At 64.1% G+C, this 56,542-nt stretch carries 54 protein-coding genes and 1 pseudogene (2 of these 55 cut by a window edge); 25 read left to right on the plus strand and 30 right to left on the minus strand.

Going from position 1 to position 56,542, the window contains the following annotated elements:
- The 4 genes and pseudogenes from EA472_RS06010 to EA472_RS06025 form a co-directional block, all read right to left on the minus strand.
- Positions 1-548, minus strand: partial view of an APC family permease gene (locus tag EA472_RS06010; protein WP_124190604.1) — the 5' end (the start) only. The gene continues 889 nt to the left of window position 1, outside the view; 548 of the gene's 1,437 nt are visible here — the first part of the coding sequence; the start codon lies at positions 546-548; its stop codon lies beyond the left edge, outside the window.
- A gap of 174 nt (positions 549-722) precedes the next feature.
- On the minus strand, positions 723-1,052 hold the full coding sequence (locus EA472_RS06015; RefSeq protein ID WP_124190605.1) for a tRNA-binding protein: 330 nt from the start codon (positions 1,050-1,052) through the stop codon (positions 723-725).
- Between the two features lie 59 nt (positions 1,053-1,111).
- Positions 1,112-1,933: pseudogene (thiD, locus tag EA472_RS06020) on the minus strand (bifunctional hydroxymethylpyrimidine kinase/phosphomethylpyrimidine kinase); the annotation flags it as partial.
- A 96-nt stretch (positions 1,934-2,029) separates the two neighbouring features.
- Positions 2,030-3,043: an AIR synthase family protein gene (locus EA472_RS06025; RefSeq protein WP_124190607.1), complete on the minus strand. Its 1,014-nt coding sequence runs from the start codon at positions 3,041-3,043 to the stop codon at positions 2,030-2,032.
- A 227-nt stretch (positions 3,044-3,270) separates the two neighbouring features.
- On the opposite strand from EA472_RS06025, the gene EA472_RS06030 reads away from it, so the two are divergent.
- The 4 genes from EA472_RS06030 to EA472_RS06045 all read left to right on the plus strand — a co-directional run bounded on the left by EA472_RS06030 (position 3,271) and on the right by EA472_RS06045 (position 7,566).
- The gene (locus EA472_RS06030; protein ID WP_124190608.1) at positions 3,271-3,936 is read left to right on the plus strand and encodes a heme NO-binding domain-containing protein; all 666 of its coding nucleotides are present in this window, start codon (positions 3,271-3,273) and stop codon (positions 3,934-3,936) included.
- Positions 3,933-5,558, plus strand: coding sequence for a methyl-accepting chemotaxis protein (locus tag EA472_RS06035; RefSeq protein WP_124190609.1), 1,626 nt, complete (start codon positions 3,933-3,935; stop codon positions 5,556-5,558). The genes EA472_RS06030 and EA472_RS06035 overlap by 4 nt, the downstream gene beginning before the upstream one ends.
- 252 nt (positions 5,559-5,810) lie before the next feature.
- Positions 5,811-6,914, plus strand: coding sequence for a putative sulfate/molybdate transporter (locus EA472_RS06040; protein WP_124190610.1), 1,104 nt, complete (start codon positions 5,811-5,813; stop codon positions 6,912-6,914).
- Between the two features lie 169 nt (positions 6,915-7,083).
- Complete coding sequence (locus EA472_RS06045; RefSeq protein ID WP_124190611.1) at positions 7,084-7,566, plus strand: DUF7384 family protein; 483 nt, start codon at positions 7,084-7,086, stop codon at positions 7,564-7,566.
- A 35-nt stretch (positions 7,567-7,601) separates the two neighbouring features.
- On the opposite strand, the gene EA472_RS06050 is transcribed toward EA472_RS06045, so the two are convergent.
- Positions 7,602-7,889 carry a hypothetical protein gene (locus EA472_RS06050; RefSeq protein ID WP_124190612.1) on the minus strand — a complete coding sequence of 96 codons (288 nt, stop codon included), beginning with the start codon at positions 7,887-7,889 and terminating at the stop codon, positions 7,602-7,604.
- A 114-nt stretch (positions 7,890-8,003) separates the two neighbouring features.
- Between EA472_RS06050 and EA472_RS06055 the strand changes: the two genes are divergently transcribed.
- Both EA472_RS06055 and EA472_RS06060 read left to right on the plus strand, forming a co-directional pair.
- Complete coding sequence (locus EA472_RS06055; RefSeq protein ID WP_124190613.1) at positions 8,004-8,477, plus strand: winged helix-turn-helix domain-containing protein; 474 nt, start codon at positions 8,004-8,006, stop codon at positions 8,475-8,477.
- Positions 8,478-8,481: 4 nt separating this feature from the next.
- Positions 8,482-8,805 carry a hypothetical protein gene (locus EA472_RS06060; RefSeq protein WP_124190614.1) on the plus strand — a complete coding sequence of 108 codons (324 nt, stop codon included), beginning with the start codon at positions 8,482-8,484 and terminating at the stop codon, positions 8,803-8,805.
- 157 nt (positions 8,806-8,962) lie between these two features.
- Here the strand turns inward: EA472_RS06060 and arsM are convergent, their stop codons facing one another.
- The 5 genes from arsM to EA472_RS06085 form a co-directional block, all read right to left on the minus strand.
- Entirely contained in the window at positions 8,963-9,802 is an 840-nt protein-coding gene (gene arsM, locus EA472_RS06065) for an arsenite methyltransferase (RefSeq protein WP_124190615.1), read from the minus strand.
- A 12-nt stretch (positions 9,803-9,814) separates the two neighbouring features.
- Complete coding sequence (locus EA472_RS06070; RefSeq protein ID WP_124190616.1) at positions 9,815-10,198, minus strand: ArsR/SmtB family transcription factor; 384 nt, start codon at positions 10,196-10,198, stop codon at positions 9,815-9,817.
- A 735-nt stretch (positions 10,199-10,933) separates the two neighbouring features.
- Positions 10,934-11,446: a hypothetical protein gene (locus EA472_RS06075; protein WP_124190617.1), complete on the minus strand. Its 513-nt coding sequence runs from the start codon at positions 11,444-11,446 to the stop codon at positions 10,934-10,936.
- 378 nt (positions 11,447-11,824) lie between these two features.
- Positions 11,825-12,376 carry an XTP/dITP diphosphatase gene (locus tag EA472_RS06080; protein WP_124190618.1) on the minus strand — a complete coding sequence of 184 codons (552 nt, stop codon included), beginning with the start codon at positions 12,374-12,376 and terminating at the stop codon, positions 11,825-11,827.
- A 273-nt stretch (positions 12,377-12,649) separates the two neighbouring features.
- Positions 12,650-12,889, minus strand: coding sequence for a PRC-barrel domain containing protein (locus EA472_RS06085; RefSeq protein ID WP_124190619.1), 240 nt, complete (start codon positions 12,887-12,889; stop codon positions 12,650-12,652).
- Between the two features lie 378 nt (positions 12,890-13,267).
- On the opposite strand from EA472_RS06085, the gene EA472_RS06090 reads away from it, so the two are divergent.
- Together EA472_RS06090 and EA472_RS06095 are read left to right on the plus strand one after the other, a co-directional pair.
- Entirely contained in the window at positions 13,268-13,636 is a 369-nt protein-coding gene (locus EA472_RS06090) for a hypothetical protein (protein ID WP_124190620.1), read from the plus strand.
- Complete coding sequence (locus EA472_RS06095; RefSeq protein ID WP_124190621.1) at positions 13,633-14,202, plus strand: hypothetical protein; 570 nt, start codon at positions 13,633-13,635, stop codon at positions 14,200-14,202. The genes EA472_RS06090 and EA472_RS06095 overlap by 4 nt, the downstream gene beginning before the upstream one ends.
- A 531-nt stretch (positions 14,203-14,733) precedes the next feature.
- Here EA472_RS06095 and EA472_RS06105 read toward each other — a convergent pair.
- The 3 genes from EA472_RS06105 to EA472_RS06115 form a co-directional block, all read right to left on the minus strand.
- On the minus strand, positions 14,734-15,249 hold the full coding sequence (locus tag EA472_RS06105) for a hypothetical protein (RefSeq protein WP_124190623.1): 516 nt from the start codon (positions 15,247-15,249) through the stop codon (positions 14,734-14,736).
- 64 nt (positions 15,250-15,313) lie between these two features.
- The gene (locus EA472_RS06110; protein WP_124190624.1) at positions 15,314-16,630 is read right to left on the minus strand and encodes an AAA family ATPase; all 1,317 of its coding nucleotides are present in this window, start codon (positions 16,628-16,630) and stop codon (positions 15,314-15,316) included.
- Between the two features lie 362 nt (positions 16,631-16,992).
- Positions 16,993-17,289, minus strand: coding sequence for a MarR family transcriptional regulator (locus EA472_RS06115; protein WP_124190625.1), 297 nt, complete (start codon positions 17,287-17,289; stop codon positions 16,993-16,995).
- Positions 17,290-17,941: 652 nt separating this feature from the next.
- Between EA472_RS06115 and EA472_RS06120 the strand changes: the two genes are divergently transcribed.
- The 4 genes from EA472_RS06120 to EA472_RS06135 all read left to right on the plus strand — a co-directional run bounded on the left by EA472_RS06120 (position 17,942) and on the right by EA472_RS06135 (position 23,557).
- The gene (locus tag EA472_RS06120; RefSeq protein WP_124190626.1) at positions 17,942-18,643 is read left to right on the plus strand and encodes a zinc ribbon domain-containing protein; all 702 of its coding nucleotides are present in this window, start codon (positions 17,942-17,944) and stop codon (positions 18,641-18,643) included.
- A gap of 171 nt (positions 18,644-18,814) precedes the next feature.
- Positions 18,815-19,711 carry a hypothetical protein gene (locus tag EA472_RS06125; RefSeq protein ID WP_124190627.1) on the plus strand — a complete coding sequence of 299 codons (897 nt, stop codon included), beginning with the start codon at positions 18,815-18,817 and terminating at the stop codon, positions 19,709-19,711.
- A gap of 485 nt (positions 19,712-20,196) precedes the next feature.
- Positions 20,197-22,425 carry a hypothetical protein gene (locus EA472_RS06130; RefSeq protein ID WP_124190628.1) on the plus strand — a complete coding sequence of 743 codons (2,229 nt, stop codon included), beginning with the start codon at positions 20,197-20,199 and terminating at the stop codon, positions 22,423-22,425.
- 1 nt (position 22,426) lies between these two features.
- Positions 22,427-23,557, plus strand: coding sequence for a hypothetical protein (locus EA472_RS06135; RefSeq protein ID WP_124190629.1), 1,131 nt, complete (start codon positions 22,427-22,429; stop codon positions 23,555-23,557).
- Positions 23,558-23,635: 78 nt separating this feature from the next.
- On the opposite strand, the gene EA472_RS06140 is transcribed toward EA472_RS06135, so the two are convergent.
- From EA472_RS06140 to EA472_RS22760, 3 genes are all read right to left on the minus strand, one after another.
- Entirely contained in the window at positions 23,636-24,049 is a 414-nt protein-coding gene (locus tag EA472_RS06140) for a hypothetical protein (RefSeq protein WP_124190630.1), read from the minus strand.
- 283 nt (positions 24,050-24,332) lie between these two features.
- A complete protein-coding gene (locus tag EA472_RS22755; protein ID WP_207891134.1) occupies positions 24,333-25,031 on the minus strand; it encodes an IS630 family transposase in 699 nt (232 codons plus the stop codon).
- Positions 25,012-25,464, minus strand: coding sequence for a helix-turn-helix domain-containing protein (locus tag EA472_RS22760; RefSeq protein ID WP_207891128.1), 453 nt, complete (start codon positions 25,462-25,464; stop codon positions 25,012-25,014). The genes EA472_RS22755 and EA472_RS22760 overlap by 20 nt, the downstream gene beginning before the upstream one ends.
- A 409-nt stretch (positions 25,465-25,873) precedes the next feature.
- Between EA472_RS22760 and EA472_RS06150 the strand changes: the two genes are divergently transcribed.
- Complete coding sequence (locus tag EA472_RS06150; RefSeq protein WP_124190631.1) at positions 25,874-26,113, plus strand: hypothetical protein; 240 nt, start codon at positions 25,874-25,876, stop codon at positions 26,111-26,113.
- Positions 26,114-26,203: 90 nt separating this feature from the next.
- On the opposite strand, the gene EA472_RS06155 is transcribed toward EA472_RS06150, so the two are convergent.
- Positions 26,204-26,854, minus strand: coding sequence for a helix-turn-helix domain-containing protein (locus EA472_RS06155; protein WP_124190632.1), 651 nt, complete (start codon positions 26,852-26,854; stop codon positions 26,204-26,206).
- 85 nt (positions 26,855-26,939) lie between these two features.
- On the opposite strand from EA472_RS06155, the gene EA472_RS06160 reads away from it, so the two are divergent.
- Positions 26,940-28,610 (plus strand): NADH-quinone oxidoreductase subunit D, encoded by a 1,671-nt coding sequence (locus EA472_RS06160; RefSeq protein ID WP_124190633.1) that lies wholly within the window; start codon positions 26,940-26,942, stop codon positions 28,608-28,610.
- A gap of 78 nt (positions 28,611-28,688) precedes the next feature.
- Here EA472_RS06160 and EA472_RS06165 read toward each other — a convergent pair whose 3' ends face one another.
- Together EA472_RS06165 and EA472_RS06170 are read right to left on the minus strand one after the other, a co-directional pair.
- Positions 28,689-28,967 (minus strand): DUF5808 domain-containing protein, encoded by a 279-nt coding sequence (locus EA472_RS06165; RefSeq protein WP_124190634.1) that lies wholly within the window; start codon positions 28,965-28,967, stop codon positions 28,689-28,691.
- 86 nt (positions 28,968-29,053) lie between these two features.
- A complete protein-coding gene (locus EA472_RS06170; protein ID WP_124190635.1) occupies positions 29,054-29,710 on the minus strand; it encodes a helix-turn-helix domain-containing protein in 657 nt (218 codons plus the stop codon).
- A gap of 90 nt (positions 29,711-29,800) precedes the next feature.
- Here EA472_RS06170 and EA472_RS06175 point away from each other — a divergent pair, with 90 nt between their 5' ends.
- On the plus strand, positions 29,801-30,022 hold the full coding sequence (locus tag EA472_RS06175; RefSeq protein ID WP_124190636.1) for a YgaP family membrane protein: 222 nt from the start codon (positions 29,801-29,803) through the stop codon (positions 30,020-30,022).
- Between the two features lie 68 nt (positions 30,023-30,090).
- Here the strand turns inward: EA472_RS06175 and EA472_RS06180 are convergent, their stop codons facing one another.
- The 4 genes from EA472_RS06180 to EA472_RS06195 form a co-directional block, all read right to left on the minus strand.
- Positions 30,091-31,782, minus strand: a complete 1,692-nt coding sequence (locus EA472_RS06180) for a bifunctional N(6)-L-threonylcarbamoyladenine synthase/serine/threonine protein kinase (RefSeq protein ID WP_124190637.1) — start codon at positions 31,780-31,782, stop codon at positions 30,091-30,093.
- Between the two features lie 17 nt (positions 31,783-31,799).
- A complete protein-coding gene (locus tag EA472_RS06185) occupies positions 31,800-31,934 on the minus strand; it encodes a 30S ribosomal protein S27ae (RefSeq protein ID WP_124190638.1) in 135 nt (44 codons plus the stop codon).
- Entirely contained in the window at positions 31,935-32,252 is a 318-nt protein-coding gene (locus EA472_RS06190; protein WP_124190639.1) for a 30S ribosomal protein S24e, read from the minus strand.
- A 120-nt stretch (positions 32,253-32,372) separates the two neighbouring features.
- Positions 32,373-33,959: a hybrid sensor histidine kinase/response regulator gene (locus EA472_RS06195; protein WP_124190640.1), complete on the minus strand. Its 1,587-nt coding sequence runs from the start codon at positions 33,957-33,959 to the stop codon at positions 32,373-32,375.
- Positions 33,960-34,105: 146 nt separating this feature from the next.
- On the opposite strand from EA472_RS06195, the gene EA472_RS06200 reads away from it, so the two are divergent.
- Entirely contained in the window at positions 34,106-34,882 is a 777-nt protein-coding gene (locus tag EA472_RS06200; RefSeq protein WP_124190641.1) for a TrmB family transcriptional regulator sugar-binding domain-containing protein, read from the plus strand.
- Positions 34,883-34,907: 25 nt separating this feature from the next.
- Here EA472_RS06200 and EA472_RS06205 read toward each other — a convergent pair whose 3' ends face one another.
- The gene (locus EA472_RS06205) at positions 34,908-35,861 is read right to left on the minus strand and encodes a WD40/YVTN/BNR-like repeat-containing protein (RefSeq protein ID WP_124190642.1); all 954 of its coding nucleotides are present in this window, start codon (positions 35,859-35,861) and stop codon (positions 34,908-34,910) included.
- Positions 35,862-35,971: 110 nt separating this feature from the next.
- Between EA472_RS06205 and EA472_RS06210 the strand changes: the two genes are divergently transcribed.
- Positions 35,972-37,510: a sensor histidine kinase gene (locus EA472_RS06210; protein WP_124190643.1), complete on the plus strand. Its 1,539-nt coding sequence runs from the start codon at positions 35,972-35,974 to the stop codon at positions 37,508-37,510.
- 153 nt (positions 37,511-37,663) lie between these two features.
- Here the strand turns inward: EA472_RS06210 and EA472_RS06215 are convergent, their stop codons facing one another.
- Positions 37,664-38,077 (minus strand): hypothetical protein, encoded by a 414-nt coding sequence (locus tag EA472_RS06215; RefSeq protein WP_124190644.1) that lies wholly within the window; start codon positions 38,075-38,077, stop codon positions 37,664-37,666.
- A 90-nt stretch (positions 38,078-38,167) separates the two neighbouring features.
- Entirely contained in the window at positions 38,168-41,188 is a 3,021-nt protein-coding gene (gene uvrA, locus EA472_RS06220) for an excinuclease ABC subunit UvrA (protein WP_124190645.1), read from the minus strand.
- Positions 41,189-41,392: 204 nt separating this feature from the next.
- Here uvrA and EA472_RS06225 point away from each other — a divergent pair, with 204 nt between their 5' ends.
- On the plus strand, positions 41,393-41,965 hold the full coding sequence (locus EA472_RS06225) for a hypothetical protein (protein WP_124190646.1): 573 nt from the start codon (positions 41,393-41,395) through the stop codon (positions 41,963-41,965).
- A 173-nt stretch (positions 41,966-42,138) separates the two neighbouring features.
- Here the strand turns inward: EA472_RS06225 and EA472_RS06230 are convergent, their stop codons facing one another.
- Positions 42,139-43,245: an aminotransferase class V-fold PLP-dependent enzyme gene (locus tag EA472_RS06230; protein WP_124190647.1), complete on the minus strand. Its 1,107-nt coding sequence runs from the start codon at positions 43,243-43,245 to the stop codon at positions 42,139-42,141.
- Positions 43,246-43,473: 228 nt separating this feature from the next.
- On the opposite strand from EA472_RS06230, the gene EA472_RS22390 reads away from it, so the two are divergent.
- Positions 43,474-43,623, plus strand: coding sequence for a DUF7557 family protein (locus tag EA472_RS22390; RefSeq protein WP_165874833.1), 150 nt, complete (start codon positions 43,474-43,476; stop codon positions 43,621-43,623).
- A gap of 78 nt (positions 43,624-43,701) precedes the next feature.
- Here the strand turns inward: EA472_RS22390 and nrfD are convergent, their stop codons facing one another.
- The gene (gene nrfD / locus EA472_RS06235) at positions 43,702-45,036 is read right to left on the minus strand and encodes an NrfD/PsrC family molybdoenzyme membrane anchor subunit (RefSeq protein WP_124190648.1); all 1,335 of its coding nucleotides are present in this window, start codon (positions 45,034-45,036) and stop codon (positions 43,702-43,704) included.
- Positions 45,037-45,263: 227 nt separating this feature from the next.
- Positions 45,264-46,505: an NAD(P)/FAD-dependent oxidoreductase gene (locus EA472_RS06240; protein ID WP_124190649.1), complete on the minus strand. Its 1,242-nt coding sequence runs from the start codon at positions 46,503-46,505 to the stop codon at positions 45,264-45,266.
- Positions 46,506-46,871: 366 nt separating this feature from the next.
- On the opposite strand from EA472_RS06240, the gene EA472_RS06245 reads away from it, so the two are divergent.
- From EA472_RS06245 to EA472_RS06265, 5 genes are all read left to right on the plus strand, one after another.
- Positions 46,872-47,462: a DUF6149 family protein gene (locus EA472_RS06245; RefSeq protein ID WP_124190650.1), complete on the plus strand. Its 591-nt coding sequence runs from the start codon at positions 46,872-46,874 to the stop codon at positions 47,460-47,462.
- Positions 47,463-47,619: 157 nt separating this feature from the next.
- The gene (locus tag EA472_RS06250) at positions 47,620-48,885 is read left to right on the plus strand and encodes an MFS transporter (RefSeq protein ID WP_124190651.1); all 1,266 of its coding nucleotides are present in this window, start codon (positions 47,620-47,622) and stop codon (positions 48,883-48,885) included.
- A gap of 174 nt (positions 48,886-49,059) precedes the next feature.
- Positions 49,060-52,620 (plus strand): methyl-accepting chemotaxis protein, encoded by a 3,561-nt coding sequence (locus EA472_RS06255; RefSeq protein ID WP_124190652.1) that lies wholly within the window; start codon positions 49,060-49,062, stop codon positions 52,618-52,620.
- A 136-nt stretch (positions 52,621-52,756) separates the two neighbouring features.
- The gene (locus tag EA472_RS06260) at positions 52,757-53,635 is read left to right on the plus strand and encodes a homoserine kinase (protein ID WP_124190653.1); all 879 of its coding nucleotides are present in this window, start codon (positions 52,757-52,759) and stop codon (positions 53,633-53,635) included.
- A 15-nt stretch (positions 53,636-53,650) separates the two neighbouring features.
- Positions 53,651-53,998, plus strand: coding sequence for a hypothetical protein (locus EA472_RS06265; RefSeq protein WP_124190654.1), 348 nt, complete (start codon positions 53,651-53,653; stop codon positions 53,996-53,998).
- A 123-nt stretch (positions 53,999-54,121) separates the two neighbouring features.
- On the opposite strand, the gene pdxS is transcribed toward EA472_RS06265, so the two are convergent.
- The gene (pdxS, locus tag EA472_RS06270; RefSeq protein WP_124190655.1) at positions 54,122-55,030 is read right to left on the minus strand and encodes a pyridoxal 5'-phosphate synthase lyase subunit PdxS; all 909 of its coding nucleotides are present in this window, start codon (positions 55,028-55,030) and stop codon (positions 54,122-54,124) included.
- A gap of 231 nt (positions 55,031-55,261) precedes the next feature.
- Here pdxS and EA472_RS06275 point away from each other — a divergent pair, with 231 nt between their 5' ends.
- Positions 55,262-56,542, plus strand: the 5' portion of a protein-coding gene (locus EA472_RS06275; protein WP_124190656.1) for a methyl-accepting chemotaxis protein. 342 nt of this gene lie beyond the right edge of the window; only the first 1,281 of its 1,623 coding nucleotides appear in the window; its start codon is at positions 55,262-55,264; the stop codon falls past the right edge of the window.

Below are 56,542 nucleotides of genomic sequence, written 5' to 3' on the forward strand. Positions count from 1 at the left end.
CCCGTGACGTTCAACACGGTAAAGCCCACGCCGAACAGCAACGCGATCGGGACGACCAGTTCCGCCCCGACCGCGATACCCAGTTCGGCCAGCGTGTCGACGGCGTAGTAGCCGAAGCCGACGAGGTAAAACGCCGTGGCGAACACCAGCCCGAACCACAACGAGAGACCGACGACGGTCCCGGCGAGCGTTCCGAGTCCGCGCGAGATGAAGTAGTAGCCGCCGCCGCTTTTCGGCATCGCCGTCGCGAGTTCCGACGCCGGCAACGCGACCAGCAACGCGACGACGGCACCGATGGCGAACGAGACCGACGCGGCCGGGCCGGCGTTTCCCGCAGCCAGTCCCGGGAAGACGAAGATTCCCGCGCCGATCATCGTCCCGATCCCGATGGCGAGGCCGCCAGAAAGTCCGAGCGTTCGCTCGAGTTCGGCGTCGTCGGTAATCGTCGCCTCCTCGGTCTCGATCGTCGGCTCGATCTGCGGTGACTCCCCTTCGACGTTGGTCCCTTCGGCCGACGGTCCCGGGGCCGGTGGCGGATCGCCGTCCATACTGGCCGTGCACTCGCCGGACGGATAGCTTTACTGCTATTTCTGACTCGCGAGCGGTTCTCCAGCCGGCCCGTCGGACGGTGTGCTGGCCGTCTCATACGGACCATCGTACGTCATCGCCGTGCGAGCGCGACCCGTCTGCGGACCCACTGGTGAATCGTACAATAGGCCGTCTCAGAACAACAGTCCGCCGAGGGGCACGTCGGACTCCGGTTCGACGAGCACCGGAAACTCGTCTTCGTCGGGGACGCCGACGGTCAGCGCCTCCGATTTGAACCCGGCGATCCGAACCGATCCCAGGTTCGTCGCACACAGCACCTGTCGCCCCTCGAGTTCCTCGGGATCGTAGTGGTGATCCAGCTGTCCGGCCGACTGAATTTCTCCGTGGTCGTCTCCGAGATCGATCCACAGCTTGGTCATCTTCGGCTTGTTCGCCTCGGGGAACGACTCGGCTTTCACGATCTCCCCGACGCGAATCTCGGCGTCGAACGGGTTTTCGACCATGGTCGCCGTGAGTCACCCGGTCCGTAAAAATCGGCCGAATCACGGCCCGTCAGCTACCGATCGACGGAGTGATTGACCGCTCCCGGCCCCCGCCCGACGTCGTAGTGGCGTTCGATCGCTCGAGCGAGGAAGTCGACCGCACCCTCGACCGCCGCCTCGAGCCCCTCGCCGCGCGCGAGTCGCGCCGCGACGGCGGCAGAGAGCGCACAGCCAGAACCGTGGGTCGCGTCGGTGTCGACGCGCTCGTGTTCGAACGTCGTGACGGCGGGCTCGCCCGCCCCCGTCGCCGGATCTCCCGCGCGGACGAGGACGTCCCGGACCGTCTCGCCGGGGACGTGTCCGCCCTTGACCAGCGCGGCGTCGGCCCCCATCTCGAGGAGCGCCTCGCCCGCTTCGCGCGCACGTTCCACGTCGTCGACGGCGACGCCGGTCAGCACTTCGGCCTCGTCGGCGTTCGGCGTCACGAGCGTCGCCTCGGCGATCAGCGACTCGTAGGCGCGTTCGGCGCGTTCGTCGAGCAGCCGGTCGCCCGAGGTGGCGACCATCACGGGGTCGACGACGAGCGGGAACGGGAACGATCGAGCGTGCTCGGTGACGAGTTCGACCACCTCGGTCGTCGCGAGCATTCCCGTCTTCGCCGCGCCGACGTCGAAGTCGCCGACGACGGCGTCGATCTGGGCGTCGATCTCCGCGGTCGGGAGGACGAACGACGACTCGACGCCGCGGGTGTGCTGGGCGGTGACGGCCGTGATCGCCGACGTGCCGTAGACGCCGTGGCTGGCCATCGTCGCGAGGTCGGCCTGGATGCCGGCACCGCCGCCGGAGTCGCTCCCCGCGATCGTCAACGCGACCGGTCGCGATTCGGGTGCTGGCCGTTTCATACTCGAGTCTATTCTCCGGTTATACAAAGTGGTGATGGTGCGGCCGACGCGGACGGACGAAGGCGGTGAGCGCCCGTCGTCCAGACGGACCGCTCGCTACTGCGACCCATCGGCCAGTTCCGCGTACGCGGCCCACGACGGATCGACGCCCGGGTGCTCGAGTCGCTCCCCGTCGACGACGACGCCGTCGCCGTCCTCGACGCGGCCGATCTCGGCGACGACGGTGTCCAGATCCTCGAGCGCGCTTTGTACTGCACCGACGCCGCTCGGCTCGACCGCGACGACCAGCGAGCCGCAGCTGGTCGCGGCCCAGGGATCGATCTCGAGGGACTCGCACACCTCGCGGACGCCGGGTCGCATCGGGACGGCCTCGCGGTCGACGGCGAACCGAACTCCGGCTCCGGCGGCCATCTCGTTCAACGCGCCGGCCAGTCCGCCCTCGGTGACGTCGTGCATCGCGGTCACGGGTCCGGCCGCGGCCGCGGTCAGGGCGTCCCGAACGCAGTACACCTCCTCGAGTCGTCCCTGCGCGTCCGCGACGACGTCGTCGGGAAGCTCGAGCTGGTCGGGAAAGAGGGTGCTCAGGAGGCCGACCGCCTCGACGGCGGGCCCGGTCGTCAGCAGGAGCCGGTCGCCGACGCGCGCGCCGTCGGGGCGGACGACGTCGTCGTGCTCGCCGACGCCCATCGCGGTCGCCGCGCCGACCCAGGGGTGCGACGGGTCGGAGTACCGGGCCGTGTGGCCGGTGACGACGGCGACCCCGAGGTCGGCGCACTCGTCGTGGATAGTCGTCCAGACCGTCTCGAACTGCTCGTCGGTCATCGCCTCGGGCAGGGTGAAACAGATCGAGAGGTGCGACGGCGGAACGCCGCTGACGGCCACGTCCGCGAGGACGAGATCGAGGGCGAACCGCGCGGCGCGCTCGAAGCCGAGCGCCGGGAGGATCGAGAGCGGATCGGTCGCGGTGACCAGCGCCGTCCCGTCGACGTCGATCACGCCGAAGTCGACGCCGTGACGCGGGCCGACCGCGACGTCGTCACGGCTGGCACCCAGGTTCGGCGCGACGTGGCGATCGAAGAACGATCGATCGATCTTTCCGAGGTCGCTCACGCCGGACGCTTCGCGGTGGTCGTCTTAGACTCTACCGATCCGCGTCGATCGGGGGATGCACCGATTCGGTCGGCGACCACCACGGTCGTCGCCTGTGACCACGATGTCGATCCGAGCTGCCGTCGAAACAATTATTTCGAATGTTGTTAAAAATAGAGTGGAGTATCGATGAACGAAGTGGAGTCCGGATCGATCGAACCCGGCCAACGAGGGCAGAGCGAGGATTCATGCACGGGATCATACTGAAGACGATCCGGGAGTTCGTCGTCGACACCCACGACGAGGAGACGTGGCTCGAGATCCAGCGGGAAGCCGACGTCCAAGAACGGGTGTACGTTCCGGTCGCGGTCTATCCGGACGGGGACGTCTACGAACTCGTTCGCACGGCGGGCGAACTGACCGACACCGATCCGCGGACGCTGCTGACCGAGTACGGGCGGTGGGTCGTGCCGGTCCTCCTCGAACTGTACGACCTCCACATCGACGACGAGTGGGACGGCCTCGAGCTCATCACGAACGTCCAGCAGTTTCACACGTCGCTTCGGACGCGGGACCTGACCGACCTCACGACGCCGCGGGTGAGATCCGAACGGCTGGACGATCGTCGGGTGCGGGTCACGTACGACTCGGATCGGAAGCTGTGCGACGTCGCCCGCGGCGCGCTCTACGGCGTCGCGGATCGGTTCGACGAGGAGTTGACGGTCGACGAGGAGACCTGCATGCACGACGGCGACGACGCCTGCCGGTTCGTCGTCGAGCGAACCGCGACCGCGATCGGCCGGAACGAGGCGGATGCTCGGAACGCGGCGACCGACCGGAGCGCGACGGATGCCACCGACCAGGGGGCGACTCGCGACGCCGCGACCGGATCGGCCGTGGAGGTGGATCGATGAGCGCCGTCGGCTCGAGGTCGTCGCTCCCGTCCGCGGTCCAGTCCGATCGTCCCGTCGGGTTCGCCCTCGTCGCCGTCGTCGCCGGATTGCTGGCGGTCGGCGGAGCGACGGTCGCGCTCGAGGGCGTGACGACGGCGGAGTTGTCCGTCGCCGTCCTCGGCGTCGCCGCGACCGGGATCACGGCGATGGCGCTCGCCGCGGGTTCGGCCGCGAAAACCGCGCAGTACGAGCGCGACGAGCTCTACCGCGTCATCGGAGAGCTACGCGATCGGACGGCGCGACTCGACCGGGGCGACGTCGGCGTCGGCTTCGACGTCTACGCCGACGTCGACGGCGTCGACGAACTCGAGGCGCTCGGCGATCACCTGGCGTCGATCCGCGGCCGGCTCGCCGAGAATCGACGGACCGACCGGTCGCTCAGTGAACTCGAGCGGACGGTGTCCGAACACGCCGAGGTGACGCGAGCGGTCGCCGACGGCGATCTGACGCGACGGTTCGAACCGCAGGGATCCCACGAGCGGATCGACGAGCTCGCGCGCAACTCGAACGAGCTACTGGCGGAGATCGAGGGAGCGTTCTCGACGTTGCAGACGTTCTCCGGTGACGTCGTCACCTACAGCCGCGAACTCAACGTGAGCGTGGAGACGGTTCGTCGGGAGGGCGAGCGAACGAGCGAGATGCTTTCGTCCGTCGTCGACGACACCGACGCTCAGAACGAGCAGCTCCGGACGGTGACGGCGGAGATGGAGTCGCTGTCGACGACGATCGAGGAGATCGCCGCGACGGCGACCGAGGTCGCGGACGTCGCGGATCGGACGGCGAGAGTCGGGGACGAGGGCAGTCGCTCCGCGGCGGCGGCGATCGAGGGGATGGACGTGATCGACGAGGAGACGGAACGAACCCTCGCGGAGATCGAAGCGCTCGAGGACGATGCCGAACGGATCGACGAACTCGTCGATTCGATCAGCGAGATCGCCGAACAGACGAACCTGCTCGCGCTGAACGCAAACATCGAGGCCTCTCGGTCGGTCGACGGCGGGCGGGGATTCGGCGCGGTCGCCGACGAGATCAAGGCCCTCTCAGAGGAGGTCTACGACTCGGTACAGGACGTCGAGGAGCGTCTCGAGGCGCTTCGCGAACGCGCGCTGTCGGCGGGGACGGAAGTTCGCACGAGTCGCGAGCGGATCGAGTCGAGCGTCACCGACGTCAGCGACGCCGCCCGAGCGCTCGACGAGATCGCCGAACTCGCCGAACGGACGAACGAGGGCGTCCAGGAGATCTCCGCCGCGACCCAGCAACAGGCGTCCTCGACCCAGGAGGTCGTCGCGATGATCGAAGACGCGGGTGAGCGAAGCGAGGAAACGGCCGCGACGGCCGGAACGGCTGTACGGCGGGCGTCGGCGCAGGCCGACGCGCTCGCACACGTCGCAGAGAGCGCCACCGTCCTCACCGAACAGGCCGCCGAACTGAACCGACGGCTCGAGGAGTACGCGACCGACCGGGGCTACGACCTCCCCGAGGCCAGGACGGCCGGCGGCGTCGACCCGGAGTCGGTTTCGACGGCCGGGCCGGTCCCGGAGTCGATCGGCGACGGATCGAGGGACCCCCCGTCAGCCCGGTGACGGGAAACGACGACGGCGCGGACGATTCGACGGATTCGACGGTCCGGACGATTCGACGGCTTGGACGGCACGGTGGGCCGAATCGTCGACGAACCACCGCCACTGGAAACGGCGGAGTGCTCTCGTCGCCACCGACAGCAGGCGTTCTCGAGGCATCTCGATCCGTAACCCGACCCCCATTCGTCCACTGCGAAATTGAACCATTATCAGTTACTCGAAACAGTCAAACGTGTCTCTCGTGAAACCGGGTGTATGGCGCACTCGTTCGAGTCTCCGGGCCGTTCGGAGGTCGAATTCACGACGAGCGAACTCACGGGTGCGCTAGGTGATTCAGTTACGGTATTGCCGCTGCTCGTCGCGCTCGCGGCGACCACGGCCGTCTCGCTCCCGCACGTCCTGATCGGCTTCGGCGTGTTCCAGATCGTCTGGGGGTTGTACTACGGCATGCCGCTTTCCGTCGAGCCGATGAAGGCGCTGATCGGGCTGGCGATCGTCGGATCGCTGTCGTACCCCGAACTCGCCGCGGCGGGGCTGCTCGCCGGCGTCGTCCTGCTCGCCGTCGGCTCGCTCGGCCTCGTCGATCGCCTCCAGCGGATCGTCGGCGAGCCCGTGATCCGCGGCGTCCAGTTCGCCGTCGCCCTGCTGTTGCTCGAGGCGGCCGTCGGGCTCTCGATCGCCAACCCGGCCGTCGCGCTCGCGGGGGTCGCGGTCGTCCTCGCGCTCGCCGCCGTCGGATACCGCCGCTCGAGCGTGCTGGTCGTCCTCGCGCTCGGCGGGGTCGCGGCGGTCCTGTCCGTCGGCGTTCCGACGCCGCGGCTTCCCGAACTCGCGATCTTCCCGGCCGGCGCGCCGACGGTCTCGGCGGCGGCGCTCGAGGGGACCGTCGCCCAGCTGGGGATGACCCTCGGAAACGCGGCGATCGCGACCGCGCTGCTCTGTGGCGACCTCTACGATCGGGACGTCTCCGCAGACTCGCTCTCGAAGAGCATGGGGGTCACCTGCCTCGCGGCGATCCCCGTCGGCGGCGTCCCGATGTGTCACGGCAGCGGCGGGCTAGCGGGAAAGTACGCCTTCGGCGCGCGGACCGGCGGCGCGAACGTCCTGCTCGGAGTCGGCTACCTCGCGCTCGCGCTGGTGGCCGCCGGCGCGCTGCTGGCCGCGTTCCCGATGGCCCTGCTCGGCGTCTTACTCGCCGTCGTCGCCCTCGAACTCGGCCGGGCGGCGTTCGCACCGGTCGACGACGGCTGGGCGCTCGCGCTGGTCGTCGGCGTCGGCGTCGTCGGCCTCGCGGTCAACGTCGGCGTCGCGTTCGTTCTCGGGGCCGTCTGTTTCTGGCTGCTCTCGAGGGAGAAGTGACGCCGTCGACGGGGGAGAGTCCGGTCGAGCCGCGCAGGCGTGGGAGCTTTCGTCCCGTCGTCCGAACGTCCGCCAATGACCGCAAGCTGGGAGGAGCTGTTCGACCGCGCCACCGAGTACGACGTCGACATCGACGACGTCAGAGACGCGTCCGACGCGGGGAAAAGCGATGAGTAAACGCCGCGACGAGCCCGACCCGACGCGCGTCGTCGCCGATCCGGCGGTGCTCGCGGCCGACCTGCTCGTCGACGGCGACGCCCGGGAGGCGCTCGACCACGTCCGTCGTCACTCCTGGGTCGACCTGGTTGCGAGCGAGCACTTACTCGAGGAGACCGAACGGCTCGTCGCGGCGCTGGCCGACGAGGAACTCGCGGGCGACCACCGGGCGCGACTCGAGGCCGACTGCGTCGCGGTCGACCACCCGGAAGACGACCACCCCGCGCTCGCGTCGGCCTATCGCGGTGAGGCGGCACACCTGCTCTCCGACGACGAGCGACTCGGTTCCGCGAAAGCGGGACTCTCGCTCCAGCCTCGCGTCTCGGTGAGCGTTCGTCCGCCGGACGCGTTCGCCCGGCTGTTCGACCCCGAGAGCCTCTACGAGGCGGTCGAGGGCGGCGAGTATCCCGGCCCCGACTGCGATCCGCGACGGTGACCGGTGGGCGGGCGTCCGGCAGCACTCGGTGACGGCTACCGGTACCAGTCGTTTTGCTCCGCGAGTTCGTCGAGATATCGCTGCGGTTTCCCGCGGTCGGTGAGATGAATTCGGGTCTCCGCGCGGTTCGAATACGCGACCGACTCGCACTCGGCGACGATTTCGTCGATCAGCTCGTGGAACTCGGCGTCGTCGTACGAACTCGAGTACGTCTCGAGGTCCGCGATGGTGACGGCGTACGGCGCCCGGTGACGCCGCTTGTACAGTTCGAGAACGACGTCCAGTTTGATCGCCGCACGGGCCGAGTCCGAGTCCCAGTCCACTCGAACTCGTTTCGCCGGCTCCGACATCATTGTTTGGGAAAGATATCCCAGGAATGAAATGGACCGTCCCATTCGTGGGATGGATTTATTAGCGACCGCGATCACTGTGCGAACATGACCGGTGGCTACGACTCGAGCGCGGGCGGAGCCTACAGTGAGAGTTCGCCGTTCGTCAAGTTGTTCGAAACGCCGAGTCGGGTGAAGATCGTCGACGTCTTTCTTCGAAAGCACTACGAGGAGTTGACCGCGTCGGACGTGATCGAACTCGCCGGGCTGTCTCGCAACTCGTTCCACCGAAACGTCGACGACCTCGAGGAACTCGGGATCGTCGAGCGGGCCGGGACGGTCGGGAACACGACCACCTACCGGCTGAACAAAGACAGCGAACTCGCGAAGACGCTCGCGGCGGCCCACGCCGACGTTCTGCGCCACTCGGCGCGCGTTCTCGAGACGACCGACGCCCGGATCGAGCGGTCGATCGAAGCGTCGGTAAAGCAAGCCCGCGGCGGCAACGACAAAGCGCGTGACGGCGACGACGCGGATCGGGACGCGTTCGACCGAAAAGTCGTCGACGCGATCGCCGGGTGAGACAATGAGTTCCGAAGAAAACAGGGAATACAGGCCGTTCAAGCAGGAGCTCTTCTTCGAGGACGCGGAGACGGGCGAGACGCTCGCGAAGTTCGCGAAATCGAGCGGCGTCGAGATTCCACCGGCGGGAGCGACCGTCACGCTCGCTATCGCCGAATTCGAGGGACCGGAGACGATCGCCGACGAACTTCGGGACGCGCGAGCGGAGTACGTCGTCGAGGACGTCGAGTACAGGTTCGCCCAGCCGATCGACACGGTTCCCGATCCGTCGACGGTCCATCAGTACGCGATCGTCACGGTGCTCGTGACGCCGGCCGACGACGGGTAACGTACGCGACACGGGACGGAAGATCGGCGGCGGTTCTCGATCGGACGGTCGCTCGTCGGTGAGCTACCCCGCGAAGGGGTCGGACGGTCGGTCGCGGTCGTTTCGCTCCGACGACGAACACCGCGTGGCGACGTCGGAGTGGAACGACCGACGCGGCTTACACCGGTTTTCGCGCCTCGATACGGGCGGAGACGATCGGTAGTTCGTCGCTCCACTCGCCTTCCTGGATGACTTCGACGTCGACGAACCCCGCATCCGCGAGCCACCGCTCGAGGTCTTCGATTCGCGCGGCGTCGCCGACGCACTCGGCGACCGCGTCCGGGTCGTCGCGGACCTCGGGCGGGAGCGGTCCCGTCGCGACGAGGTCCGAAATCGAGAGCGAGCCGCCGGGCCGGAGCACCCGGTAGGCTTCGGCGAACGCCCGCGGCTTGTCCGGCGAGAGGTTGACGACGCAGTTCGAGATGATCGTATCGACCGTCTCGTCGGCGACCGGGAGGTGTTCGATCTCGCCCAGTCGGAATTCGACGTGGTCGAACTCGCTCTCGGCCGCGTTCTCTCGAGCGCGCTCGAGCATCTCCGGCGTCATGTCCACCCCGATGACGTGACCGTCGGGACCGACTTCGCGCGCCGCGAGAAAGCAGTCGAACCCGCCGCCTGAGCCGAGGTCGAGCACCGTTTCCCCGGGCTCGAGGGCCGACATCGCGACCGGATTTCCACAGCCCAGCCCGAGGTTCGCGCCGTCGGGCGCTTGCGCCAGGTCGTCGGAGTCGTAGCCCAGCGCCGCCGATCGAGACGGATCGGCGCTTACGCCGCCGTCGTCGGCGTCGGCGGTCGTCGACCCGCAACAGCCGCCTTCGCCGGCGGCCACGTCGCCGTACTCCTCGCGAACGTGGGCCCGTCTGTCGGAGGTGCCGTCGGTTACTTTCGGGCCTGCGTTCGTCCGGTTGCTCGCGTCGTCGATGCTCGGGTCGTCCGTCGGTGTGCCGTTGTCTGTCATAGTTGAAGCGGGTTACTCGGTCGGCGTCTCGACGGCGGCGGCCACGTCGAGCAGTTCGAAGACCGCGGTGTCGGCGATGCGGTAGTAGGTCCACTTTCCCTTCTTGCGAGTCTTCACGAGGCCCGCCTCCCGGAGCGTCCGGAGGTGGGTCGCGACCGTCGACTGGGGCGCGTCGAGGACGACCTGTAGCTCGCAGGCACACAGCTCGCCGTCGCGCAGCGCCTCGAGCGCGCGAATCCGGTGGTCGTTCGCGAGCGCGCCGAAGACCGTCTCCTGCGTCGCCACCGTCTCGTCGGCCGGTCGGCGTTCCTCGAGTTCGGCGACGGGGTCGCAGTCGTCGGACAGCCGCTCGAGCGTCCGGCGAACGTCCGCCGCCGTCTCGTTGGACGAAGTCATATCGTATTTTCCCAATATGAGTGTACCATCGCTCTGGTTAAATCAGTACCGGTTGGACCGCAGATGGGTTGTGGCCTCACCGATACATCGGTCCAAGAGACCACGTCGATGGGCGTGGTGGGACAGGAACAGCCACAGAGAAAGCGACCCAGTTCGGGGATGCATCACCCCACCCTAATCGCGTTCGGATGAACGACTCTCAAACTCAAGTGGGGACTCCAATCGGTCTCGGATAGAGCGAGGGAAAACTGCATCGCTGCGTGGGGGACAGCACCGAAACGAGATGAGAAATGCCATCATGTGCCAAATCCCAATAATGGGCGCTCGGACCAACCTCCGAGCGCTCTATCCCGTCTCAAATACCGTTCGAACTAGACCGCGTCGAATAGACCACCAAACGAATCGAACATAGTAAGTGATAAATGCCAATATCCTGCCCTAATAATATGGATCAAGAGAGATTGAAAATACGACAGATTGTATTGGTCGCTCTTTCGGTAGTAGGTTTAGTATTCGTCATTGTTAACCCCGGCGTCACTATATTTATTCTGGCCCTATTACTCATCGTAAATTTATACACAATTAATTTGATTCTTAATATATCTAGTAGGGTTAGTGATTTGGAAGAGGCGTAAGAGATAATCGATGTATAGACCACATGACAGTGTGTGGCAAGAATGCTATCTCATAGCAAATAGACGGTAGTTAGAACTGTCTTTTTCTGTATAGAATGACTCAAAGAGATTCCTGTGAAGAATATTTATTTCCTCGATAGTCCCGTTCAATCACGTCGATTGACCGAATGTGGTCCTCAACAGTCATTTTGATCGTGTACCGGGCAGATGCAAGTGCCTCTCTACAGAGTCGACCTTGGAGACGCTCGCTAATCGTCATTGATTGGTTAGCCCAAGTTACAATCACTCGGATAGTACTATCTGAATCGTCATACGTTAGCTCATCCACGATTGCTTTTTCGCAGTTTCTAGAACCAATAAACAGTGTTCCAGATATTTTGATCTCCGGGCTGGTGTCCGCTTGATGCGTGATTTGTGGATTATCTTCGGGACCGATACCATTCCCCTCGAGATACCATCCCACGGGAGGGTTCTCTGTTTCGAAAGAGAATTCGCTAACCTGACTCGGGACGGTAATATTCATATCAGAACTGTATCTAACGTATCCGGCTGTTCCAATTGAAATCACTCCAGCACTAATACCACTACTAGTTAGAAGCTTCCGCCTGTTCATAAGTTCAGATCACACTCGGGTTGGAAAAAGATAGCGGGTGCAACGATTTTGGGCGGCAGTACAAATTCCACTCAAACTGTCCATCAGTGCTGACACTGGCTAACTGCTGTGACACAAACTTTCAAAGTCAACAAGTACTCAACGACGAACCGTCCCTTATGCACACCAGTCCCGGAGGGGTAATTTAACAGTGGCGCTCTCACTGAACCGTTCGGGGAGACGTATCTGCTGTTTCATGGCGTGCTACACCGGTTTTGTTCGGATGTGCCCTCTCTCGACCGAGTTGCGTAGATCACCTCGATTTCGGAGCAACGACCGGTTACATCATCCAGGAAACCCCGTCCGTAGACGTGAAAACCTGGTTGGTAGTTTTCCGATCTAGTATTCGTCGTCCGCGTACCACTCCGCGAACGCCGCGAGCGCCCGCCCGCGGTGTGAGATCGCGTTCTTTTCCTCGAGGCTCATCTCGGCCAGCGTTTGTCCGTTGTACTCGAAGATGGGGTCGTAGCCGAAGCCCTCGTCGCCGCGGGGGGCGACGATCGTCCCCGCGAGCGTCCCGTCGAACGTCTCCGTTCGCTCGCCGTCCGCGAACGCCAGGACCGTCCGAAAGCGCGCTCGCCGGTCGTCTTCGGCCTCGACGAGCCGCCAGAGGCGCTCGACGCCGACGGTGTCCTCGACGTACGCCGAGTACGGCCCCGGAAAGCCCGCGAGCGCGTCGACGAACAGCCCCGTGTCGCCCACGAGGACGGGGTCGTCGTTGCCCGTCTCCTCGAACGCTTCCCGCGCACCGACCCTGGCGATCTCCTCGAGCGAGTCGCTCTGGATTTCGGTGTAGTCGTACTCGATCTGTTCGACCCTGTCGATCCCCTCGAGGTACGCTCGAGCCTCGCGAACCTTTCCCTCGTTGCCGGTGACGAAGCGAACGGCCATGTGCGAGGCGGCGCGCTCCGGGCGAATATAGGCGTCGGTCGCGCGCTGTCTCGTACGGTTTCCTGTCCGTCAGTACCGGCGTACCCGCCGCCCGGGTCGCGAGTGCGCCGGTACATCGGTACAGCAATCCGTATCAGTCAGAGCAGACCGTATCAGTCTTCGCCACTATCTTCCGCCGATACCAGTACTCGTATTATCGTTCAGATAATCTGGCAGGGTGGAAGTCGCTCGCTCCGAAACGCGACCGCGTGGGGCGAACGCGTGCCTGACCGTTTAGAACCGCTCGATGCGGACCTCGTCGTCCGTGATCGATTCGACGTTTTGCTCGTCGAGTCGGTACGTTTCCCCGTTGGAACCGCCCCATCTGAGTTTCGACTTGATCGTGTCCGTCATTCCCGGATCGGGATCGGCGTGAGGAACCCCGCCCTCGACCGTCTCGACGATACCGATCTGTTCGCCGTCCGCGTCGACGGCTCGCTTTCCGTCGTCATCGCCGGTGAATTTCGCACACATACGACGACGTTCGTCGCTCCGAGAGTTAGTGGAGTCACTACATGTGCCGACGGCTCTCCGAACTGACCGGGACCACTCGAGTTCCGAACGGCGAGTGGCGTCCGACCCACGTTATTCCACATCAGGTGGGGATCCGACGGATCTGTTTGCGCGGGCCCGCTCGAGGCATCGTGTCTGTGGGTGGGTGTTGTTGGAAACGATCGGTGTCGGGATGATGAGTTGGATCGGCATTCGTCGTTAGTGCGGTGCGTGATCCCGTCGTAACCACTGTTCAACCATCTGTACGGCAATTTCAAACGAGAGAGGGCGATCCTTGTGTGAAAATCACACTTACTCGGCGAAACGGTTATCCGTCTATGTGCAGAACATGCACATATCATGAGCGCGAGCGACGATCCCCGGCGGGTGCATTTCCAGTCTCCCGAGTACCTCGTCGAGCGTCTCGATGCAGTCGCCGAACTTTTCGACACGGATCGGACTGATCTGCTCGTCGAGGCGATTCGCGACTACCTCGAGGAGACCGCCGATCGCGACACGTTCCAGGAATTGGTCGCGACGAAGTATTACGACGACCAACTCGAGTTCGAGACGGTCAAGCAACTGGTCGGCGCTGAAACCGCCCAGCGACTCCGACTTCTCAAGGCAGACCTCGAAGCTGAACCGGTGGATCTCGACGCACCTACCGACGTCGACATCTACGGTGACGACGCGATCGCGGTCGAACCCGACGATGCTGCCGATCGATGAGCGGGCCACGACTCCAGACCGTCGTCGCTGATACGAGCGCACTGGTCAGTGTGGCTGTTCCCCGTGCCGACGCGACGTACGATACCGCAACGGCTCCAGACCCGTTCCAGTATCTGCTCACCTCGTGTGACGTCTCCGTTCCGTCCGAGGTCGTCGAGGAACTCCGTGACCTCACGCAGTATCAGGATATCCACGGCGCTGCAGCGACGAACGTCCTCGCCGCTCGAGCGCACTACACGGTGATCGATCCCTACGAACGGGACGATACGCCGGAGTCGCGGCCCACGTTCGGACTCGACGACGGTGAGACCGATGGGATCGTCCTCGCGAACGCACTGGAGGTCGACGGGTTCCTGACCGACGAGTTCGGCGGGACGAACTTCGCGCTGATCCACGCCGTGTTACAGGGCCCGCGCATCGTCCCGACGCCGCGGCTCATCTGCGATTACGCCCGGAACGGGCATCTGAGCGTTAGTGCGGCTCGAGATCTGTTGACGACGATCGGCACTCACCGAAGCTGGGATAACAGTCCGTACGTGGTGCAGCTTCGGGAGCGACTCGAGTGACGTCTACCGTAGGCGATGCTGTGCGAAAGTTGCTATGCCGGGTTCTTCGCTTCTGTTGTTTGTGGGTAGTCAGTTATCAGGTGGTGTACTCGAGTCCGAGACGGTTTCTCGATGGTCTCGGTTTGTGGTTCGGCTTCCCGGACCACGTGTTCGACCGACTCCTTGTTTGCGGGAGGGTCGCGTTCGGTGTACGATAAGACTGCATATGAGTAGGTCCGCTCGAGGGATCGTGTCTGCGAGTAGCTGTAGGCGGATAACGTAGATGTTGGAATGGTGACTAGGATAAGGCAGTGGGTGTGGCTAAGGCCAAAGTCACAAATCAACCGCCCCATCTCCGCATCGTCTCTAAGGGAAAGCGCTCAACAATTACAATGTCTCACCCCAGCCCCGTACGCAGGGTCCCAGTTAAACCACATGAAATAATCCCCAACTAAGATTTGGAAATTGCCTGTGTGAACAACCTAGTCCCCATTGTTTCTGTAGTAAAGTCTCTGAGGGGAGATATAGGAAAATACACTGTGTTATAAACAATCAAGCATCATGTATTGTATTGATTATTTCTTTATGGATGTTGGGGTTATTATCGATATACTCTGAAATTTTCTGTATCTTTGTACTCTTGCTATCAGAATAATTTATTCCGGTAACATCCTCTAAACTATCATAGAAGGCTATTACCGGAAGATCTCTATTGTCTGTTCCAGCGATCTCCAGTTTGGAATCACAAATCACAATGTCTTGATTTGATATCTGATTCCTCGGATCTACTTTGACTTTATTTCCATACTGTTCGGTTAGCGAGTTGTTTAATTTACTGAAAAAAGAAGATATAGATTTTCCATCTAGATCTACTAATATGTATAATGAAAAGGAGGTAAACATTAGAGAATGGCTGCGGAATTTTTTAATCAAATTCCCGTATCCTTCTTCAGACTTATACAATGTTTCGAAGCGATCATCTGCTAAATGCTCTCTTAGGCGTCTTGTCTGATTGTATGCTGCCTCTTCAGTTAGATATTTGTCATAATTACTCTCGATATCCCCCATCTTATGTGCTAATTCAAGAAAATACACGTCATGTTTCCCTTCACTAAATACAACTTTCCGCATTTTAGATCCCCCGAAGATCAACGTTCAGATCCTCAATTTCTTCTTCAGCACTTCTATAATCCAATGTTCGTGGAATAGGATCTGTCAGTTGTAACAATTGAAAGTGGTCTGAAAGAAAGACTTCTTCTTTTGATTTGAGATTGTCTGAGAAAAACCCTTCAATCATGTCTATATTGTGTGTAGTTATAAACAACTGGAGGTTCTTTTCCCGAACGACCTTTACTAATTGCGTTAATAAACTTTCAATATATCCTGGATGCATATGCACATCGGGTTCTTCAAGAAGTAGTACATTCCCTTCTCGCTCCGCAGATAATACTTCCCAGAGAATTCCAACAATAGTTCGAAACCCATCACCCATGAACGAGTATGGAATCTCGTATTTCTCGCTATCATCTCTAAAGACAAGCTTCTCAAAGGAAAAATCCTCAAGATTTTCCAGAATATTATTTTCAATCAGATAATCTTCTATATCGCTTGCTTTCACTGCTGCATTCTCCTGACTCATGTCAACATCCTCTGCTTTCAAAAGAGGAGATTTTACTAAACGAACACCTTCAACAGGATCTGGCCTGTTACCCACAAAACGGTCAGAACCAAATCTAGGGACCAACTGATTATGCAAACCACGCATTATGGCATGTTGTAACCTCTCTCGTTCTCTCGGATCCTCAAAGTCAAAACTTTCCTTTGAATTTTTTTCTTGCAGTTTCTCTTTCGATTCTGAAATAATGTGTTCGCGTATCTCTTCATAATACTCCCCAAGATGGATATACGAATACAACTCCCCATCTATCTCCAGAACTATTGAATTGCTCCTTGTGCCAGAGATAGAAATATCCTCGGGCATCTCAGTGATAGTTTCAGTAAGAGCATCTTTCATATCTTCTTTAAATCCCTCTTCCTCAAAACTTTCATTATGTCTTATTCTAATCGGATAGTCTTCATTTGTCTCCAATATATCTTGGAGTGTATTAATGAATATATCGACAGATTCCTGCTCTCGAGGTTCTCTAAAGCCTATCTCACGGTGCTGTACCTCTGGGCTCTGACTTGTGAAATTACTATCAAGCGTCTGCTGCTGCCGTGTATACTCTGCGCTAATTGTGGCAGACTTTCCATTGGTATGTACAACCTTGTCAAGATTCTTCGAGAAATTGTCAATATATTTTGGGTTGAAGATTATATTAATGGATTCCAATAACGAAGTTTTCCCAGTGTTGTTCCTCCCAGTTATTAAATTCAACCTCTTTGGAGAGTAATCCAGCTCAGACACTCCTTTAAAATTCCTTATGTGGAGATTAGTGATCTCGGTCATTAGTTACATATCGTTTCAGGACGACTCGTGTTGAGTCCTTCGGTTGGTCGGGTTTCTATGAAGCCCTTCCCTCTGCCCCTGGGATTATTATAGAACATTTTGGAAAGTAAATACAGTCCATCACTAATCCAACCTTCTTTAATCCCTCCCACCCCCAGGGGTTGCATATTGAGGAATTTGACTTCACCAATATGAACACAACTGGCCCGAATTTGTGTTCATAATCGAGACTTGTCGTTTTGATACCGGTAGCGATTCCTCAGATAATTTCTCCTGCAGAAACTGGTGTGATTCTAACGGTGGAAAACTCGAAATATAGAATCTGTGTTCACTACCGGATGATTCCGGTCTGAGTGGAGATTCTACTCGGTATCCTCGAGCGGCTCGAGTTCGCTCGCGTCGAGTTCCTCGTCGAGATACGCTTCCCCGTCGTCAGTGATCGTGTAGAGTCCAGTAACAATCTGTTCGAGAAGCCCGTGGCGAGCCAATTTCTTGCACCTGCGACTAGCGTGGCTGCTGGACGGGCCACCGAACTCCTCGACCGCTGCAGGAGTGAGGTTCCCATGCTCGCGGAAGATCTCGAGGATCCGGTCGTCAACAGGCTGCATCCACTCCGCAGGTTGTCTGACCACGTTTTCAGTATCTCTGACCGTGCTCATATTCCCTCCGATGTGCAAGAAGAACTCAACTAATTCTACTATTGGATCAGTTATATCGTATTGTAACTCAGAGATAGTGAGTAATCTATTTAATGCCAGAGAGTGATGAGTTGCACGGAAGCCAGTCCAGCGGGCATTCGTCGAGAAATGCCCGACGTGTTGCAGCACGTCGGACGCGGCTTCCGACTCCCCTCCAGGGAATCTAGAAGCCATGCGAAAAGACAGCCCCCGAGCCCATAACTGTAGGGCTCACGAGCCAGGAGTATCGGCTACCGGTCACGAGCAACAGACAACCCAGAACGACCAGAAAACGCGCCCGCGCCACACCGCGGCACGGACGAGCAACAGTACATCCCCTGCGTCCGTCCAGTTCCCCGCAGAGACACCGACACGCCACACCACCACGCAGTACGACGAACTCCTCGTGGCTGGCGACGACGCGATCCTTTTCGAAGCCACGGGAGGTGACCGGCGATGACCCGCGGCGGCTATACATACCACCGACCAACCAACCGCCTGTCGAACCGCCGCCGGACACTCGAGCCCCCCAACCCCACCACCAAACCCGACAACCCCACCACCAAATCCGACAACCCCACCACCAAACCCGACACCCCCACCACTGCCAACCAACCCTCGCCGGGTGGTCACGATGGATAACCCCGACCGCACCCCGATCGGCGTCGACCTCGGCGAGTACAACCTCTACACCGCCTGTCCAGCCACGATGCCGGACTCGAGGGGAGCCTGTACGATCTCCGGCGACGAGATTTGCGCTCGCCTGGACGAACTCCGCGCACAGGTCGCCGCACTGCTCGCTAGCGCCTACGATCGCGACACGGTCGTCGCGTACGTGAGACAGTGTCGTAACGAGTTGCTCGAGGCCCTCGAGGACGCGGCACGAGAGCTCTGCGAGTACGCGAGCGCCTACGACCAGCCCGTGCTCGTCACCGAGGACAGCCACTACGAGCCGGACCTGTGGGCGTGGCTCACCGATCCCGACGCTCACCGCGGGACGGCGTGGCTCCTCTCGATGGCCCATCTGCGCCTCCGAGCGGTCGCCGCCGAGTACGCCATCGAGGTCACGGCGGTGCCCGAAGCCTACTCCTCACAGGAGTGTCACGGCTGTGGCGTCATCGGCGACCGACCGGTCGACAAGACGCTCCGCTGTCCCAACCCGGACTGTCACGTCGACGTGGTCCACGCGGATTACAACGCCGCGAAGGTCCTCGCACAGCGGTACTACCCCGGTCAGCGGTGTGCATACCGATCCCCACTCCCGGTCACGACGGCCGAGCGTCCGGCACTCGTCGCCGACGGCGGGCCACCACAGTCGCCACGGGAGGATGCGTAATCGCCGCCGACCGCGAGGCGACGAGCACGTCGAGATCGGGCAGCCTCGAGTCACCGCTGTGGAACCCACGCACCTCACCGCCCACTCCCGCCGTTCGCCGACGCCGCCCGCCTGATCGCGATTCAGCAGCTGCATCGTCTTCTCAACGACCCATCCACGGACCCCAAAGCCATGAGCACGAACACCGAGTCATCCGGACCGAACGAATCGCCCATCCAGACGCTACCGAACGAACTCGAGTCGCTTCGAGAGCGAATCGCCGCGCTCGAATCCAGCCTCGAGCAGAAAAAGGAGCGTCTCGACCACCTCGAGGCCGAACTCGGCCGAGAGCGAGCAGCGAACGAGCGTCTCGAGGCACGGGTCGAAGAACTCGAGCACGCACAGACACCGATCGAGGCACGGTTAGACGCCCACGAAAAGAAGCTGAACGCGAACAAGGATCGCGTCGGCGAACTTCAGGCCCGCGAACTCGAGAAGGGCGCGCATCTGTTCGAGGAGAACGTCGACCGGAGCGAAATCGAGGTTGCGGACGGCCGCCTCGAACGGATCGGCAAAGACGACGGTCGGCAGTACTTTCGACTCCCAGAGAGCGACGATCCACTCGAGCGTGGCGGCGACGTCGCGCTGGCACACGGCGATCTCCTGCCGATTCAGCAACTCGCCAAGATGGACGATGACATGCTCCATGCAACGACGTCCCCGCTGCCTTCCCGGCTCGCTGCCAAGCTCTGGAAGGCGCGTACCGATCCCGGTGTGGGTGACAACCCCTGGGAGAAGGGCAGTACAGGAGTCCGTGAGTACGTTACAGCGAGCGATATGAAACACTGGATCCGCCGGCAAGAGAAGGGCATCAGTGACGAGTACGCAAAGAAACTCGTCTCGAGGACGATCGATGCCTTGCTCGACCTCTCAAAGAACCGCCTCGCGATCAAACGAACGCGACAGCGCAAGAACGGTCTCGAGTACACCGAGCGGCGCGTCCTGCTGATGGAAGATGCAGAGATCCCTGGTGAAGGAACTGGAGCACCCGAGCAAGAGTGTCCGGAGACAGCTGACGTCGACGGCTGAGGCTGTCCCCGGGTTGCTCGAACCCACCTGAGAAGGCAATCACTCTGCAGGACTCACAGCATTCCCGCGCGATTGCGGTTGGTTGCCTGTCTGGTTACTTGTCTGTCTGTCTCTCGATCGGTCGTCGTCGGTCAGAGACCGCCGACTGCTCGAGAGCGTTCACTGAAGACGTCAGGTGTCACCGGGACCCTGGAAACAACTAGTGCTGTAAATCTCGAGTGTTTGTGACCACAGAATCGAAGGAAAACTCCTGTACGTCGAAAAAACGTCCTATCGCAAGATCCGACATGCAAGATGGTGTTTTGATTCTCTATTCAAATACCAGCATTGAAACCACATCGAAAGATATAATATTATAATAGGATTTCGTAACTTATTCTAAAGGTGTAGAATAAATAACTCTCTGGATGACGAGATGGACCGTAGGTAGGATACCTCCGATGGGGAGGACCTGCGCCTTAGCATACAGGATAGATACCTAATACATGAGCGGAGAACAATCATATAACAGACGGGAATTACTTCGATATAGTAGTGCAATTACTGTCGTCGGTCTCGGAGGTTCGGGAATTGCGGCAGGAGATGACGGCCGAGAGTACGATTTCGACAAGGTCGACGACAAGGGGAATCCCCTCCACAGTGACGAAGTCACGACGGCGGGGACCGTCCAGGCAGGAAGTACGTCGGGAAGTTCGCCTGTCAACCCGACCGAACCGGTAACCGCCGAAATAAATGCATCGACGTACGAGTGGATCAGTCTGGACCCGGACGAGTTCGGTGATGACTCGTACGCATTGCGGCTTAGTGACGATGGTGGCGTCAACTTCAATTTCCGCTACGAGACGACAGGCGACCTGACTGTCGACATCATCTGGCGACACGACTCCGGCGGGGAACTGGCGTATCTGTTCAACGACCAGGACAGTATCCAGACCGGGTTCCGAGCGTTCACGAACGGAATCGCGGGCAACGGGCTGTTCTTCAGGAATCCATTCGGCGGCAACGACATTTTCGTCGACGAGGATTTTCAGGACGGGAACTGGTACCAGATCCGGATCGTTCTCGACGCTGACCAGAACACCTACACGGTCTACATCGACGGCGAGGCAGTTGGCGAATCCTACTACGACGCCAGCGGGTTCGTCACTAGTGACGACTTCAGGATCATGGGTCGGAAGACCGGTTCGTCCACGCTGGTCGACTACCGGTATTTCGCCTGGGCCAACAACGTGATTCTGCCTGACGAAGCGGATCGGATCGACTCCTCGCTGCTCCGGTTAGACCTCGAGGAAGGCGAAGGTGAACAGATCACCAACCGCGGCCTCGTGGGTGTCGAAGATCTGCTCGACGAAAAACGGGACCTCATTACACAGATCCGGTCAAACACCGCGGCGTTCGCAGAGCCATCCGACGTCGACGTCGCGGCGGACCAGTTCGTTGAGGACACAGAGCGACAACTCGATGACCTCACGACCGACGAGAAGAAACAGTACACAGAGGCACTCAACAGACTGGTCAGCAGCGAACGAGTCGCCGAAGAGGCGTCTGGAGAGCCTGTCGAGGATATCGTCACGCGAACCGGAAACGCGGTCGTTAACGCCATGATGACGATTGGGATCGAGGCGTTAACGCTTGGCCTCGGGAACGCCAGTATCGCCCAGCGGGCGGTCAAACTAGTCGGTGAGCAAATCTCCGGCGGTGCAAAGGCAACGACCCGGACGATCACCGGGCAGTTCGCAGAGTACGCGACGAAATTCGACAACCTGATCAGTCGCAGATCTGTGGACTTCGGGCGGCAGGTCGATGAGTACGTTGATACGTATCCGAGGCAGTTCAGGGAGAATGCTGGCCTGACGGAATCCCAACGCCGTACCCTGCGAGATTCGCTGCGGGATGAATCCATCAGAGGGGTCATGAACGTGGCGACAGCTGCCGGAGAAAACGTCCCAGACGACCTGTACGCCGACATTCAGGCGATCGTCGACGATACCAAAGAGCGGTTCAATCAACTCGCGTTCGATTACTACTGGTTCGGGGAGAAAATCGTGGACGACTCCCTCGACTTCCCGACGGTTTCGCTCCCGACGGAGGTCGGGTTTACCGTCGATATCCCGTACGTCGACATTCCGTTCGTCGACACCGAGTTCGACATGACCTACGAGTTCGAGTCAGAAAAGATCGACGAGGCGGAGTCGACGCTCGACGACCTCGCCGACCGACTCGATACCCTGGCTTCGTTCGAGTCCGCTATCACCGCGACTGGCATCGAACCGGCGATGACGGTGGGAGTAGACTATCTCGAAGACGAGATCGAGACCGGCGGGCTGGAACAGCAGGACCCGGAAGACCGCGAGAACCTGTCCGAGTCGGGACAGGAGGCGACCAATCTCGTCACGAGGGGTGCCTCCACCGTATTCGATATTATCGATACGCTGACACGGGGTGTCATGTACGCGAGTATCATGATCGGGCTTGCAGTCCTATTTATCTACGCCATCGTGGCAGCAGCGTCTCTCTCTAGTGTGGTTGGCGTCCCGGCGATCATCCCATCGACGGGACTGTTGCTCGTAATACTCGGCATCCTGAGCGCCATCGATGTTCTGATCGTCCTGAGTCGGGTGGGGGCGATCGGGAAGGCGCTGACGCTTCTCGCACATATCACCACTATCACGACGGCTGGTATCAACACCAACGTAATCGAGGAGGTGAGCTAAGATGGTCGAGCAGATCTACACGGACTTCCTGACAGCACTCCGTGAGGACGACGGTGAGCAGGCGATAGCGCTCGCAGACGAGTACCTCGAGGTGCTCAGTGCACAGACAGGAGTCGATATCGCACGAGAGGTCGCTGCACGCCGATACCTCACCCAGGGAATCACTCAGGACGACCGTGAGACGACCGCCAGAACTGTCATCGAAGCTGGCGAGCAGACCCGTCAACTGCGCGCCCAGAGTGGTGCCCTCGTGCATGCGCTGGCATCGGGCCAACTCGATTTCGAGCGCGGTGCCAACATCACCGAGGAACTGATCGACGTACAGGAGACGCTAGACAGCGCGTACGAAGAACTTCGCGCGGACGATGCCCTGGAGCAGGTAGGGCCGATCCTGGTCGCTGACAGCGACAGCTCACTCGAGGTCCAGAAGGCGGTGGACGAAACTACCCGCGGACGGGGACCCAATTCCGGGAACGGAAACCCCAACCGGGGGGGCGGCAACGGTGGTGGTCCCCCAACCGGGACCGTTGTCGAGACGAGTGCGACCGTTGTGGTCAGGAACGCAGGTGGCGAGGCCGCGACCGATCTCGATGTCGACGTCGACGAGACGCCGCTTTCGGGTGTCGACGTGAGACCGGCGACCGTCTCGGAGATCGGTCCAGACGAACAGGCCGAACTCACCGTCGAGGTCTCCCGATCGAATCCCGCCGGGAGGTACACGCTGACGATTCAGATCGGCTCGGGGGCGGATGGGGTCTCCGAGTCCATACAGGTGATCGTCGCGGACAAGCAGCGATACGTCGAGGATGCGATCACCTCCCTGGAAGACCTCCGAGACGTGTTCGAGGGAATCGGACAGGAGACTGATCGCTCGATGCGATCGTTCCTGCGGATCACGAACCGGTCGCGCCGCGACCTCGAAACTGTCCGCGATGACCTCGATGACGGGTCTATGGACGCGAAGGGAGCGAACCAGGAGTTGTTCTCCACCAAGCAGGGCCTCTCCGGTCTCCCATCGAAAATAGAGACTCTCGCAATGCTGTCCGGCGCTGAACGGGCCTCGCTCACTTCCGAGGTCGACGCCATCGTCGACTCCATCGAGCGAGCCATGGGGGCAGGAATCGAGCACTGACTGTCGCTTCCACCCGTTTTTCTGGAGTGCCGACGCGGTTCCGATTCACAGCGGCGGGCCCCTGCCGAGGGACACGGCTCACAGGAACCCGGCAGCCAATCCGGCAGCAGCCATCCCGGTCCCAATAATCTGCAAGGTAGTTCGCTGTCCGGCGCCGGACAGTATGGCGCCGTCGTCCGCCGTGGACTGGTGGTAGCGGGAGAGGTACGCCACGTACAGGCCGGTAGCGGCGGCGATGACTGCGGCTACGTCACCGAAGTAGCCGGGTAGTGTTCGACCCCGGGGATCCGTCAGCGGCGTGATCGCATCCATCCCGAGGACGACGATGGTCGGCACCCCCACCGCGACGAATGCCGTCAGGATGCTCCGCCCAGCGGCGAGGATGATCCCCTGAGTGGTCGCCTCCCGGCGGTCGTCGGTGAGGTGGACGACGAGCAGGAGTGCCGTAGTCAGGACCCAAATGCCGGTGAGTACCTCGAACTGGGAAACCATATTTGCATGTTCTATTTTGAGTATAAAAGGACTGTTATTCGCTTTTAGTCAGTCGACGTGGTGAGGTCCGAACTCGAGCAGGCGATCGACGACGCCGGGGCCGAGCGGCGGAAAACACGAGGGGCTGACGATGAGTAGCAAGCAGATCTCTTGGGGGGCTGACAAACGCTCGAAGCCGAACAAAGGAACGGTGTCTACCTACTCGAGGTAGAATCGGGGTTTGATGGTTATACCGTTCATTCGGCGACAGATCACGTCTAGTAGCTTCCCAACCGTCGAGTGACTAGTTCTCAGCATCCTCGATAGTCGGATAGAGCCGGTGTAGTTTCGTGCGAGCGTCTTCGTTTGTAAATTGCCAATTGACCGTGACATCCAACTCATTACGCTCAGTTTCCCACGCAGCGACCTCCGACTGGAGGGTCGCTGCGTCCGGAATTCTGCGGTTGAGACACTGAGTCTGGAGCGTGCTCCAGACGAGTTCGGCCATATTCAGCCAACTTCCGTGCGTGGGCGTATAGTAGAACTCGAACCGACCGAGATACTCGCGTGCTTTTTCGGGCGAGAAGAACCGATAGAATGCGGCGGGATTGTGCGTGCTGAGGTTGTCTAAGACTACCCGGATGCAGTCCGCATCCGGGTAGTCGTCCGCTATCGTCTGCATGCAGTCGATCCACTCACATGTCCGCCGACGTTCCGTCACGTGAAGGCGACACTGACCTGTCAACGGCTCAGTCGCCATGTGAAGCATTCGTTTCCCATTGCGTTCGTAGTGATGATCTACTCGAGCGACCGCTCCCGGTGTCGCCGGGAGCGGGTCGCGCACGTGCTTGCGAAGCTCCTTGCTAGATTCGTCGAAACAGATGACCGGACGGCTTTCGTCGTACGGTTCTTGATACAGCGACAGGAGTGTTTCCATGCGGTAGACGAATTCCGCGTTTTCCTTGGGCGGAATGAGCCAGTACTCAGAGCGGTGTGGCTTCAGGTCGTTTTTTTAGCCGCCGTCGAACGGCTTCCTCGGAGATCGAGTCGAACTCGATCTCCTCGAGGGAAACGAGACGGTCAGCCAGAAGAGCGTACGTCCAGCGAGATCGGCCTTCGGGTGGCTCCGAACAGGCCAATGCGACGAGATGGGCTTCAGCTCGACCGTCAAGTTTCGGCTCGTAGTCTCGGTCGGGCTTGCGGCGGTGGATCGCCGCAAGCCCTCTCTCAGCGTACGCTTTGCGTGTCCGATAGGGCGAGGAAATTGCACAATTGAGGTGCTCACAGATCGTCGGATCTGTGAGCCCCTCGTCGGATTTCAGGAGAATCTTTGCTCGAGTGATTGCCTCGGCTCTGTGTTCGCCTTTCGAGACAAATCTCTTCAGTTCGTTCCGTTCTTCATTCGAGAGATCGACAACGTGCTTCTTCCGTCCCATTCCTGTAGAGAGGCGCTCAAGGGAGATAACCTAGTCTGTCCACGGTTGGGACGATACTCAGTCCCCGTCGCTATTCTTCCGCAGATGCCAGTAATTATATTATCGACCAGTCCGATTGTTAGGATGGAAGTCGTTCGCTCCGAAACGCGACCGCGTGGGCGTGCACGTGAAAACGCCCCGGGTGGTGAGGCACCCGAGGCGAGCGGCTTCCAAGCGTACACTCGGTTGCCATGCTTACGTTCCTGCCACCGAGACAAAAAGGTCTCGCACGACGGCTCAGTATCGCACGCGAAAACCGAACGACCACGGACGGCGCTCTCACGGACTCGAGCGACCGTGAGCGACGGCGCGACGCCCGAGAGAGCGGCGAACGACCGAGCATTGACCGTCGGCCACGGGGGTGGCGGCGATGAGTTCCGCGAACGACGCGGCCGATACCGCCGGCGTCGACCGGCCCGCGACGGTCTGCGACCGCTGTGGCGACCGCCTTCCCGAGGATCGGGTGATCCGCCTCTCGAGCGACCCCTGTCCCGCGCTCGCCGACCGGTACGAAGGCGTCGCCGAGACGTGCTGTCCCGACTGCATCGCGGGCATCGGCATGCTCGCGTTCACGGCCGAGGCTCGAGCGTTCGCGGAGACGAGATCGTAGCGTCCGCGCCGCTGCCGATCGGTGAACCCGACCGCGATCGCCCGATATCGCCGCTCGGGTACCGCCCGCACCGGCTCGAGGCGATTCGTCTCAGAACTCGAGGCGCTCCACCACGCGCCGTTCGGCCTTGCGGAGGTGTTCGGCGGCGGTCCCCGGCGCGCAGTCGAGTTCGGCGGCGACGTCCTCGACGCTCGCCTCGCGGGGAACGGCGAAGTACCCGAGATCGCGGGCGACCCGGAGCGCCTCGCGCTGTCTGGCGGTCAGCGTCTCGACCGCGCGCCCGCCGCCTCGGTACTCGCCGACGCGCTCGACGGTCGTCTCGATCCCGTCGGGGACCGCCGCGAGCGCGGCCTGGATGTCGTCCGGCTCGCCGATCAGGCCGAATCGCAACGAGAGGTCCATCCGGTACTCGAGCGGCGGGATCGGCACCAGGCTCCCCTGTGCGAACGCCGCGATCAGTTGCTCGCCGAGTTCGCCGGGCTCCTCGCGGACGTACACGTAGAACCCCTCGCTGTCGGCCTCGGTGACGTCGACCGTGAGGAAGTTCTCGAGGTCCGCGATCCGCTCGCGGTAGGCCTCGCGGTCGCCGACGACGTGAAAGAGAAAGACGTTGTAGCCGTCGTGGGCGTGATTCCAGTTGATCATCCGGTAGCGGCTGAACGACTCGTGGTCCGCGACGAACCGGTGCATCGGGTGGACGGTATCGGAACCGAGCTGGAGGGTCAGCCGAACCGACTTCATCGATTGCAGTTCGGTCTCCTGATATAAATGCCCTAGCGACTGACGCAGAATCGACTCCCGGAATCGGCCTCGAGTCTCGAACGGGATGCTTTCGGAGCTTGCACTCGAGTCGGTTGGAGGGGTCGGGGAGTCGGCGTCGACGGACGACGCGCTCGAGGCGATACTCGAGGCGTACGCGCTCGACCGCGACGATCACCTGAACGCGCCGGCGGCGGTGGTTCGTCCCGACGAGGTTCGGGACGTCCTCGCCGCGCTGCGGGACGAGGCCGAACTCGACCACTGCGCGTGCGTCACGGCTCAGCAGTACGCCGATCGGTTCGAGACGATCTACCACCTGCGCTCGTACGCCGACGCGACGCGCGAGGCGAGCGTGGTCGTGCCGACGCCGGTCGACGAACCGACGAGCCAGTCCGCCGCGCCGATCTTCGAGACGGCGAACTGGCACGAACGCGAAGCCTACGACCTCGTCGGCATCGAGTACGAGGGCCACCCCGACCTCCGGCGCATCCTGCTGCCCGAGACGTGGCAGGGTCACCCGCTGTCGCTCGCGTACGATCGGCAGAAACCCCAGATCGTCACGCTCTCCGAGCACGCCAACCCGATCGCGGGCAGCGAGCGCGATCCCGAGGGGGAGACGCTGTTTCTGAACGTCGGTCCGCACCACCCCGCGACCCACGGCGTCATGCACGTCAAGGTCGTCCTCGACGGGGAGACCGTCGTCGACGTCGAACCCGACGTCGGCTACATGCACCGCTGTGAGGAACAGCTGTGCCAGCAGGGGACCTACCGCCACCAGATCATGCCCTATCCGGACCGGTGGGACTGGGTCTCGTCGGGGCTGCTCAACGAGTGGGCGTACGCCCGGACCGCCGAGGAGCTGGCCGACCTCGAGGTACCGGAATACGCGCAGGTGATCCGGACGATGGGTGCCGAACTCTCCCGGATGGCCTCGCACTTCATCGCCCTCGGCGCGTACGCGCTCGACGTCTTCGGGGAGTTCACCGCCACGTTCCAGTACGCGATGCGCGACCGCGAACTCGTCCTCGACGTCCTCGAGGAGCTGACCGGCCAGCGGATGATGTTCAACTACCTCCGCCTCGGCGGCGTCGCGTGGGATCTGCCCGAGCCCCGCGAGGAGTTCGTCTCGCTCGTCCGGGACCTCCTCGACGGCCTGCCCGCGAAGGTCGCGGAGTACCACGACCTGCTCGTCACGAACGAGGTGTTCCAGCTTCGGTGCGTCGACACGGGCGTCCTGGAGCCCGAGGTCGCGAAGGCCTACGGCTGTACGGGTCCCGTCGCTCGCGGTTCGGGCGTCGACTACGACCTCCGCCGGGACGACCCCTACGGCTACTACCCGAACCTCGAGTGGGACGTGGTAACCGAATCGGCCGGCGACAACTACTCGCGGCTGCTCGTGCGCATGGGGGAGGTCGAGGAGTCCGCGAAGATCGTCGAGCAGTGTCTCGACCTGCTCGAGGACTGGCCGGAAGACGACCGCGAGATCAGGGCGAACGTGCCCCGAACGCTCAAACCGGACCGCGACGCGGAGCTCTACCGTGCGGTCGAGGGGGCGAAAGGCGAACTCGGCATCTACATCCGGTCGGACGGCACCGAGACGCCGGCCCGGTTCAAGATCCGCAGCCCCTCGTTTTCGAACCTCTCGGCGTTACCCGCGATCGCACGGGGGGAGTACGTCGCGGACCTCATCGCGGCGATCGGCAGCCTCGATTGCATCATGGGCGAGGTCGACCGCTAACCACGGCGTCGCGGGGAGCGAACGCCGCAGCGCCCGCTCGAGAAACGGAAAGCCGAAAGACGCAACGAACGGGCCCGATCAGTCGTCGTCGACGATGACCTCGACGGGTTCGTCGTCGGACTGCTCCGTGGAACCCGAGGCGCTCTGTTCCTGATGCCAGAGGAGGGCACCGGCGACGAGGACGACGACCCACGACCGCCAGTTCGCGAGGTTGAGGGTGTAGCCGACGCCGAAGGGCTTCTCGACGAGCATCCCCTCGCCGGGCTGCCAGTACGAGGAGATCATGCGACTGAGGCTCGGTCGGTCGAAGTTGTACGGCACTCCGAGAATCTCTCCGGAGGTCGGTTTGTCTACCATGGGCGAACGTACGTCCTCACCTGATATGAGTATTGGGTGCTCGGTCGCGCCACGAAAGCGCGGTCGCTCGCCATCCACTCGGATCGTCACCGGTCGAACAGATCGTGCAACACCGCCGCTTCGGCCTTCTGGAGGTGTTCGCCCGCGGTCGCCGTCGAACACTCGAGTTCGCGGGCGACGTCTTCGATCGTCGCCTCCCGGGGCACCGCGTAGTAGCCGAGTTCGAGGGCGGCCTCGACGGCCGCCCGCTGGCGCGGGGAGAGCCGTCCGATCGCGCTCTCGGGCGCGACGGAGCGCCCCCCGACCGCCTCGATCGTAACGCCGACCTCGTCGGGAACCCCGTCGACGGCGGCCTGGATGTCGGCGTCCGTGCCGACGATCGAGAACGTGTTGGTTCCGTCGTCGTTGCACGCGATCGGCGGAATCGTCAGCAGGCTCCCACGGGTGAAGTTCTCGAACAGGGTTCGCGCGGCCGCGGCGACCTCTCCCTCGAGAAAGCAGTGACACTCGCGGTCTCCGATCGGTAACAGTTCGTACTCGTCGGCGGTCTCGCTGGACTCGAGTTCCGCCTCGAACCGGCGGTAGTCGCCGCGGAGCCACAGCAGAAACGCCGCGGGCGGCCGCGCGACGTTCCAGTTGACGATCCAGGCCCGTTCGAGGTACGACGCGCCGCCGGCCAGACGCTCGTACAGCGGCGGCGCGAACTCGCCGGTGGGGTCGAGCGTGATCCGGACGCGTTTCATCGTCTCGTCGGCTAGTTGGAGTGGCGGATAATAAACGAGGCAGAAACGTTCGGCCAAATCGTTTCCTCTCGAGCGCTCGTCCGAACGGATATGCACCGAAACGTTGGCGGACTCGATCGCATCGTTCGCGGCGTCCTCGGCATCTGGCTGCTCGTCGTCGCGTTCGCGGCCTACCACGACGACGAACGCGAGCGCGCCGCGATCGCCGGCGTCGCCGGACTCGGATTGCTGCAGAACGCGCTCACCCGGTTCTGCGGCGGGAACTACCTGCTCGGGATCGACACGACCGACGACTCCTGTCGACTCGAGTGAGCGGGCCGGTGCCGACGCGACCGACGACGGACGCGGCGACGCGACGCCGCTCGTCGGGGCGGCCGTGACTACGTCCCGTCCTCGACGTATCGGCCGCGCCCTTCGACGTCTCGAAGCCGCTCGAGCACGGACTCGTCGCCGACCTCCCGGTAGCCCTCGCGGACCGCCTCCCGCAGCGGCTCGGGATCGGTCGCGGTGCCGACGAGACTCTGATCGAAGACGTGGAGGTCCATCGCGTAGTCCTCGACGTGGTCGGTGTGATAGCCCAGGCCGAAGTCGATGAGGTACGTCCGCTCTCCGCCCTCCGTACGGACGTCGGCCGGTCGCTCGTTCGAGGACGCGCGGCCCCGTCCGACCCGCACGTTCCTGGTCGTCGGATCGCCGTGGACGAACCCCGCCCGGTGGATTCGCGCCAGGTGTCGGCCGACGTCTCGAACCCGTTCGGCGGTGAGCCCCTCGCGCAGGTCGGACTCCCCGACGTACTCGAACTCGAGTCGCGCCTCGAGCGGGTCGACGTCCGACAGAACGGGGGTGGGGACGCCCTCGCGACGGGCGAGGCTCGTCAGCCGGGCCTCGAGCGTCGTCCGCTCGCGCCGGAGCCGTTCGTCCAGGGCGGGGTGGCGGTAGCGCTTCTCCCGGCGGCGTTTCGTCACCCGACCGGCGGCGGGTTCGAGGTCGACGACGGCCTCGGCACCGCGAATCCGGCCGTCGTCGGAACCGATCGCGACGTTGCCCTCGTCCGATCGCCACCGCACGGGAACCTGGTCGGGGCGGTAGTTCGGGTCGACGCGGGAGTCCTCGAGCGCGAGGGTGTCGCCGGCGTCGTACATCTTCGCGCCGAGGACGGCGATCATGCCGGCGTTGTCGCGCAGAAATCGCGGCTCCGGCGCGTGAAACGACGCGGCGCGTTGATCGCACATGGCCGCGAGCATCTCCCGCAGGCGAGCGTTCTGGCCGACGCCGCCGCCGAGGACGAGCTCGTCGCTGCCGGTCAGCGACAGCGCGCGCTCTGAGACCTCCGTCAACATGGCGAAGACGTTCTCCTGGAGGGAGTAACAGACGTCCTCGACGGGAACGCCGTCGTCGTACGCCTGTTTGGCGGCGCTCATGATCCCGGAAAAGGAGAAGTCCATCCCCTTGACGACGTAGGGCAGGTCGACGTACTCGCCGTCCTCGGCGGTGGCCTCGACTTTCGGCCCGCCGGGGTGAGACCAGCCGACGTGACGGGTGAACTTGTCGATCGCGTTCCCGACGCCGGTGTCCATCGTCTCCCCGAGGACGCGGTAGCGGCCGTTGCGGTAGGCGAGCAAGTGGGCGTTCGCGCCGCTCGCGTTCAGACAGACCGGCGAGTCGAATCCGGAGGCGTGGCGTCCGATCTCGAGGTGGGCGACCATGTGGTTCACCCCGACCAGCGGTACGTCGAGCGTCTGGCTCAGCGCTCGCGCCGCCGTGGCGACGACGCGCAGGCAGGGACCGAGGCCGGGACCGCGGGAGAAGGCGACGGCGTCGACGGGAGACGATCGTTCGTCGTCACCGTCGCGCGTCTCACGAGCGTGCTCGAGCGCACGTTCGACGACGCGCGGAATCGCGTCGTGCATGTGTTCGGCGGCCTCGCGGGGGTGAATGCCGCCACTGTCCGGTTCGTACGCGTCGGTTTCGATGAAAACGGAGTCGACTCCGTCGCGTCCGGAATCGTACACCGCCGCGCTGGCCGCCCAGGCGGTGCCTTCGATGCCGAGTACTCGGGTGGCGGTGCTCACGTCGAGTCAGACGGTGGCTACTCCCACTCGGTGTAGCCACACTTCCCGCAGTGTTGTCGGTCGCCGTGGTCCGCGAGGAAGGTGTCGCCACACCGGGGGCACTGTTCGCGCTCGACGCCGCCGTCGTCGCCGTAGAGTTCGTGGCGGGACATCTAGGCCTCCTCCGCTTCGGCTTCGCCCTCGCCCTCGTCGGCGATGATCTTGTTTCGCTCGAGCATGTGCTCCTGCTCGACGTCGCGGGCGTGATCTGCGCTCTCGTAGACTTTCGCCTCGCCGACGGTCTTTCGCATGCCGAACTTGGTGTCGAGTTTGCGGATGACGACCTCGTCCGCGTTCTTGTTCAGCTTCGCCGCCAGACTGTCGCGAACCTGCAGTCGTTCGGGGGTGGCGTCCTCGTGGGCGAGTTCGAACGTCACGTCGGTTCTGTGCAACATGGGGTTCTCCTCCTCGGAGATGATGTCGACGTCCATGATATCACTCAGTTACCCTACTATCCCCGTGTAGCGCCTAAAAGGATTTCGAAGTGGGGGGTCTCGCGCTCGAGCGAAACGGATCGTCGCTCGTCGACCGACGCCCGACACGTCAGCGGGTTACAACCAGTCGACGCCGTCGATCCGAAACTGCGCGCCGTCGCCGTGGTTGGACGCGGAGACCGTCCAGCCGTGACGATCCGCGAGGTCTTCGACGATCGCCATGCCGAGACCGGTGCCGGTGCCGGTACCGGTCGTTCCCATCTCGAAGATGTCGTCGACGATCGACTCGTCGATGCCGACGCCGTCGTCGCGGACGACGATCGAGTCGCCCTCGGTCCGAACCGAGACGGTGAGCGATCCGTCCGTCGGCGTGCCGTGTTCGATCGCGTTCCGAAAGAGGTTCTCGAACAGTCGCCGGAGCTGGGACGGATCCGCCTCGAGAAACGGCGCGTCGTCGGTCTCGAGGGTCGCATCACCCGTTTCGACGGTGACCCAGGCCTCCCCGACGACGCGATCGAGACTCACTCGCCTGACGTCGAGCGGCGAGGTGCTTCGCGCGAGCGTAAGGATGTCGTCGACGATGGTCCCGATCCGATCGAGCGCACCGTCGATGGCATCCAGTTCGGGCGCGTCGACGTCGTCTCGCTCCCGAACGGCGGCCAGGTTCCCCGTGGCGACGTTCAACGGGTTCCGAATCTCGTGGGAGACGATGCTCGCGAACTGCTCGAGTTGTTCTTTCTGCCGACAGAGTTCACGCTCGCGTTCGGCGAGCGAGTTTCTGATCGCGATGGCGTTGAGCGCGTGGCCGATCGTCTCGCCGAGTTCGCCGAGGACGGCCCGCTCCGTCCGGTAGAAGACGTGAGTCGGATTCGTCTCGAGGACGAGGACGCCGTGGATCGTCTCCTCGTAGACGACGGGCGTCGCGATTCGCGTCGCGGTCGTCCCGCCGTCGACGTCCGATCCGTCCACCGTCTCGTCCGCGCTCGCGGTCGAGTCGGTACCGCCGTCGGCGTCGGCCCGTTCGGTCGTGACCGAGACCGCATCGATCGTTCGCGAGACGAGTCGACGCGTCGACGGCTCGCCGTTGAGCCCGGCCGCGTCGCCGCCGCCCCAGGCGTCGATCGTCCCGCTATCGTGATCGACGAACGCGAAGCCGACCGCACGGTACACCTCGTCGTCGATCAGCTGGTGACAGATCCGTGCGATCATCTCGTCGCGGACCTGCTCGCGAACGAGGGAGTCGTTGACGTCTCGAATGACCTCGTTGATCCGGGCCTGTTCGCTGGCGCGGTGTTCGATCAGTCGTCGTTCGATCGCGGAGTTGATGTGGTAGGCGAGCTGGGCGACAGCGTCTTCACCCTCGATGTCCCTGATGTACGCCGTCACGCCGTTCGTGGTCGCCCTTCGAACGCTGTCTTCGTTGACGACGAACGTGAAGATGATAAACGGCAATTCGCCGTATTCCTCCCTGACGTGCTCGAGCAGCCGCAGTCCGCCCATGTACAGCCGGCCGTTCTCGTCGGGAATCTCGTAGTCGCTGACGATGCAATCGACCTGCTCCGTCTCGACGATCGACGCTGCGGTCGGGATGTCCTCCGCTCGTCGAACCTCGAGCGAGAGCCCGGTGCGATCGATCGCCTCGGCTATCTTCGGTCGGTCCGGAAAGCGGCTGACGATCAGCAGCGTCGGCGTCACGGACTCCACGGTGTCCGTTCAGAACGAACGGGCTTAATCGATTCGGGTATATTACGCCCCGGTAACAACGGATTAATCGGAGTGGTCCGATCCGACGGTTCCGGATCGGTTCCGGGCGGCGACACCTTTTTGCACGGGAGCCGTGACGGCCAGCTATGGGCGGCCAAACGTACGAGAACTTCTACGCTCGCGGGGCCGCGCTTTCGAAGCTTCGCGAGCAGATCCGCGACTCGGAGGAGATCGTCGCGCTCGCGGCCCCCGTCGAGTTGATCCGCGAGATCGAGGACGTCCTCTGGGACGCGCTCGATCGAGGCGTGCTCGTGCTGTTGTTACTCGCGAGCGACGAACTCACCTACGAGGACGTCACGACGCGCGAATTCCCCGCCACGATCGTCCGGTACTGGGAGCCACGCGGCATCGTCGTCACCTCCGGGATGATCGATTACCACAGCGGCCTCATCACCGTCTCCCCGCTTTACGATCCGGACGCTGAGGTCGGTCGAACGTTCGCGTATCACGACGAGTTCTTCGGAAACATGCAGCTGACGAGCCTCGTCGTGAACTTCTGGCGACGCGGCGACGAGGTGTACGCGGCCGATCCCCGGCCGCTTCCCCACACCTACGACAGCTTCTTTTACGCGGTCATCGACGCCGCAAAGCGGCTGCGGGACCGACACGATCTGTACGCGACGGTGTCGATCACCGACGGGAGCGACAGGTACGGGGACAGCATCGACGGGCCGGTGATCAACGTTCGCCAGAACATCGTCTATCCGATGACGAACTCCTTTCCCGCCGAGAACAGCATGTTCGTCGAGTGCGAGCGGGGCGTCGTCTCGATCGGCGGCCCGAGCGCGACGGTCGAGGACGTCGGCGCGTCGGCCGTGAAACTCTACGAGGGCGACGGCGGGAACTCGAGTCGACGCGAGTGAGCCCGGCGCACGGAAGGTCGTTCACTTAGGCCAGCACCGCCAGCCCGCGCGGCGTCTTCTCGGTCAGGTCGTCCGACCACGCGACGGGCAGTTCACTCCAGGAGTCGCCGAAGTCGGTCGTCGCGAAGACGGCCCGGACGACGCCCTCGCCCGTCGGAAGTCCGCGGTCGTCGAGTCGCGACCAGTCGTCGCCGTCGCGGCGACGGTAGACGGACGACTCCGCCGACTCGGTCCTGTGCGCACTCGAGGCACCGCTCGCGCTCGAGACGAGGACGGCGTCGGGATTCGCCGGGTCGGCAACGACGCTCCAGCAGTAGCGGTGGTCGAGCCCGGACTGCGGGCGATGCCAGCGCTCGCCGCCGTCCGTCGAGACCGCGAAGCCGTCGCCGGCGGCCGCGTAGACGAGCCCCTCGCGATCCGGGTGGGTCGTCAGGCTGTGGTTGTCCCGGCGCGAGCCCTCGGGCCGTTCGCGCCAGGTCTCCCCGCCGTCCGTGCTGAGAACGAACGCGCCCGCCTCGATGCCGACGTAGAGGCGGTCGGGATCGAACGGATCCACGGCGAGCCAGCGAACGTGGTGCGTGTGCGGACGCGGCGGGAAGTACCACTCCGGTTCGGACGGGAGGTCGACGAGTCCGTCGAGGTGCTCCCAGGAGTCGCCGCCGTCGCGCGAGCGGTAGACCCGACTCGGCTCGGTGCCGGCGTAGACGGTTTCGGCGTCGTGGGGGCTGATCGCGAGCGCGGTCACCGCCTGGCTCTCGAACGGCGTCTCGAGCCGATCGAACGCCCCGTCGCGGTCGGTACGCCGGAAGAGTCCGCTTTCGAACGTGCCGGCGAAGACCCGGTTCGGCTCGTCGGGCGAGACCGCGACGCACTCGAGACGTCGCCCCTCGAGGTGCGCCCTCGTCGTCCACTCCCCCGTGCCGGTGCCGTCCCGGCAGTCGAGCAGTCGGTCCGCCAGCGCGACGTACGCAGTTGGCATACCGCGCGTACGTCCGCCAGCCTGAAAGCGTTCGCGTCGTCGGTGAACGCTATCGCGCCGGGGCCGATTCATTTATCCCCTCTCTTTTCCAATGGCTATTCGTTACCACAATGTCCTTCAGATATCGCCGCGCAGCCGAGCGGATTCGAAAGCGGGCGGTATCGTTGGTCGGTACGTTCGTGCTCGCGCTCGCCGTCGGCTACGCGGCGATCACCTCGAGTTCGCGTCCGATGCTGGCGCTCGAACTCGCCGTTCCGGCTGCGACCGGCTGTGTGCTCCTCTGGTACGGACGGCGCTTCGAGTCGGGACCGAACGAACGGCGGCGGGCGACGGTCGTCGCGAGCTGGGCCGTCGGTGGCGGCCTCGTCGCCGTATCGACGGTCGCCTGGAGCGCGATTCTCTCGGGTCTCGGATCGGCGGGGTCCGTCGGCGCGTCGGGTCCTCTGTTGGCGACCGTCTTCAGCGTCGGCGTCGGCGGCGGCACAACGGTCGGACACCTCGTCACCGAACGCTCTCGCGATCGCCGCGAGGCCGAGCGGCTGGCGGCGGCGATCGACACCGCGATGGACGGGATCGCGGTCGTCGTAGACGGCGAACACGTCTTCGTGAACGACGCTTACGCGTCGCTGTACGGCGTTCGGAGTGCGGACGCGCTCGAAGGACGGCGGTGGGAGGAGCTGTACGCCGACGAGTCGCTCGCGACGATCGAACGGGAAGCGTTGTCCGCGCTCTCGCGACGAGGCTGCTGGCAGGGGACGGTGACGGGAACCCGCGTCGACGGGACGACGTTCCAACAGGAGGTTACGATGACCGCACGCGACCGCGCCGAAGGCTACGTCGTGGTAGCCCGCGACGTCACGGCCCGTCTCGATCGCGAACAGCGGATTCAGGTGTTGAATCGCGTGCTCAGACACAACCTTCGAAACGCGTTCACCGTCGTCCGCGGCCACGCGAACCTCATCGCCGAGCGAGCGCCGGCGCTGGAGGATCGACACGTCGAGCCGATCCGCGAGGAGATCGACGAGCTGCTCGCGACGGCCGACAAGGCCCGCAGCGTCGAGCGACGGCTCGAGGGACGGGAGCGAACGAAACCGATCGAGCCGACCGACGCCGTCCGCTCGGTCGCAGAGCGAGCGAACGCCGCCTATCCGTCGGTTCGGATCGTCTCCAGAACCGAGGCGGTGGGTGGCGAGTCGATAGCGACGCCGGTCGACGGTGCCGTCGTGGACGCGCTGAACGAACTCGTCGACAACGCGGTCGAACACCGCGGCGATCGTCCCGAATCGACGCGAACCGACGCCGCGAGCGTCGACGACCGCGACCCGCCGACCGTCGAGGTCGGCGTTCGAACCGCCGGCGATCGCCTCGAGTTCACCGTCGCGGACGACGGCGACGGCATCCCCGAGTCCGAACGGAATGCGGTCCTCGACGGCGAGGAGACGCAGCTGGTTCACGGCTCGGGCCTCGGCCTCTGGTTCGTCAACTGGATCGCCGCGAGCGCGGGCGGCGAGGTGCGCTTTGCCGACCGCTCGTCCGGTGGAACGATCGTGACGCTCTCGTTCCCGCGGGGAAGCGACGATCGGAGCGAGCGAAACTGGCCGCAGCCGTCCGGCGGCGAAGGAGTGGCGGCGGACGGAACGGCTCGATAATCGCGTCGTTCTTCGTCGACGCCTCTCGGCGGCTGTCGCGTCGGTCCGGGCTCGACTCACTCGAGAGGATCCGCGACGCGGACTCGGCCGAAGTGCGCCAGTTCCGTCTCCTCGCGTCGCTCGTCGCGCGACCTCGGACGGACGGCATCCGTCTCACTCGACCGCGAACGTGTTCTCGTCCATCCGAACGCCGCCGAACCAGCACTCGAGGGCGACGAACCCGACGTACACCGCGACGAAGAGCGTGACGGCGACGTTCACCAGTCCGAAGCCGCTCGGACCCGAGAGAAGCGTCGCGAAACCGACGGTACTCGAGCCGATCGCGAGCAACGCGAGGCCGACGGCGGCGACGCGTGGCCAGCCGACGGTCGTCACGCCGAGCGGGAGTCGCTCGCGGAGTCCGGCGACGAGCAACGCGAGGCCGGCGGCGACGAACCAGCCGATCAGCCACGCCGTCCCGGAGGCGGGGAGCCCGCCGGAGAGCACCACGATACCGGCCGCGAGCAGTATCGTAACGAACCCCGCGGCGGCGAAGCCGTGACGGATCGTCTCTTTGCGTTCGCTCATTCACCGGAGCGTCGTCGGGGACGGCCTAATCGGTTCCGATCGCTCGAGACTCGGTCGTCGTCCGTAGTGGCCGATCCGTTCGGTGCCGACTCAGTCGTCGTCCGTCGACGCGGTCACCGGTTCGACGCGCTCGCCGCGTGGCCCCTCGAGGTCGACGTCGGGCAGCAGGTCCCGGAGGTAGCGTCCGGTGTAGGAGTCCTCGAGACGTGCGATCTCCTCGGGGGTGCCGGTCGCGACGACCTCGCCGCCGTTCTCGCCGCCCTCCGGCCCGAGGTCGATGACGTGGTCGGCGTTTTTCACGAGGTCGAGTTCGTGTTCGATGACGACGACGGTGTTGCCGTTGTCGGTCAGCCGGTGGAGCACCTCGATGAGCTTTCGTTCGTCCTCGTGGTGCAGTCCCGTCGTCGGCTCGTCGAGCAGGTAGAGCGTCTCGCCGGAGTCCTTCTTTCCGAGCTCCTCGGCGAGTTTGATCCGCTGGGCCTCCCCGCCCGAGAGCGTGGTCGAGGGCTGGCCGAGGGTCATGTAGTCGAGTCCGACGTCCTTCAGGAGCTTCAGCCGTCGACGAATCTGGGAGTTCGACTCGAAGAACTCGTAGGCCTCCCCGACCTCCATGTCGAGGACGTCGGCGATCGTCTTGCCCTTGTACGTGACGTCGAGGGTGGCGTCGTTGTAGCGCGCGCCGTTGCACTCCTCGCAGGGGACGTACACGTCTGAGAGGAAGTTCATCTCGATTTTGACGGTCCCCTGGCCGCCACACTCCTCGCAGCGGCCGCCCTTGACGTTGAACGAGAATCGGCCCTTCTCGTAGCCGCGCTGTTTCGAGAGCTTCGTCTCCGCGAACAGCTCCCGGACGTAGTCGAAGACGTCGGTGTACGTGGCCGGGTTCGACCGGGGCGTGCGACCGATCGGCGACTGGTCGATCAGTCGAACCGTCTCGATCTGATCCAGCCCCTCGATGGCGTCGTGATCGCCGGGGATGACGCTCGTGTTGTCGTTCATCTCTCGTGCGAGCCCCTTGTACAACACCTCGTGCATGAGGGTCGACTTGCCGGAGCCGGAGACGCCGGTGATCGCGGTGAAACAGCCGAGCGGAAGGTCAACGTCGAGATCGTCGAGATTGTGCTGGCGCGCACCGAAGATCGTCAGCGTACCGTCGGACTCGCTGCCTTCGTCCGACGTAGTCCCACTCGCTCCGCTCGCGGGACCGCCGTCCGGATCGCGGCGCTCGTCGGGGACGGGAATCCGCTTTCGGCCCGAGAGGTAGTCGCCGGTGATCGACTCCTCGCAGGCTTTGACTTCCTCGACGGGGCCGTTGACGACGACTTCGCCGCCGCGTTTGCCCGGTCCGGGCCCCATGTCGATGACGTTGTCCGCCCGGCGCATCGTCTCCTCGTCGTGTTCGACGACCAGCAGGGTGTTGCCGAGGTCTCTGAGCTCCTCGAGGGTGTCGAGCAGCCGGTCGTTGTCCCGCTGGTGGAGCCCGATCGACGGCTCGTCGAGGACGTACAGGACGCCGACGAGGCCGGAACCGATCTGGGTCGCGAGCCGGATGCGCTGGCTCTCGCCGCCCGAGAGCGTCGACGCCTCGCGGTCGAGGGTGAGGTACTCGAGGCCGACCTCGACCATGAATCCGAGGCGCGCGCGGATCTCCTTCAAGATCTCCTCGGCGATCACCTTCTCGCGTTCGGTGAAGTTCGCCTCGAGGGACTCGAAGTGGGCGAGCGCGTCGCCGATGCTCATCGCGTTGATCTCCGTAATTGCGGTGCCGTCGACCAGAACGGCCCGACTCGCGGCCTTCAGACGCGTGCCGTCACAGGACGGACACTCCGTCGCCGACATGTAGTCCTCGATGTGTTCGCGCGTCGAGTCCGAGTCGGTCTCGAGGTAGCGCCGCTCTAAGTTCGGAATGACGCCCTCGAACTGCTTGCGCTTCCGTCGGGTGCCGTTTTTGGTGTGGCGCTTGAACAGCACCTGGTTACTGGTGCCGTAGAGGAACGCTTGCTGGGTGTCCTCGGCTACCTCCTCGAACGGGGTCGAAAGCGAGACGTCGAAGTGCTCGGCGACGGCGTCGAGGCGAGTCTGGTAGTACGAGCGATTGTAACTCCAGGGCTCGAAGACGTGCTTGAGCGGCTTGGACTCGTCCTGGATCACGAGATCCTCGTCGATCTCTTTCGTCTCGCCCAGCCCCTCGCACTCGGGACAGGCACCGTGGGGCGAGTTGAACGAGAACGAGCGGGTCTCGATCTCCGGCACGTCGATCCCGCAGTGGGTGCACGCGAGGTCCTTCGAGAACTCGACGACGAAGCGGTCGTCCTCCTCGACCTCGTCACCGAGTGCGCCCGTTCGGCGGGCCTCCTCGCCGAGATCCTCGGCGGCCTCCTCGGGCGGATCGGGGAGGATGAGCTTCAGGACGCCGTCGGCCTCCTCGAGCGCCGTCTCGACGCTGTCGATGATCCGCGGGCGGTCCTCGGCGGAGACGCGAACGCGGTCGACGATCACGTCGATCGTGTGATCGAAGTTCTCGTCCAGCTCGGGCGTCTCGAGGGTGAGGTCGTGTTCCTCGCCGTCGACCTCCACGCGAGCGTAGCCCTCCGAGACGAGTTCGTCGAAGAGATCCTCGAACGCGCCCTTCTGGTCGCGGACGACGGGGGCGGCGAGCTTCGCTTTCGTCCCCTCGGGGAGCTCGAGGATGCGCTCGACCATGTTCTGTGCGGACTGCTCGCCGACCTCGCGGCCGCAGTCGGGACAGTGGGGCGTTCCCACGCGGGCGTAGAGGAGACGGAGATAGTCGTGGAGCTCCGTGACCGTCCCGACCGTCGATCGAGGATTGTTCGCGGCGTTCTTCTGATCGATCGAAATCGCAGGAGAGAGACCCTCGACCGTCTCGACCTGCGGTTTGTCCATCTGGCCGAGGAAGTTACGCGCGTAGGCCGAGAGGCTCTCGATGTACCGACGCTGACCTTCGGCGTAGACCGTCTCGAACGCGAGCGAGGACTTCCCGGAGCCCGAGAGGCCGGTGACGACGGTGAACTCCTCGCGGGGGATCGTCACGTCGAGGTCCTTGAGGTTGTGCTCTTCTGCACCCCGCACCTCGATGTACTCTTTGCTCATGATTTCGTGGTGACTGGTGACTGGGTACTCGTCCGGCGCGATACCCGATTCATCGTAATTGCGTCAGTGGCCGAAGGGACTTAACGAGTCTGAAAGTCCACGGAGACGGTGCGTGCTAGCACAGGTCATCGAGTGCGTCCGCCGGCGGCCACGTCGCGCCGCCGGGCCCAAAGTGACTTCGGACCGGAGGCCTTACCGTCGGTCATGAGCGACGAAACTCCGCCGTCCGTCGACGAGTTCGTCGACTACTGCCGGATGCAGGCCGGGCTCCTCTCCGGACGGGTCGAAACGATGGCGGCGGACGCCGACGAACTGCTCGACGAGATCGACGAGGAGGTGGCGACGCTCCGCGCCCGCCTCGAGGAGCGGCGAAACGTGGCCGGCACGGAAACGCCGTCGTCGACCGACCGCCCCGGCACCGAGGAATTCGACGTCGAATCGCTCGAGGAACTCCAGCGCGACCTCGAGGAGAAACAGCTGCTGGTCGAGGCGAAAGGCGCGCGGATGGAGGCGTTCCAGGAACTCGCCGCCGGCTACACCGAACTCGCTGGAGACCTCGAGGGGACCGACGAGGCCAGCGACGCGCTCGATCGAATCGTCGAGTTCGAACTCGAAAACGACGCACCTGCGTACTTCGACGAACGGGAAACGCTCTGTGAGGCCGCGGCCGAGCAGGCCGAGACGACGACGGACGCCGAACTCGTCGAGGACGTCGAACCGACGGACGGGGCGCAAGCGGCTGACGAAGCCGAGTTCGGAGAAAGCGAAGACGGGTAACCGTTTCGAGCCGAGGTTCGAGATCCCGCGCTCCCGGGTACGTTCGACACCGCCGGATGGGCGTTTTCGGGCGTTGGTCGGACGGCCGCTCGCGTTTCACCATCCGGCTCGTTCGCCGTCGCGGATCGTCTCGAGCGGGACCGCCGGAGCGAGGGCCGGCGGATCCGAGCCGCTCAGAGAGCCTCGAGAACCGCGTCGACGTCGGCTTCGGTGTTGTAGGCGTGGACCGAGACGCGAACCGCCTCGGGGGATGGCAGCGATCTGACGACGATCCCTTCGCTCGCCAGCCGCTCGACCGTCGCCTCGGGGTCGTCGTCGGCGACCGTCACCAGTCCCGACTCGAACTCGCGGGGACCGCACAGGCGCTCGTCGTCGATACCGTCTTTGAGCCGGTCGGTGAGCGCCTCGATCCGCCGTTCGACCGTCTCGACGCCGATCACCTCGAGGCAGTCGATCGCCTCGACCAGTCCGGCGTGGGCGGCGGGCGTGGCGGTCCCGACCTCGAGTCGCCGCGCACCCGCCTCGTAGCGGTACTCCGCGGCGTTCGGCTCGACGACGCTCCGGTAGCCGACCGCGGCCGGCCTGAGGTCGCGCTCGACGCCCTCGCGGACGTAGCAAAAGCCCGAGCCGAAGGGGCCGACCAGCCACTTGTGACCGGCGGCCACCACGACGTCCGCTCCCCACTCGCGAACGTCGATCGTCGTCTGACCGGGCGTCTGTACGGCGTCGACCAGCGCCAGCGCGCCGGCGTCGTGGGCGACGTCGACGAGGTCGGCCACCGGAAGGCGGGTGCCGTGGGTCCAGGTCAGCGAACTCACGCAGACGAGTTCGGCGCCTTCGATCGCGGCGTTCGCGTCCTCGAGGTCGAGCCGTCCGTTCTCCGTCTCGAGGACGCGAACCTCGACGCCGTACTCCCGCTCGAGGCGCTTCCACGGTAAAATTCCGGCCGGGTGTTCGAGGTCGGTCCGGACGACGACGTCGCCCTCGCTCCACTCGAGGGCGCTCGCGATCCGGTTGATCCCGTCGGTCGTGCTCTCGGTCAGTGCGACCTCGTCGGGCGACGCACCGAGCAGCCCGGCGACGGCCGACCGCGCCTCCTCGTAGGCGTCGAACGCGGCGGGGTACATGCCGCCGTCGAACGGGGCCTCGTACTCGTGGCGCTCGAGGGCGGCCTCCGCCGCCTCGACGACGCGACGGGGGCTCGGACCGCCGGCACCCCAGTTGCAGTAGACGCCGGACTCGAGGGCGGGAATCTCCTCGCGAAGGTCGAGCGGATCCATAACCGCCGTACGGCGTCGATCGTGATCGGTCTGGCGGTCGCGGCGACCGCCGCGCGGACTCGTAGTCGCGCTCGAGGCGGCCGAGAAGCGAATCGAGACGCGATCGTCGCCGCCCCCGACGAAACCGGTTTTCGACGGAGACGGTCCGTCAGCGCGACCGATTCACCCCCGACTACTTTGGTCCGCGCGCCCGTGAGTGCGTCTCGAGGACGTCCCGTCCGTCAACCCATGAGTCACACCATCGAAATCAGCGACGACCTGCGGGAGCGACTCGACAGCCACCTCGAGGAGGACGAATCCTACGAGGAGTTCATCGATGAACTGGTGTCGATCTACGAGACCGAAGGCGCGTTCCTCCAGGAGGGCTACTCCGAGTAGGAGAACTCGAGGGTCGCGAAAGGAACGAAACGACAGAAGAGTGCGTCCGCGGCCGGAATCGTCGACCGTCGGAGCCGATCAGTCGTGGCTCGGGTCGTCGTGGTGATCGTCCCGGAGGTGTTCGATCGCGTGGAGTTCGACGACCGGCACGACCTTCGCGACGAGCATGAAAAACAGCGTCACCATCCCGATCGTGCCGAGGACCGACGCGATCTCGATCAGGCTCGGGAAGTACGTACCCGGCGTCGCGTAGTAGATCTCCATCGAGGGATGGAAGAACCCCTCGACGACGAACAGCACCTTCTCGAGCAGCGTCGCAAAGAGCACCGCGACGCCGCAGACGATCGCGCGCCGTTTGCTGAACAGCGACGGCCGGATGGTCTGTGCGAAGATGTACGCGAGGACGGCGGCGACGAGCCCCATCGAAACGAGGTAGATCGGGTGGGTGATCGTCGCCACCCAGGCGTGTTCCAGGTCGACGGGCGGGAAGAACGTCCCCGTGGTGACCTGCTGGAGTTGCAGCCAGAGGAACAGCAGGCTGAAGAACCCGAGCCACAGCGTCAGCCCCCGGAAGACGTCGTCGGTGATGATGTGGTCCCAGCCGTAGGCCCGCCGGAAGGCGTACGAGAGGAGGATGACGCCGCTGATCGCCGACGTCAGCGCGATCGTCAGGAACTGCGGTCCCTGCACGCCGCCGAACCAGCGGGGATACGTCGGCAGGACGGCGAACAGCCACGGGATGACCCCGCCGTGGAGCAACAGCGGTGCCATGATGATGATCGCCAGCGCGAGCCACCAGACCATCCGCTGGACGATCTGGTCTTCTTTCTCGGTGTAGCCGATCGTCAACGCGGCGTAGATCGGCCCGAAGTGGTCCGGGAGGTCGTCGCGCAATCGGCTCACGTCGTATCGAAGCGTGAGGCCGAGGTAGGTCGCCGTCAACACGAAGTAGGCCGTGATGACGGTGACGTCCCACACCAACGGCGAGTTGTGGACCGTGATGTGGTAGTGGCCGAGCACGCTCGTGACCATCCGGTCCGGGCGGCCCATGTGGACGATGATGTAAAAGCCGGCCGCGGAGAGGCCGCCGATCGTCAGCAGTTCCGCGAGTCGAGCGACCGGCATGTATCGGTCCATCCCGAGCAGTCTGACCGCGGCCGAGAGGATGATGCCGCCGTGGGCGATGCCGACCCACCAGATGAACGCGCCGATGTACACCCCCCACGTGACGCCGCCGCCGGTTCCCCAGTCGGAGAGGCCGGTTACGATCAGCCCCTGCCAGAGCTGGTAGAACCAGCCCGCGAGAAAGAGCGCGAACGCGAGTCCGGCGACGGCAAACAGCGCGTAGTACTTCGTCCCCGTCTCCCGAATCGGCCGGAGAATGTCGGCCTCGCTCGGCGTTTTCGTGCTCATTGGTCCGAGTCCCGCAAACGTATTCCGAGCACGCATTTCGTTTCGCACGTTGCACCTGCAAGCGATCCTCGAGCCCGCGGACGCTGCGGAGTTCCATCGAGGGACGTCGAGAACGAACGCACGAACGCCGTCGGACCGGGACGACAACGCGCGATACCGGCTGTCGACGGCGGCGAAAGAACGGACGCCGCCAACCGATCGAACGGGGAGAAACCCGACTGTCGCGGCTACTGTTCCTGGCTCTGAGCGGGTGCCAGTTCGTCGAGGTCGACGGACTTCTCGAGGAGGACCTCGGCCTGGTCGGCGACGGGACGCTGTTCGCGCATCAACTGCTTGAACTTGCTCTGGGGGGAGAGGTCGCCGATGAGGACGCCGCCGACGATCTTGCCGTCTTTGAACGCGATGCGACGCCACTCGGTGTCGCTGTAGCGCCGTTCGGCGTGTTCGTCGCCGAGCGTGGGGTGGCCGAACGAGAGGAAGGGGAAATCGAAGTGCGTGATGGAGTACGACGAAACCCACTCGAAGACCTCCGCTTCGTCGTCGGCAGCCATGTTGATCGCCGCGACGCGACCCTGTTCTTTGGCCGATCCCCAGGAACCGTTCTGAGCCAGGTCGCCGAGCAGGACGTCGTAAAAGCGCGTGATGTCGCCGGCTGCGTAGATGTCGTCGACGTTCGTCCGCATGTACTCGTCGACGACGATGCCGTTGTCCTGCTCGAGGCCGGCCCCACGGAGGAACTCGGTGTTGAACGTCAGCCCGATGGCGACGCCGGCGAAGTCGCACTCGAACCGGTCGCCGTTGGCGTCGATCGCCGCCGTCACGCGGTCGTCGTCGACCTCGAAGCGATCGACGCCGCTGTCGAAGACGGGTTCGACGCCCTTCGCGCGCATGCCGTCGTGCATGATCTCCGCACCGTCGGCCGAGAGCGCATAGCGCCACCAGCGGTCGCCGCGCATGAGGTACTTGCCCTCGACACCCTGTGAGCCACAGACCGCGGCGAAGTCGATACCGAGGAGGCCGGCACCGACGATGACGCCCGTCTCGGCAGCTTCGGCGCTCTCGCGGATCTTGCGCGCGTCCTGGAACGTCCAGAAGTGGTGGACGCCGTCGGCGTCGCTGTTTTCGACCGGCAGCTGGGTCGGGGTGCCGCCGGTCGCCACCAGCAGCTTGTCGTAGAAGACGTCGTCGCCCTCGTGGGTGTGAACGATCTTTTCGTCCGGATCGATCGACGTGACGTGGGTGTCGAGCGAGAGCTGGATGTCGCGTTCCTCGTACCACTCCTCGTCGTGGATCGAGATGGGGGCTTCGGGGAGCTTCCCTTTCGCGTGTTCTTTGATGAGGATTCGATTGTACAGTGGCTCCCCCTCATCGGTGATGACGGTAATCTCCGAATCCGGGTCCTCCTCCCGGAGGGTCTCGGCAGCCGAACTGCCCGAGATCCCGTCACCGATGATAACGTACTGGGTCATATTCGGATCGTTCGTAATGCGGGTTAAAGTGGGTTGCTATCTCGTTCATTTTCCCTCGTTGACGCCAACTATCGTGACGAATGTCTGGCGCGAGAAGATATATGCACACACTGTCTCTCGAAACGGAATTCTTTCCCCCTATTTCTCGAGATTGTAAACTCCGAACGGGAAATCGAGGGGGAAGAGTGCCATACGCCACCGCACACCACGGTGGCTGCTGGCCGAACCGTTCGCCGCGGCGACTCGCCTCGAGATCACGGTCGCGCACCCGACGAAAGACGGACACGCGTCTCCAACCGGCTGGTCGACGGTCGCGAAGGCGTCGCGTCCGAACCGCTCTTTAGGGACGGCTCCCTAACGCGGAGTATGAAACTCCGTCAGAACGCGCGACACTTCGCCTCGAGGAAGGCACTCGAGACGCCGGTCGTCCGATCGGTCGCCACGTCGGGTCTGGTTCGCCTCCACACGAAGGTGTTTCTGAGAAAGGCCGATCCGGCCCACGCCGACGAGCGAAAAGCGCACCTGGACGGACTGTTCGAGGCGACGGTCGACGCGTACCTCCGTGCGCTGCAGGACGGCTACTCGGAGGCACAAGCCCGCGAGATCACCCACGTCCAGGCCAACTTCGACTTCTACAACCACGGCTGGACGGAGATGATGGAGTTCCCGGTCGACGAACTCGAGGCCCACTACGACCGCTATCGCGAGTTCTTCGAGCGCTGGGAGATCACGATCGACGAACCGCTCGGCCAGTTCGCGCCGCCGGAGGGACTGCCCGAAGCGCCCTCGACGCCCGATCGACTCGAGGACCCCGAACACCCCCACGCCGAAGGCGGCTTCGCGGACGACGTCTACGTCGAGACCGAGGAGGGCGAACTCGTCGTCGGCGGACGGGACGAACCGGACGACGTCGACGTCTCACGGGCGGTCGGCGTCGACGACGTCGAGGAAGAGTGACGACGGAGAGAGCAACGCGTCGACGGAAACGAACACGGGGGCCATCGTGCCGGACGTCGACGGAGACGAACGCAAGGGGCATCGTGCTGGACGTCGACGACGATCTTTCCAAGCGGCTAAGTAGACCGAGCGTTCGGGTTTCGATACTGACCCGAGCATGGACGACAACGACCGATCGATCGCGGGGTTTACGATGGCGGGTCACGCGCTCGTCCACTGGTTCGAGACGTCGATCCCGATCTTCCTCGTCGTCTGGCTGGCCGAGTTCGACGTGAGCGTGGCGCTGCTCGGGCTCGTCGTCGCGCTGGGCTACGCGCCGTTCGGCCTCGGCGCGCTGCCGGGCGGCATCCTGGCGGATCGGTACGGAACGAAGCGACTCATTCTGGCCTGTCTCGCCGGCATGAGCCTGGCGTTTTTCGTCCTCGCGCTCGCGAGCTCGATCTACGCCATCGCCGTCGGCCTCCTCCTGTGGGGCGTCGCCGCGAGCGTCTACCACCCCGCCGGCCTCTCGCTCATCAGCACCGGCGTCGAGGACCGGGGGACGGTGTTCGCCTGGCACGGCATCGCGGGCAACGTCGGCATCGCCCTCGGGCCGTTCGTCGCCGCCACGCTGTTGATCGTCCTCGAGTGGCAGCTCGTGGCGGCGATCCTCGCGGTTCCGGGGCTCTTCGCGCTGGTGTACGGCGTCACCGCGGAGTTCGATCCGACCGGCGCGGTCGACGACGACGTCGACGCCGGATCGTCGACGGCGCTCTCGGCGTCGGAGTTCGTCACCAACTCCCGTGCGCTGTTCGCGAGCGCGTTCGCCGTCGTCTTCGTCGTCGTCACCTTCGAGGGACTCTACTACCGGGGGATGCTGACGTACCTCCCCGAGATCCTCCACGGACTGCCCGCGATGGGCGACCTCGTTCTCCCGGCGGAGCTCGAGGGGATCGAGCCGGCGGACTACATCTACGTCGGCCTGCTCGTCGTCGGAATGGCCGGCCAGTACGTCGGCGGTAAGTTAACCGACCGCATCCCGCCCGCCCGGGGGCTCGCCGGACTCTTCGCCGTCCTCGCGGTTCTCGCGGTCGCGTTCGTTCCCGTCACGTCGATGGGGCTGGCCGCGATCGCCGCCCTCTGTGGCGTCTTCGGCTTTTTCCTCTTTGCCATCCAGCCGTTCTACCAGAACGCCGTCGCGGTCTACACGCCGCCGGACACCCGCGGGCTCTCGTACGGCTACACCTACCTCGGGGAGTTCGGACTCGGCGCGGCCAGCATCGCCATCGCGGGGTACGTCCTCGACGGCTTCTCGCTCGCGGCGTTTTTCGTTCTGATCGCCGGCTTCGCGGTCGCCGGCGGGCTCCTCTCGGCCGCGCTCGCGGCCGGCCTCGATCGGTACTTCGACGCCGAGCAGTCCCTCGAGGCGAGCGCCGACGACTGACGGGTTTCCGATCTATCAATTTCTTTGGTTAATTTTCCACTCCGCGTCGTAGTACCAACTACGACGTTCGAAGATACCCTCTCCGTAGTATCAGTTTCGATCTGCTTCCGATTATCAGCTCCGATAACCGCGGATCACCATTTATGTATCAACGCCGGTACCCGTTCGATACTCATGAGTATCGTTCGACGGCTGGTGCCGGCGGCGATCCGACGCCGATACACGGTCAAGCTCGCGATCGTCCTGTTGCTTCTCGGGCTGTCGGTCGGAGCCGTCGGGTTCGTCGCGACCGCCGGCATCACCGACGAGGTGGAACAGCGCGCCGAGGCGACCCAGCTTTCGCTCGCGGAACGGGACGCACAGGGACTACAGACGTGGCACGAACGAAACGAGCGGACGGTCGAGACGCTCGCCTGGTCGGGAGCCCTCGAGGGTGACGACCCGGCGGCGATCGAAGACCGGTTACTCGAGTGGCAGTCGGGGGTCGGCGACGAGGCGGTCGCCGTCAGCTACCTCGACACCGCCAACGGAACGGTGCTCGCGAGCACCGACGAGAGCCTCCGGGATCGATCGATCGACGACGTCGACGGCGTCGATCCCGACGCGCTCGGCGACGACGAGAGCCAGATCTCGAGTCCGTACCTCTTCGACGGAGCCGACGGGGAACGAGTCGTCGTCACGTACGTTCGCTCGACGGGGGACGACCGGGCGCTCGCGTACGCGGTCGACCTCGAGTCGGAAGGTGCGCAACTCGAGGCGAGCGACCGCGGGGTAACGGTCGTCGTCGACGGCGCGAACGAGATCGTCCTCGACGACGCCGGCTACGGCGACGGCTACGAGACGCTCGGGCTCGAGTACGACGACGGATCCGCGGATCTGGCGCGATCCGAGGGCGCGACGACGCGTCAGGCGGCCGCCGGGAGCGCGAGCGTCCTCGAGTCCTACGGCGTCGGCGACGAGGCGTACGTCGTCGCCGCGGCGCCGGTCGACGGGACGGACTGGGTGGTGCTGGTCCACGAAACCGAGCGGTCGGCGTACGGAATCGCCGCGATCGTCGACGAGTGGGGCTACGTCGCCTCCGGCATCGCCGCGTTACTGATCGGCCTGTTCGGCGTCGTGCTCGGTCGAAACACGGCGTCGTCGGTCGATCGAATCGCGGAAACGACGGCGGACGTCGAGGCGGGGACCCTCGAGGCCACCTTCGAGAGCAAGCGACTCGACAGCATCGGGCGGCTCTCCGAGGGGGTGGCGTCGATGCGTGATTCGCTCGTCGATCGGATCGAGGAAGCCGAAGCCGCCAGAGACGAGGCCGAGCGGGAACGAGATCGCATCCAGCGGCGAGCCGATCGCCTCGAGCGGACGGCCCGAGCGTACGGCGACGTGATCGCGACGGCCGCGGACGGCGATCTGACGGCTCGAATGGACGACGACAGCGAGGACGAGGCGATGGCCGATCTCGCCGCGGCGTTCAACGAGATGATCGCGGACCTCGAGCGAGCCGTCGCGAAACTGGATCGGTTCGCGGCGAACGTCTCGACGACCGCCGAGCAGGTGACGTCCTCGAGCCAGGAGGTTCGGTCGGCCTCCGAGCGGGTGACCGAGTCCATCCAGGCGATTTCGGCGGGAGCCGACCGACAGCACGAGTCCCTGCAGTCGGTCGACCGGGAGATGAACGGACTCTCGACGGCGACCGAAGAGATCGCCGCCGCCTCGAGCGACGTCGTCGACATCGCGGAGCGAACCGTCGAAACCGGCCGCAGCGGACGCGAAGCCGCGCGTAACGCCGTCGACGCGATGGACGAGATCGAACGGGAGGCAGAAGACGCCGTCGCGGAGATCCAGCGCCTCGAACGGGAGGTCCAGCAGATCGACGAACTCATCGCGGCCATCTCGGACATCGCGCGCCAGACGAACATGCTGGCGTTGAACGCGAACATCGAGGCGTCGCGATCCGTTTCCAGCGAGGAAGAAGAGGGATTCTCGGTCGTCGCACAGGAGGTCAAAGCGCTCTCGGAGGACGTCGCCAGGGCGGCCAACGAGGCGGAGGACCGACTCGAGGCGATCCGGGAGCGAACCGAGCGCTCCGCCGCCGAAGTCGAGGGAACGAGCGTCGACATCGAGGACGCCGGCGAGGAGGTGCAGGCGGCCGTCGACGCGCTCGAGGAGATCGCGGACCTCGCCCAGGAGACGAGCGCCGGGGTCAAGGAGATCTCCGGTGCGACCGAAGAGCAGGCGGCGTCGACTCAGGCGGTCGTCGCCACGGTCGACGACGCGGCCACGGTCTCCGAGGAGACGAGCGCCGCCGCCGGAACGGTCGCGGACGCGGCCCAGGAGCAGACGAGCGCCCTGACGGAAGTGACGCAGTCGGCGACCCAGCTGACGGCCCACTCGTCCCGGCTGGCGTCGACCCTGGACCGGTTCGAGACCGACGTCGATCGAGCCGACCTCGAGGACGCCGACCCCGCGGACGACCTCGAAGCGGGCGACGAGCCGGAATCCGACGGTTCCACGGACGTCCTCGAGTTCGAAGACGCACCCGAATCAGTCGATCTCGAGGACGAGCCGATCGACGCCGCGACCGGACTCGAGTCCGGGAACGAGGCGGAGCGACCCGATCCGAGCCCGGCGGACGGACTCGGAGACGATCCGCTCGAGGACGATCCGCTCGAGGACGATCCGCTCGAGGCCGGGTCGACGAACGAGGCGGACCCGATCGACGGGATCGGCGGCGACCTGCTCGACGACGCGCTCGAGGAACCGGTCGAAGACGAGTCGGGCGGTGCGGATCCGGTCGCCGACGTGCTCGAGGAGGGGATCACCTTCGGGACGAGCGAGTCGGCTCTCGAAGCGAGCGACGATCCCCTCGAACCGGCCGACGAATCGGACGACGGCGTCGACGCCGACGGCGAGGACCCCCTCGAGCCGGCTGCCGACGAGAGAACCGAAACCCGCGAGGAGACTGCCGACTCGACGGCGTCGACCGAAGCCGATTTCGCTCCGGAAGAGTCGTCGGATCCGCTCGCCCCGTCCGACGCGGACGAAGACGACGGCGTCGACCCGGAGGAGCCCGACCGTGCCGACGAACCGGAGGGTGAGTTGCGGGACGACGATCCCTTGGGTACCGATCCGCTCGGCGACGATTCGCTCGCGCTCTCGGACGGCGAGTCGAGCCCGTCGATTCCCGAAGACGAGGTGCCCGACGGCGACGGTTCGCTCGACGACCCCGAAATCGGGGCCGACGAGTCTGGAACGGACGGATCCGATCCGATCGTGCTGAACGAATCACGGGCGCTCGAGTCGAGCGAATCGGATCCGCTGGCACCGGCTGACCCCCTCGAGTCGGACGAGTCGGAGCGACTGGTACCGGACGAAACGGATCCGCTGGCACCGGAGGAGACGAACCCGGCCGTGGCGGAGAACGACGAACCGTCCGAAGCCGATCCGCTCGAATCGGCCGAAATCGGTCCGTCCGAGAACGGCGAGAGCGATCCCCTCGAGCCGACCGAAGCCGATCCGCTGGAGGAACTCGAGGTAGGTTCGTCGGACCGAACCGAGTCGGGCGACGAACCCGTTCCCCTCCAGCCGGTCGAGTCCGGTGACGACGGAAACGACGAACCGGAAGAGATCGACGACGAACCGGAGGGAATGGACGAACCGAAAGAGACGAGCGACGAACCGAACGGGAAAAGCGCCGACGACGTATTCACGTTCGGCGGTCCCCTCGAAGAGGAGTGATCGGCGGGCTCGTCGCGCAAGCGTCGTCGTGCGGGTCGAGCATCGGACGACCGATCGACTCGAGCGGGCCGACGGTCCCGCCGTCCGGTCGACGTCGTTCGCTACCTTTTTGCCTGCACTCTGGCAAGAAATCGGCATGCTCACCGTGCGGGCACCAGCGACGAGTGCGAACCTCGGGAGTGGTTTCGACGTCTTCGGCGTCGCGCTGGGAGCGCCCGCCGACGTGATCCGGGTCGAGCGAGCACCGGAAACGACGATCTCGGTCACCGGAGCCGGGAGTCAGTACATTCCGGAGAACCCCAAGGAAAACACCGTCGGCGCGGTTGCCGAGGCGCTCGACGCACCCGCCCGGATTCGCATCGACAAGGGCGTTCGCCCCTCCTCCGGACTCGGATCGTCCGCCGCGAGCGCCGCCGGCGCGGCGGTCGCGCTCAACGAACTGTACGATCGAGGGCTCACGCGCGAGGAACTCGTCTCCGTCGCCGCCGAGGGAGAAGCGCTCGTCTCCGGAGCCGCACACGCGGACAACGTCGCACCCTCGCTGCTGGGCGGGTTCACGATCGTCGCGCAAGACGGCGTGACGCAGGTCGACGCGTCGGTTCCCGTCGTCGCCTGTCTGCCGGAGACGACCGTCTCCACGCGGGACGCCCGCGACGTCGTTCCCGACCGGGCGACGATGGACGACGTCGTCGAAACCGTCGGCCACGCCGCGACGCTGGCCGTCGGGATGGCGAAGAACGATCCCGAAATCGTCGGCCGCGGCATGGACGACGGGATCGTCACGCCCGAGCGAGCCGCGCTCATCGACGGCTACGACCGCGTTCGCGACGCCGCGCTCGAGGCGGGCGCGACGGGCGTCACCGTCAGCGGGGCCGGCCCCGGCGTGCTCGCGGTCTGTCGCGGCTCGGCTCGCCGCGCGGTCGCCTCGGCCATGCTCGACGCGTTCGATTCGGTCGGCATCGAGAGTCGCGCGTACCAGACGCACGTCGGCGAGGGTGCGCGGCTGTACCCCTGACGTCGTACTCGAGACATGGGAACGCGAACAGACGCGGCGCTCGCGATTGGCGTTCTCGGCGCGGCACTCGTCGCGTTCGCGACCGTCGACGCCTCGTTTTCACCGGTCGCGTTCGGAGGTGGCGCAGCCGCGACGCTCGCGTTCGAACTCCTCGCGAGCCGCGATCCCGAACCGATACGCCGACGCTGGGAGTCGCGGTCGGTCCAGGCCGCGGCCGTCGTCGTCGCGGTCGCCGTCGTCGCGGTCGGTGCGATCGTCGCGCCCTCGAGCGTGCTCTCCGCGGTGATCGGTGCGCTGGTCGCGTACCTGGCGTTTCTGGTCGTCGTGATGGGCCGCCGTCCGAAGACGGACGAAACGACGTGAAAGCGGCGACGACCGCAGCTCGAGGGCAACGGTCGGCGGCCGAACGAGGGGGTTCTCGAGTCTCGAGAATCCACAAAAGTCGATCTCGCGAGCGGGTCAGTTCGAAGACGCCAGCGAGCGGCGCTAGACGCCGCGGCCCTGCATCTTCTCCTCTTCGGGGAGGTCGACGTTGGCGTCGCCTTTCATCCCCTTGCCGAGGTTCTTCGAGATGTCCGCGAGCCGATCGGGGTCGTCCCAGTTGTTGACGGCCTCGACGATCGCCTCGGCCATCGCCGGCGGGTTCTCCGCGCCGAAGATGCCGCTGCCGACGAAGATACCGTCGCACTCGTGGTGCATCATGAGCGCGGCGTCGGCCGGCGTCGCGATGCCGCCCGCGGCGAAGTTGACGACCGGCAGTCGTCCCATCTCGGCGGTCTCGTGGACCAGCTCGGCCGGCGCTTCGATCTCGCGGGCGTAGGCCTCGCGTTCCTCGTGGCTCATTCCCTCGATCTTGCGGATCTCCCCTTTGATCGTGCGCTGGTGGTGGACGGCCTGGTTGACGTCGCCGGTTCCCGCTTCGCCCTTGGTGCGGATCATCGCCGCGCCCTCGTCGATCCGGCGCAGCGCCTCGCCCAGGTTTCGCGCGCCGCAGACGAACGGGGCGGTAAAGTCGCGCTTGTCGATGTGGTAGGCGTCGTCGGCCGGCGTCAGCACCTCCGACTCGTCGATCATGTCGACGCCGACGGCCTCCAAGATCTGGGCCTCCTTGACGTGGCCGATCCGGGACTTGCCCATCACCGGGATCGACACCTCGTCGACGATCTCCGCGACGTCTGCGGGGTCGGCCATCCGCGCGACGCCGCCGCGTTTGCGGATGTCCGCGGGCACCGCCTCGAGCGCCATGACCGCGACCGCGCCGGCGTCCTCGGCTATTCTGGCCTGATCGGGGTCGACGACGTCCATGATGACGCCACCTTTCTGCATCTGGGCGAAGCCGCGCTTGACGAGGTCGGTCCCGCGGCGGAGTTCCTCGAGATCCGTATCTTCCGGCATACTCTGGGGTTGGAATCCGTTCCACTTACGCGTGTCGTGTTCCACCGGTGTGACGGACTCCGTCTCGGGGACGCGACTCGACGGTCGTGCCAGATACGTAACAACTGCACCATAGTTGTTTTAGAAATCGATACGAACAAATGGCGCAGTTGAACCGCAGTACGCTCGAGCGGCCACAATCTTCATACAGTTTTGTGTGAGACGTTAACACTGTACTAGTGGTGGGTGACGATGATATTCACATCACGCGGAACGGGAGCTGGGGAGTCGAACGACGAACGACCGGAGCCGGCATCGACGGCCGACGAATCCGCCGACGGAGTCGATTCGTCCGCCCTGTTAGGACACGTCGTCGACGGGCTCGACAGCGCGGTCGTAATCGTCGACGATCGAAGCGAGATCGTCGAGGTAAACGCGGAAGCGACCGACCTGCTCGGAATCGCCGAAGCGGACGCCGTGGGGCTTACGCCCGGACAGCTGTACGGCGTCGGTTCGGACGCGACTCCGCTTTTCGAGCGGGCTCGAGAGCGCGGCGACGAGATTCGAGACCACCGGGAGACGATCGTCATCGACGATCGCGAGCTCGTCGTAAACCGAACCGTGGTTCCGTTTCTCGAGGACGGAGAGTTCGCCGGCGGAATCGAACTCGTCCGCGACGTCACCGAGGTGGAACGCGAGCGAGAGCGAACCGAGTTACTCGAGGAGTACCAGCGATCGGTGCTTCGGGACTTCGAGAAAACCGTGACGGCGCTGGGGGAGGGGGACCTCACAGTCGAAACGACGGTTCCGGAGCCGCCGGAATCGTTCGAAGAGATCCAGACCGTCCACGACCGGTTCGACCGAATGGCCGACGATCTCGACGGTGCGGTCGACAACGTTCGCAGCGTCGTCGAGACGGTCGACGAACTCTCGGAGGCGCTTCTCGAAACCGGAGACGAGCTAAGCGCGAACAGCGAGGAAGTCTCCGGTTCGATCGACGAGATCGGCCGTTCGAGCGAGCGGATGGCTGAGGGAACCGCCGAACTCCTCGAAGACGCCCGCGAGGCCGACGAAAGCGCGTCCGATCTGTCGGCGTCGATCGAGGAGATCACCGCGACGATGGACGAGATCGATCGGACGGCCGAAACCGCCGCGTCACTCGCCGCAGAAGGGCGCTCCGACGGACGGGAGGCCGTCGAAGAGATCCGTACCGCCGTCGAGGCTGCCGATCGGATCACCGCGGAGGTCGACGACCTGGAGGAACGGATGGCCCAGGCCGGCGAGATCATCGACGTGATCTCGGAGATCGCCGACCAGACGAACCTGCTCGCGCTCAACGCCTCCATCGAAGCCGCCACCGCGGGCGAGGCCGGCGACGGCTTCGCCGTCGTCGCCAACGAGGTCAAGAGCCTGGCCGAAGAGTCTCGCGAGTCCGCCGACGAAATCGAGCGAATCATCGAGGACGTCCAGTCGCGGACGGACGCCGTCGTCTCCGGTATCGATCGGATGAACGACGACGTCGCGGACGGTGCG

Origin of the sequence: Natrarchaeobius oligotrophus (assembly GCF_003841465.1) — an archaeon.
Classification (GTDB): domain Archaea; phylum Halobacteriota; class Halobacteria; order Halobacteriales; family Natrialbaceae; genus Natrarchaeobius; species Natrarchaeobius oligotrophus.

Excerpts from the sequence above, each read along its gene's own strand:
- EA472_RS06015 (WP_124190605.1), bottom strand. The coding sequence starts at position 1,052 with ATGGTCGAAAACCCGTTCGACGCCGAGATTCGCGTCGGGGAGATCGTG.
- EA472_RS06030 (WP_124190608.1), top strand. The coding sequence starts at position 3,271 with ATGCACGGGATCATACTGAAGACGATCCGGGAGTTCGTCGTCGACACC.
- EA472_RS06035 (WP_124190609.1), top strand. The coding sequence starts at position 3,933 with ATGAGCGCCGTCGGCTCGAGGTCGTCGCTCCCGTCCGCGGTCCAGTCC.
- EA472_RS06040 (WP_124190610.1), top strand. The coding sequence starts at position 5,811 with ATGGCGCACTCGTTCGAGTCTCCGGGCCGTTCGGAGGTCGAATTCACG.
- EA472_RS06045 (WP_124190611.1), top strand. The coding sequence starts at position 7,084 with ATGAGTAAACGCCGCGACGAGCCCGACCCGACGCGCGTCGTCGCCGAT.
- EA472_RS06055 (WP_124190613.1), top strand. The coding sequence starts at position 8,004 with ATGACCGGTGGCTACGACTCGAGCGCGGGCGGAGCCTACAGTGAGAGT.
- EA472_RS06060 (WP_124190614.1), top strand. The coding sequence starts at position 8,482 with ATGAGTTCCGAAGAAAACAGGGAATACAGGCCGTTCAAGCAGGAGCTC.
- arsM (WP_124190615.1), bottom strand. The coding sequence starts at position 9,802 with ATGACAGACAACGGCACACCGACGGACGACCCGAGCATCGACGACGCG.
- EA472_RS06070 (WP_124190616.1), bottom strand. The coding sequence starts at position 10,198 with ATGACTTCGTCCAACGAGACGGCGGCGGACGTTCGCCGGACGCTCGAG.
- EA472_RS06075 (WP_124190617.1), bottom strand. The coding sequence starts at position 11,446 with ATGAACAGGCGGAAGCTTCTAACTAGTAGTGGTATTAGTGCTGGAGTG.
- EA472_RS06080 (WP_124190618.1), bottom strand. The coding sequence starts at position 12,376 with ATGGCCGTTCGCTTCGTCACCGGCAACGAGGGAAAGGTTCGCGAGGCT.
- EA472_RS06085 (WP_124190619.1), bottom strand. The coding sequence starts at position 12,889 with ATGTGTGCGAAATTCACCGGCGATGACGACGGAAAGCGAGCCGTCGAC.
- EA472_RS06090 (WP_124190620.1), top strand. The coding sequence starts at position 13,268 with ATGAGCGCGAGCGACGATCCCCGGCGGGTGCATTTCCAGTCTCCCGAG.
- EA472_RS06095 (WP_124190621.1), top strand. The coding sequence starts at position 13,633 with ATGAGCGGGCCACGACTCCAGACCGTCGTCGCTGATACGAGCGCACTG.
- EA472_RS06105 (WP_124190623.1), bottom strand. The coding sequence starts at position 15,249 with ATGGGGGATATCGAGAGTAATTATGACAAATATCTAACTGAAGAGGCA.
- EA472_RS06110 (WP_124190624.1), bottom strand. The coding sequence starts at position 16,630 with ATGACCGAGATCACTAATCTCCACATAAGGAATTTTAAAGGAGTGTCT.
- EA472_RS06115 (WP_124190625.1), bottom strand. The coding sequence starts at position 17,289 with ATGAGCACGGTCAGAGATACTGAAAACGTGGTCAGACAACCTGCGGAG.
- EA472_RS06120 (WP_124190626.1), top strand. The coding sequence starts at position 17,942 with ATGGATAACCCCGACCGCACCCCGATCGGCGTCGACCTCGGCGAGTAC.
- EA472_RS06125 (WP_124190627.1), top strand. The coding sequence starts at position 18,815 with ATGAGCACGAACACCGAGTCATCCGGACCGAACGAATCGCCCATCCAG.
- EA472_RS06130 (WP_124190628.1), top strand. The coding sequence starts at position 20,197 with ATGAGCGGAGAACAATCATATAACAGACGGGAATTACTTCGATATAGT.
- EA472_RS06135 (WP_124190629.1), top strand. The coding sequence starts at position 22,427 with ATGGTCGAGCAGATCTACACGGACTTCCTGACAGCACTCCGTGAGGAC.
- EA472_RS06140 (WP_124190630.1), bottom strand. The coding sequence starts at position 24,049 with ATGGTTTCCCAGTTCGAGGTACTCACCGGCATTTGGGTCCTGACTACG.
- EA472_RS22760 (WP_207891128.1), bottom strand. The coding sequence starts at position 25,464 with ATGGGACGGAAGAAGCACGTTGTCGATCTCTCGAATGAAGAACGGAAC.
- EA472_RS06150 (WP_124190631.1), top strand. The coding sequence starts at position 25,874 with ATGAGTTCCGCGAACGACGCGGCCGATACCGCCGGCGTCGACCGGCCC.
- EA472_RS06155 (WP_124190632.1), bottom strand. The coding sequence starts at position 26,854 with ATGAAGTCGGTTCGGCTGACCCTCCAGCTCGGTTCCGATACCGTCCAC.
- EA472_RS06160 (WP_124190633.1), top strand. The coding sequence starts at position 26,940 with ATGCTTTCGGAGCTTGCACTCGAGTCGGTTGGAGGGGTCGGGGAGTCG.
- EA472_RS06165 (WP_124190634.1), bottom strand. The coding sequence starts at position 28,967 with ATGGTAGACAAACCGACCTCCGGAGAGATTCTCGGAGTGCCGTACAAC.
- EA472_RS06170 (WP_124190635.1), bottom strand. The coding sequence starts at position 29,710 with ATGAAACGCGTCCGGATCACGCTCGACCCCACCGGCGAGTTCGCGCCG.
- EA472_RS06175 (WP_124190636.1), top strand. The coding sequence starts at position 29,801 with ATGCACCGAAACGTTGGCGGACTCGATCGCATCGTTCGCGGCGTCCTC.
- EA472_RS06185 (WP_124190638.1), bottom strand. The coding sequence starts at position 31,934 with ATGTCCCGCCACGAACTCTACGGCGACGACGGCGGCGTCGAGCGCGAA.
- EA472_RS06190 (WP_124190639.1), bottom strand. The coding sequence starts at position 32,252 with ATGGACGTCGACATCATCTCCGAGGAGGAGAACCCCATGTTGCACAGA.
- EA472_RS06200 (WP_124190641.1), top strand. The coding sequence starts at position 34,106 with ATGGGCGGCCAAACGTACGAGAACTTCTACGCTCGCGGGGCCGCGCTT.
- EA472_RS06205 (WP_124190642.1), bottom strand. The coding sequence starts at position 35,861 with ATGCCAACTGCGTACGTCGCGCTGGCGGACCGACTGCTCGACTGCCGG.
- EA472_RS06210 (WP_124190643.1), top strand. The coding sequence starts at position 35,972 with ATGTCCTTCAGATATCGCCGCGCAGCCGAGCGGATTCGAAAGCGGGCG.
- EA472_RS06215 (WP_124190644.1), bottom strand. The coding sequence starts at position 38,077 with ATGAGCGAACGCAAAGAGACGATCCGTCACGGCTTCGCCGCCGCGGGG.
- uvrA (WP_124190645.1), bottom strand. The coding sequence starts at position 41,188 with ATGAGCAAAGAGTACATCGAGGTGCGGGGTGCAGAAGAGCACAACCTC.
- EA472_RS06225 (WP_124190646.1), top strand. The coding sequence starts at position 41,393 with ATGAGCGACGAAACTCCGCCGTCCGTCGACGAGTTCGTCGACTACTGC.
- EA472_RS06230 (WP_124190647.1), bottom strand. The coding sequence starts at position 43,245 with ATGGATCCGCTCGACCTTCGCGAGGAGATTCCCGCCCTCGAGTCCGGC.
- EA472_RS22390 (WP_165874833.1), top strand. The coding sequence starts at position 43,474 with ATGAGTCACACCATCGAAATCAGCGACGACCTGCGGGAGCGACTCGAC.
- nrfD (WP_124190648.1), bottom strand. The coding sequence starts at position 45,036 with ATGAGCACGAAAACGCCGAGCGAGGCCGACATTCTCCGGCCGATTCGG.
- EA472_RS06240 (WP_124190649.1), bottom strand. The coding sequence starts at position 46,505 with ATGACCCAGTACGTTATCATCGGTGACGGGATCTCGGGCAGTTCGGCT.
- EA472_RS06245 (WP_124190650.1), top strand. The coding sequence starts at position 46,872 with ATGAAACTCCGTCAGAACGCGCGACACTTCGCCTCGAGGAAGGCACTC.
- EA472_RS06250 (WP_124190651.1), top strand. The coding sequence starts at position 47,620 with ATGGACGACAACGACCGATCGATCGCGGGGTTTACGATGGCGGGTCAC.
- EA472_RS06255 (WP_124190652.1), top strand. The coding sequence starts at position 49,060 with ATGAGTATCGTTCGACGGCTGGTGCCGGCGGCGATCCGACGCCGATAC.
- EA472_RS06260 (WP_124190653.1), top strand. The coding sequence starts at position 52,757 with ATGCTCACCGTGCGGGCACCAGCGACGAGTGCGAACCTCGGGAGTGGT.
- EA472_RS06265 (WP_124190654.1), top strand. The coding sequence starts at position 53,651 with ATGGGAACGCGAACAGACGCGGCGCTCGCGATTGGCGTTCTCGGCGCG.
- pdxS (WP_124190655.1), bottom strand. The coding sequence starts at position 55,030 with ATGCCGGAAGATACGGATCTCGAGGAACTCCGCCGCGGGACCGACCTC.